This is a genomic window from Streptomyces sp. NPDC091282 (assembly GCF_044757385.1).
Taxonomy (GTDB): Bacteria; Actinomycetota; Actinomycetes; order Streptomycetales; family Streptomycetaceae; genus Streptomyces; species Streptomyces gramineus.
In genome coordinates this window covers 455,510-511,411 of record NZ_JBIVUX010000006.1, presented here as the reverse complement: position 1 = coordinate 511,411, position 55,902 = coordinate 455,510, and the positions used below count along the sequence as shown (strand labels likewise).

Sequence of the window (55,902 nt, the reverse complement as noted above, 5' to 3'; positions counted from 1 at the left end):
GAAACCGGCCAGCGGCACGGAGGCGACGAGCAGCAGGGTCACCGCGAGCCCGGTCGAGCCGAACAGCAGGGAGGCCAGCGAGGCGACGATCGCGAGGTACGGCGGGGCGGACGGGGTGCCGCCGGCGCCGACCGCGTGCCAGGCGTCGAGGTAGCGCGACCACAGCTCGCCGGAGGTGCCCGGGGCGGGCAGCAGGGCGCCGCCCGCGAGGGCGCCGCCGCCGAGCAGCGCGCGGCAGGCGACCAGCGAGAACAGCAGCAGCACCAGGAAGAGCACCGGGCCGGGCTTGCGCGCGATGCGCTTGACGCGGGCGAACTGCTCGATCTCCAGGAAGTCGGCGTCGTCGCCGCCGGGTCCGGACTCGACGCCGCCGCCGTGCCGGCCGGCCGTGGAGACTTCGTCGTCGGCGCCGAAGAAGTTGCCCGCGACCTGTTCGACGGTGGCCCGTACGGTCGCGCCGGGCGGCGGGAACAGCGGGCGCAGTTCGCCCTTGTCGAGCTGGGAGGGGCCGCGCCTGCGCCGTCCGGCGATGATCCGCTCGGGGCGCAGCAGAGTGCCCAGCAGACCGCGGATCTCGTCGAGGGCCTGTCCGGGGACCTTGCCGACGAGGTTGGCGACGGTGCGCAGCAGCGTGCCGAGGACCAGCCGCAGCAGGGTCCAGGGCAGCGCGGCCGTGCGGGTGTTGACGAGCAGGGTGTAGACGGCGCCGGCCTTGTCGACCTTGTGCGGCGAGGCCGTGGTGCGGCCGGCGCAGTCGACGGCGCGGCGCTCGCGGGAGGCGGCCTCGGCGTGCCGGACGACGGCCTCGGGGGCGATCAGGACGCGGTGTCCCGCGTTGTGCGCGCGCCAGCACAGGTCGACGTCGTCGCGCATGAGGGGCAGCCGGCGGTCGAAGCCGCCGAGTTCCTCGAAGACGTCGCGGCGGATCAGCATGCCGGCGGTGGAGACGGAGAGCACGGGCCGGACGTGGTCGTGCTGTCCCTGGTCCTGCTCACGGCGGTCAAGGCCGGTCCAGCGGCGGCCGGAGTGGGCGATGGTGACGCCGACCTCCAGCAGCTGCCGGCGGTCGTACCAGCCGCGGAGCTTGGGGCCGACGATCGCCACGTCGTCGCGGCCCAGGTCCATCTCGTTGTCGACGACCCGGAGCAGCTGGGCGAGGGCTTCGGGTTCCGGGGCGCAGTCGTCGTGCAGCAGCCAGAGCCACTGGACCGGTTCGCCGTACGGCAGCTCGGGCATGTCGTAGGCGTCGTCGCGCCACTGGCGGGTGACGGGGTCCCAGCCGCTGGGCCGCTTCAGGTACGGCAGCTCGTCCGGGGTGAGGACGGGCGCGGTGCGGCTCGCCTCCTCGACGGCCTGGCCGAAGCCGGTGCGGCGGGCGAGGTGCAGGACGTTGGCGTCACCGAGGGACTCGGTGAGCAGCCGCGCGGAGTCGTCGGCGCTGCCGGTGTCGGCCGCCACCGCGTACTGGGCGGGGCGTTCCTGGCCGAGCAGCCCGGCGAGCGCGTCGGGCAGCCAGCGGGCACCGTCGTGGGAGACGAGGACCGCGGTCACCACGTGACGCGGGAACTCGGGCGGGCGGGTCGGGTCGAACCCCGCCGCGGGGGCTGGGTCGAACCCCGCTGAGGCGGCCGTTGGGTCGGCTGCCTGATGACTGTGGAGGGACATCGAGGTACGGGCCCCGGTTCGATGGACTGCGGTGGACTCCTGCGCCCGCTGGCTGCGGCGAGGCGTCTCGGACGAGCGCCCACACTATCGGCTGGCCATGGCAACGGCCCGCCCCCTGTGGACAACCCACGGGGGACGGGCCGTTCGCGCAGCTCAGTCGTGTGCGTCCGGTGGCTGCCCGGTTCAGACGGCGGCCTTCTTGAGACGGCGGCGCTCGCGCTCGGACAGTCCGCCCCAGATGCCGAACCGCTCGTCGTTGGCGAGGGCGTACTCAAGGCATTCGGAGCGCACCTCGCAGGCGAGGCAGACCTTCTTGGCCTCTCTGGTGGAGCCGCCCTTCTCGGGGAAGAAGGACTCGGGGTCGGTCTGGGCGCACAGCGCGCGCTCCTGCCAGCCGAGTTCCTCGTCCGCGTCGTCGACCAGCAGTTGCTGCACCAGCTCGGTCATGTGCGCCCCTCGTCTGTCTTTCACGTCCCCGTGCGTGGCCGTCACCGATTTCGGCTGAACGACACGAGTGAAATTACAAGTGTGCTGCTCCGGGCGAGTCAAGCCGAGATCTGCTATTGGGCCCGTTATTCACTCTGCGGAACCAAGGCCGTGCGGAAAGTGTTCAAATCGCCATAAACCTTGACATGCAGACGAGGCCCATCGGGGCCGCCGACCCCGTACAGAGCTTGTACGGAGAAGGACGCCCAGATGTTCGATCGCGTTCCGCAGCGGCACGCGCGCCCAGTTGTGCGCCATGTGTCCCGGGTACCGCATGAACAAACCTTTCGGCAGCCAGATGAACCGGATGAGGTGAAACATGTCCCACATACCGGGCGTCGAGTTGACACCGCCGGTGTGAACCGATGTCCTAGTGGGCATGCTCGCGAACTTGGCATTCACCTCGACCCGCACCGCCGGGTCCCACGGTGCTGCCCGTGCTCGCTGTAGCTGTTGCTGTTCCAGCTGTTGAGCCGTAGCCGTATCCACCGCTCCAGCTGCCGACCGGGTCCCCCGAGGACTCGGTCTTCGCATTTCGTTCCCCGCTGACCTTCTTCACTGAGGAACCACCGCACCCCATGAACAGCGACAACGACCTCCAGATCGCCGGCGACATCCTCGAAGTCCCGCACCTGCTGCAGCCGCCGCGCGAGCACCCGGTCACCGTGGCCGAGTTCGCCGGCCTGGCCCGCGCGATCGCCGCCGACCGCGCGCGGTGGGCCGACCTCGTCCGGTACGACGCGACCACCCGCTGGTACCACCGGCTGCGCACCGGCCCCGGCTACGAGGTCTGGCTGCTGTCCTGGGTGCCCGGCCAGGGCAGCGGATCCCACGGCCACGGCCGTTCCTCCGGGGTGCTGACCGTCCTGGAGGGCACGCTCACCGAGCGCACCGCGCGCGGCACGCGCGCCCTGTCCGCGGGCGCGCAGCGGGTCTTCGCGCCGGGGTACGTGCACGAGGTGGTCAACGACGCGCTGGAGCCGGCGGTGAGCCTGCACGTCTACTACCCGGGCCTGACCGAGATGCCGATGCACACGGCGCAGAGCTGCGAGGCGCGATCCGTGGCTGCGTGACTGCGTGACTGCGTGACTGCGTGACACGCTGTCGGACCCGCCTGCCAGACTTGGCGCATGCGCATTGTGGTTCTGGCAGGCGGTATCGGCGGTGCCCGGTTCCTGCGCGGTCTCAAGCAGGCCGTGCCGGACGCCGAGGTGACCGTCATCGGCAACACCGGGGACGACATCCACCTCTTCGGGCTGAAGGTCTGCCCGGACCTCGACACGGTGATGTACACCCTCGGCGGCGGCATCAACGAGGAACAGGGCTGGGGGCGGGCCGACGAGACCTTCCACCTCAAGGAGGAACTGGGTGCCTACGGGGTGGGACCCGACTGGTTCGGCCTGGGCGACCGGGACTTCGCGACGCACATCGTGCGCACCCAGATGCTGGGCGCCGGCTATCCGCTGAGCGCGGTGACCGAGGCACTGTGCGACCGCTGGAAGCCGGGCGTGCGGCTGATCCCGATGACCGACGACCGGGTGGAGACCCACGTCGCCGTCGAGGTGGACGGCGAGCGCAAGGCGGTGCACTTCCAGGAGTACTGGGTGCGGCTGCGGGCGTCGGTGCCCGCCGCGGCGGTGGTGCCGGTGGGCGCCGAGCAGTCCACGCCGGCCCCGGGCGTCCTGGAGGCCATCGCCGAGGCGGACGTGATCCTCTTCCCGCCGTCCAACCCGGTGGTCTCCGTCGGCACCATCCTCGCGGTGCCCGGCGTCCGGGAGGCGATCGCCGGCGCCGGGGTGCCGGTGGTGGGCCTCTCCCCCATCGTCGGTGACGCGCCCGTGCGCGGGATGGCCGACAAGGTCCTCGCGGCGGTGGGCGTGGAGTCGACGGCGGCCGCGGTCGCCGAGCACTACGGCTCGGGGCTGCTGGACGGCTGGCTCGTGGACACCGTGGACGCGGGCAGCGTGGCGCGCGTCGAGGAGGCCGGCATCCGCTGCCGGGCCGTACCGCTGATGATGACCGACCTGGAGGCGGCCGCGCAGATGGCGCGGGAGGCGCTGGCGCTCGCCGAGGAGGTGCGCGCGGCATGACCGGCGCGAGCGACGACACGACCGGGACGGCCCGCGCGGCGGACGCCGGGCCGGCCGGGGATGCGGTGCCCGAGTACCGGGTGTGGGCCCTGGCCGGGCTCCCGGAGGTCCAGCAGGGCGACGACCTGGCCAAACTGATCGCCGCCGCCGGGCCGGGACTGGCCGACGGGGACGTGGTGATCGTCACGTCGAAGATCGTCTCCAAGGCGGAGGGGCGGCTCGTCGAGGCGTCCGACCGGGAGGCCGCGATCGACGCCGAGACCGTGCGGGTGGTGGCCCGGCGCGGGAGCCTGCGGATCGTGGAGAACCGGCAGGGGCTGGTCATGGCGGCGGCCGGGGTGGACGCCTCCAACACCCCGGCCGGGACGGTGCTGTTGCTGCCCGAGGACCCGGACGCCTCCGCCCGCGCGATCCGCGCCGGGCTCCGCGACACGCTCGGCGTCAACGTCGGGGTCGTCGTCACCGACACCTTCGGGCGTCCCTGGCGCGCGGGGCTCACGGACGTCACCATCGGCGCCGCCGGCGTGCGGGTGCTGGACGACCTGCGCGGGGGTGTGGACGCGCACGGCAATCCGCTGGTCGCGACGGTCGTCGCCACCGCCGACGAACTGGCCTCCGCCGGTGACCTGGTCAAGGGCAAGGCGGCCGGTCTTCCGGTGGCCGTGGTGCGCGGGCTCGGGCACGTGGTGGCCGGGGCGGCGGACGACGGCGAGGGCGCGCGGGCACTGGTCCGGGACGCGGCCAGTGACATGTTCCGGCTCGGCACGTCCGAGGCGGTCCGGGAGGCGGTGACCCTGCGGCGGACGGTGCGGGCGTTCACCGGCGAGCCCGTCGACCCCGCGGCCGTACGGCGGGCGGTCGCCGCCGCCGTGACGGCACCGGCGCCGCACCACACGACCCCGTGGCGGTTCGTGCTGCTGGAGTCGGAGGAGTCGCGCGTGCGCCTGCTGGACGCGATGCGGGACGCGTGGATCGCCGACCTCAGGAAGGACGGGAAGTCCGAGGAGTCCGTCGCCAAGCGGGTGCGGCGCGGGGACGTGCTGCGCAACGCGCCGTATCTGGTGGTGCCCTGCCTGGTGACGGACGGCTCGCACACCTACGGGGACCCGCGGCGGGACGCGGCCGAGCGGGAGATGTTCGTGGTCGCGGCCGGCGCGGGCGTGCAGAACTTCCTGGTCGCGCTGGCCGGTGAGCAGCTGGGGTCGGCGTGGGTGTCGTCCACGATGTTCTGCCGGGACGTGGTGCGCGAGGCGCTGGCGCTGCCGCCGGACTGGGACCCGATGGGCGCGGTGGCCGTGGGCAGGGCGGCGGAGGAGCCGCGGGCCAGGGCCGAGCGGGATCCCGAGGCCTTCATCGAGGTGCGCTGATCCCTCGCCGCCCCCGGTACGGCGGCTGTTCCCCGCGAGGCCGGGCGCGCCCGCGCGTGGGCAGCCGCACACCGTCCCGCGTCCCTTCCGGGGCGCCCGAGGCCTAGGATCCTTTGCGTGGCTGGTCGGTTTGGTCCTAAACCCACCCGGGTGAGCGTGCGGGGCGGGCAGGTCGTCGTGCCCGCCGCGGTGCCCCGGCAGGCGGCCGCGCCCGGACGCGTCCGGATCTGGAAGCCCGAGGGCGATCCGGATCTCGGGCTCGTGCTCGGGCCGCTGCGGCGCGGGCCCGGCGATCCGACCTTCCGGGCCACGCCCGACGGGTCCGTGTGGCGGGCCAGTCTGACGCCCGCCGGGCCCGGCACGCTGCGGGTCGCGGTGTACGGCGGTGAGGTGCGCGGCGAGGCGTGGGGAGCAGGCGCCGAGTGGCTGCTGGAGCGGCTGCCCGAACTGCTCGGCTCCGCCGACGACCCGTCCCTGTTCGTGCCCCGGCACCGGGTGCTCGCCTCCGCCCGGCACCGGCGGCCGGGGCTGCGGCTGACCCGGACCGGGCTGGTCCTGGAGTCGCTGATCCCCTCGGTCCTGGAGCAGAAGGTCACGACCGACGAGGCCTACCGGGCCTGGCGGTCGCTGGTACGGCGGTTCGGCGAGCCGGCGCCCGGCCCAGCGGGGGTGGGCGAGCGGCCGATGTGGGTGATGCCGGCGCCGCGGACCTGGTCGCTGATCCCCTCCTGGGAGTGGCACAAGGCCGGTGTCGACGACAAGCGGGCCTCGACGATCCTGCGGGCGGTGCGGGTCGCCGCGCGGCTGGAGCAGGCGGTGGGGATGACCGCGGAGGCCGCGCAGGCCCGGCTGGAAGTGGTGCCGGGGGTGGGGCCGTGGACGTCCGCGGAGACCGTGCAGCGCAGTCACGGGGCGCCGGACGCGGTGACGGTCGGGGATCTGCACCTGCCGGGGATCGTCGGGTTCGCGCTGGCCGGTGACCGGCACGCCGACGACGAGGCGATGCTGCGGCTGCTGGAGCCGTACGCGGGACAGCGGCACCGGGCCGCCCGGCTGATCCTGCTGAGCGGCCAGGTGCCGAAGCGGCGGGCGCCGCGGATGCCGCGAGGGGACATCGGACGGCTGTGACGGCGGCCGGCGCGGCGCCCCGGCGGGGCCGCGCCCGCGCACCCGCGGTCGGACCGCCCGCGGCCGCCGCTACTGGTCCGAGGAGAACCGCACCGCGCCCGCCGGGATCATCGCGTCGCACCACACCCGCGCGCCCTCCCGCAGCTCGTTGTCGGCGCCGACGGTCGCGCCGTCGCCGATCACCGTGCCGGTGAGGATCGCGCGCTCGCCGACCCGGGCCCGGTTGCCGATCAGGGAGTCGGTGATGACCGCGCCGGGCTCGATCACGGCGCCCGGCAGGATCGTGGAGCCGAAGACCCGGGCGCCCTCGGCCACGAACGCGCCCTCGCCGACCACCGTGCCGCCCGTCAGCTTGGCGTCGGCCGCGACCCGGGCGGTGGGCAGGACGAGGCGGTCGCCGCAGCGGCCGGGGACGGCCGGGGACGGGGCGCGGCCCAGGACCAGGTCGGCCGAGCCGCGGACGAAGGCCGCCGGGGTGCCGAGGTCCAGCCAGTAGGTGGAGTCCACCATGCCCTGGAGGTGGGCACCGGCCGACAGCAGCTCGGGGAAGGTCTCCCGTTCCACCGACACCGGGCGGCCCTGCGGGATCGCGTCGATGACCGAGCGGCGGAAGACGTACGCTCCCGCGTTGATCTGGTCGGTGACGATCTCCTCGGGGGTCTGCGGCTTCTCCAGGAAGGCGAGGACCCTGCCGCTCTCGTCGGTGGGGACCAGTCCGTAGGCGCGCGGGTCGGTGACCTTGGTGAGGTGCAGGGACACGTCGGCGTCGGTGCTCTCGTGCATCGCGACCAGCGCCCTGATGTCCAGGCCGGTCAGGATGTCGCCGTTGAAGATCAGCACCGGGTCCTCGGGGCCGGAGTGCAGCCGGGCGGCCACGTTGCGGATGGCGCCGCCGGTGCCGAGCGGTTCCTCCTCGGTGACGTACTCGATGTGCAGGCCGAGCGCCGCTCCGTCGCCGAAGTACGGCTCGAAGACCTCCGCCAGGTAGCTCGTGGCGAGGACGATGTGCTCCACGCCCGCCGCTCTGGCTCTGGCCAGCTGGTGCGTGAGGAACGGCACACCCGCGGCCGGGACCATGGGCTTGGGCGTGTGGACCGTGAGCGGGCGCAGCCGGGTGCCTTTGCCGCCGACCAGGAGGATCGCTTCTGTCACCTGTCGTCTCTTCCTGCCGGGACCGGCCGAACTCTCTGTCGGCCGGCCAGTGTATGCAGACCGTGCGACGGCGCCCTCGACGGCCGCGCGGTGCCACGCGGCACGGGTGTGCGGTTTCCCCCGGACTTCCCCCCGACGGCGGTGAACGCGCCCCTCGGCTCAGCGTCCCTGGAGGCGCGCGGAGCTGGTCCGGGCCGAGCCGAGTTTGGCGTAGAGCTTCGCGCCGGGGCACTCGGTGGCGTACCCGTCCCTGTGTCCGGAGATCACGTTCAGTCGTACGTTCTTCCCCTTTGGGTAGAGATTGCCACCGCCGGACTTCAGATATGTCTTTCCCTTCGGATTGGCCCCGAAGACCCCGAGCTTCCAGGCGGTGAGCTTGGCGAGGGCCGTGACGACGGCGGCGGGCGGCTTGTGCGTCTTGAACGAGCCGATCACCGCGATGCCCATGCTGTTGCTGTTGAAGCCCAGGGTGTGGGCGCCCCGGACGGCCTTCGCCACGCCGCCGGCGCGGCCCTCGTAGATGCCGCCGCACTTGTCGACGAGGAAGTTGTAGCCGATGTCCCGCCAGCCCATGCTCACCACGTGGTAGCGGTAGATACTGCGGATGACGGACGAGGCCTGTGAGCACTTGTAGCCGTTGCCGGAGTCGGTGTGGTGGACGAAGGCCGCCTTGATCTTCCCGGTGTAGACGAACCCCTTCTCGCGCAGTGACTCGTCGGCGCCCCAGCCGTGGCGGGTGACGATCTTCGGGCGGGGTCCGATGTACGGCTTCACTCGGCTGACGCCGGTCAGCACCGCCAGCTCGTCCTCGGTGTCCTGCCGGTTCAGGGCCGGGATCTCGGTGGCGCCGAAGGGCGCGAGTTCGGTGTTGACCGCCGCCGACGCGTCGGCCTCGGTGCGCGCGACGTCGTCCAGGGAGCCCTCGGCGGGGGTCTCCTCGCCGGGGTCGACGAGTTCGAGGCGCAGGCCGGCCGGGAGCAGGTCGTGCCCGCCGGTGGGAGTGTCCCGCGGGCCGGGGTCCTTTCCGAGTTCGGCGCGCACCCGTACGTCGACGCCGTTCGAGTCGCCCACCCACAGGGGCGCGGTGCCGCCGTGCACCCGGCCCGAGTCGGCCTCCGCCGTGTCCGGGTCGGCGCCGTGGTCGGCGTTGTCCGTGTCGACGACCTGCCAGTTGGACCACCGGCCGGTGGCGACGGACCGGGCGCGGACCTGGACCAGGCCGTGCAGTTCGGTCCCGGGGTTGGCCCAGCTGACGCCGACCAGGGAGAAGTGCTCCAGGTCGTCGCGGGTCAGGCCCTGTTCGACGGCCTGGCCGAGAACGCGCTCGCCGGTGCGGGGGGCCAGGGGCAGCGACCGGGTGCTGCCGCCGGGCCGGCCGGTGGTCGTCGTGGCCCGCTCCGCCGGTGCGGCGGCCGCGGACGGCATGGTCAGCGCGACCGCGGGGAGGGTGAGGGCCGCCGCGCAGGTGACGCCGATCGAGGAAGTCAGGAATCCACGCATGCCCCTGATCTTGAACAGGGTCAGACATATATGTCCATTGCGGGCCTGACGGTCCGTCGGAGGCGATTGCGCCGAACCGGTGGCCCCGCCGGCCGGTGCGGGCGCCGGCCGCCGCGTACGCTTGCCCGGGTGAACGCCACCGATCGCACCCCTGCCGACCTGCTGCGTTCCGCGCTCGCCGCGGATCCCGGACGCCCCCTGGTGACCTTCTACGACGACGCCACGGGCGAACGTGTCGAATTGTCCGTGGCCACCTTCGCCAATTGGGTGGCCAAGACGGCGAACCTGCTCCAGGGCGACCTGGCGGCCGGCCCCGGTGACCGGGTGGCCCTGCTGCTGCCCGCGCACTGGCAGACGGCGGCCTGGCTGCTCGCCTGCGCGTCGGTGGGCGCGGTGGCCGACGTGGGCGGGGATCCGGCGGCCGCCGACGTGGTGGTGAGCGGCCCGGACTCGCTGGAGGCGGCGCGCGCCTGCCGCGGGGAGCGGATCGCGCTCGCGCTGCGGCCGCTGGGCGGGCGCTTCCCGGTGGTCCCGGACGGGTTCGCCGACTACGCGGTGGAGGTGCCGAGCCAGGGCGACCGGTTCGCCCCGTTCGCGCCCGTCGATCCGGAGGCGCCGGCGCTGATCGTGGCCGGGGCGGAGCTGAGCGGGGCCGAGGTGGTGGAGCGGGCGCTGGGGGACGCGCCGGGGCTGGATCTGACCGGGCCGGGGTCGCGGCTGCTGTCGGGGCGGGGGTTCGACACGTGGGAGGGGCTGAGCGCGGGTCTGTACGCGCCGCTCGCGGTCGGGGGGTCGGTGGTGCTGTGCCGGCATCTGGCGGAGTTGGGTGAGGAAGGGGTTGCGAAGCGGATCGAGAGTGAGCGGGTGACGGCTACGGTTCGCTGACGGGGCCTCCGGCGGGGGGCGGGGGGCGGGGGGTCGCGTTGTTCACCGGGTGCGGGTGAGTGGGGGCTTGTCGCGCAGTTCCCCGCGCCCCTGAGAGGGGGGGTGGCTGGCGCGTCCTTGTCGGGTGCCAGTGGGTGGGGGTTTGTCGCGCAGTTCCCCGCGCCCCTGAGGGAGGGGTGGCTGGCGCGTCCTTGTTGGGTGCCGGTGGGTGGGGGCTTGTTGCGCCGTTCCTCGCGGCCCTGAGGAGGGTGGGTGGGGTCACTCTGGTGGCTTAGTTGGGCGGGGTCGTCGGGGGTGGGGGCGGGCACTCTGGAGGGGTGACCGATGCCGGAGGGGCCACCGCGACCGGGGACGGTGTTGCCCGGCGTCGGCGGCGGCGCCTGCTGACGGGGGCGGCGGTGGCCGCCGGGCTGCTCGCCTCCACCGCCCTCGCCTGCGGCTGGGTGCTCTACGACCGGCTCAGCGACAACATCACGCCCGACGAGGCGGCCGCCGCCGAACTCGCCCGCTACGAGCGGGAGCGTCCCACCGCGCTGGTGAGCGGCGCGCAGAACATCCTCCTCATCGGGTCGGACACCCGCGCCGGGGCCGGGAACGGCCGGTACGGCAAGGACATGGGCACCGAGCGGTCCGACACCACGATCCTGCTGCACCTGGCCGCCGACCGGCGCAGCGCCACCGCCGTCTCCCTGCCCCGGGACCTGATGGTGCACGTGCCGAGCTGCCTGCAGGGCGACGGCCACCGCAGCGAGCCCTCGTTCACGCTGTTCAACTCGGCGTTCGAGGTCGGGGGTTCGGCCTGCACCATCCGTACCGTCGAGAAGCTCACCGACATCCGGATCGACCACCACGTCGTCGTCGACTTCAACGGGTTCAAGAACATGGTCGACTCGATCGACGGGGTGCAGGTCTGCCTGAAGGAGCCGATCGACGACAAGGCGGCCAAACTGCGGCTGCCCGCGGGCCGGGTCACCCTCGACGGGGAGCAGGCGCTGGGATACGTACGGGCGCGCAAGTCGCTCGGCAACGGCAGCGACACCGAGCGCATGGAGCGGCAGCAGCTGTTCCTGGGGGCGCTCGTCAACAAGGTGCGGGGCACTGACGTACTGCTGAACCCGGCGAAGCTCTACCCGCTGCTGGACGCGGCGACCTCCGCGCTCACCACCGACCCGGAGCTGGCGAGTCTGCGGGGTCTGTACCAACTCGTGCGCGGGCTGCGTGACATCCCCACCGAACAGGTGCAGTTCCTCACCGTTCCGCGCGAGCCGTACGTCTACGACTCCAACCGCGACCAGCTCGTGGCGGGCAGGGCGGACTCGCTCTTCGGGCTGCTGCGGGCCGACAAACCCGTGCCGGTCACCAAGAAGAGCGGCACCTCCGAGTCGTCCGGGTTCCGCGGGAACACCGCCGCCGAGGACAGTTGCGGGTAAAGCACCAGCCAAGGCGGCGAACTTCGGCGTCGTTCGTTGTCAGTTAAATGCGGCGGATTGCCCAGTTGTAGGGACGACGAATTTGTCACTGGCGTCACTCGACGCCGAACCGGGCGGATAGTGTGAGCCCTCCGGTGCACCCGGCCGCGAGGTCTGTCCTGGGGTCGTGCACTCTTGACCGTGACCGAGCGCCCTGGTGGGGGGAAGGGCGCCGCGTGGCCCCGACGGAGGATTCGGACAACCGTGGACGCGCAAGGCCGTGGGCGGGCGGACAACATCGATCCCGCAGACCAGTGGGTACTCAATCCGGACACCGGCGAATACGAACTGCGACTGACCGCTTCCGCACCGCAGTCGTCGGTCCCTGGACCGCGCCGGCCGCAGGCACCGCGCACCGGTGCGGACGCGGACGCGCCGCGGGAGACCGCGGGCCGCGAGGCCGCGGCACAGGTCCCGGGGCAGCGCAGGCGGCGCGGCGAGCCGGAGCCGCCGGCCGGGCGGCGCTCACGGCGGCCGGTGAAGAAGAAGTCGAAGGCCAAGAAGGTACTGCTGTGGACCGGCGGTTCGATGGCCCTCGTGCTGGTCGTCGCCTCGGCCGCCGGCTACCTGTACGTGAAGCACCTCAACGACAACATCACGTCCGTCTCCGACGACGGCGCGAGCACCGGTGGCTTCAGCAAGGACAAGGCGATCAACCTGCTGGTGATCGGCACCGACAAGCGCACCGGCAAGGGCAACGAGGGGTACGGCGACGCGGGCAGCGTCGGGCACGCCGACACCAACATCCTGCTGCACATCTCCAAGGACCGTTCCAACGCGACCGCGTTGAGCATCCCGCGCGACCTGATCGTGGACGTACCGGACTGCCCGACCGAACAGGCCGACGGCAGCCAGAAGGTCATCCCGGGCACCGCCGACGTCCGCTTCAACACCAGCCTCGGCCAGGACGGCCGCACGGCCAGCTGCACCGTGCGCACGGTGACGGAGCTGACCGGAATCAAGCCGGACAACTTCATGGTGGCCGACTTCAACGCGGTCAAGACGCTGACCGACGCGGTCGGCGGGGTCGACGTGTGCCTGGCCAAGGACATCGACGACTCGGACTCGCACCTGAAGCTGTCCAAGGGCACCCACAGCATCTCCGGCGAGACCGCGCTGGCCTTCGTGCGCACCCGGCACTCGGTCGGCTTCGGCGGCGACCTCAGCCGGATCCAGCTCCAGCAGCAGTTCCTCAGCGCCCTGATGCGCAAGCTCAGCTCCAACTCGACGCTCAGCAGCCCGACCAAGCTGCTGAAGCTGGCCGAGGTCGGCACCAAGGCGCTGACCGTCGACTCCCAGCTGGACAGCATCGGCAAGCTGAAGGACCTGGGTCTGGAACTCGGCAAGCTCAACCCGAAGAACCTGACCTTCACCACCGTCCCGGTCATCGACAACCCGGCCGAGAAGGTCAAGGCGACCGTCGTGCTCAACGACACGAAGGCGCCGCCGGTCTTCGCGGCCATCAAGGACGACGTCTCCTTCACCGCGGTCAAGAAGAAGCAGGCGCAGGCCAGCAAGGACGCGGCGGCCGCCCGTCTGGAGGGCGCCAAGTCGGAGGCCTCCGCGGTGCGGGTGCGGATCCTCAACGGCGGGGCGCCCCCCGGCAGCGCCCAGGAGACCCTCAGCTGGCTGCAGAACGATCAGGGCGTCCTCAAGTCGGAGAACGCCGGCAACGCGCCCGCGCCGCTCGCCAGGACCACCCTGGAGTACGCCCCGGACCAGGCCGACCAGGCACGTGAACTGGCCTCGCTGATGGGGCTGTCCGGCTCGGCGCTCAAGCCCGGCAAGAGCGTGACCAACTCCCAGGGAGTGCCCGCGATGACCCTGACGCTGGGCAAGGACTTCCAGGGGGCGGGGGTACCCCTCACCACTCCGACAAAGGCGCCGGAAGTGGACAGCAAGACCACTGCGGACAAGGTGACCTGCGCCAAGTAGCGGCATCCGGCGTCCGGTTGCGGGGAGCCACTCCCCGATGACACCAAGTCACAGCAAATTAGCAGGTAACCCTATGGGTCCGTCGCGCGTCTAACCGGGCGCGGGGCGGACCCGTGTGGTCCGTGGAGCGTCCGATGGGGGGCGTCGGCGACGGGCCGGTGCGCGGGAGTGCGCAGGGCGGGGAGGGCTGGGAGTTGACGCAGAGCGACGTGCGGAGGGACGTGCCCGCGGTCGAGGACACGATGTCCCTCGCACCGAAGGCATCCGGGACCCCCGGCGGGCCGGAAGGACCGAGCGGTCCGACGGAGCCGGGCGGCGGCGGGCGCGGACGCGGACGGCGTGTGCTGCGCTGGTCGGCGGCCGCGGTGTCGCTGGTGGTCCTCGGCACGGCCGGGGCCGGTTACCTCTACTACGAGCACCTGAACGGCAACATCCACAAGGGCGAGCGCAGCAGCGGCGACTCCAAGGCCCGGCGGACCGCGCCGAACTCGGCCGGGGAAACGCCGATGAACATCCTGCTGATCGGCTCCGACAGCCGTAACTCCGCGGAGAACGTGAAGCTCGGCGGCAGCAAGGACAACGTGGGCAACCCGCCGCTCGGCGACGTCCAGATGCTCATCCACCTGTCCGCGGACCGCAAGAGCGCGTCGATGGTGAGCATCCCGCGGGACACCCGCGTCGACATACCCAAGTGCAAGGACCCGCAGACCGGCAAGGTGTTCCCGGCGACCAACGGCATCATCAACGAGTCGCTGGCGCGCGGCGGCGCCGGGTGCACGCTGGCCACCTGGGAGAACCTCACCGGCGTCTACATCGACCACTGGATGACGATCGACTTCGCCGGCGTGGTGAAGATGGCCGACGCCATCGGCGGGGTCGAGGTGTGCGTCAAGCAGAACGTGTCGGACCACCCGACGGCGGCGGTGCCCGGCGGCTCCGGGCTGAAGCTGACCGCCGGCACCCACAAGGTGCAGGGCAAGCAGGCCCTGCAGTGGCTGCGCACCCGGCACGCCTGGGGCAGCGACCTGATGCGGGCCCGCGCCCAGCACATGTACCTGAACTCGATGATCCGGACGCTCAAGGGACAGAACGTCTTCACCGACACCCCGCGCCTGATGGGCCTCGCGGAGGCGGCCACGAACTCGCTGACGGTGTCCGAGGAGATAGGCACCGTCAAGAAGCTGTACGACCTGGGCATGCAGCTGAAGTCGGTGCCGACCGACCGCATCACCAGCGTGACCATGCCGAACGTGCCGGACCCGCAGAACGGCGACCACGTGGTGCCCGACACCGCCAACGCCGACAAGATGTGGCAGATGCTCCGCGACGACGTGCCGTTCGACAAGAACGGCGACGCCGAAGGGGACAAGAAGAAGAGCACCGCGCCCGCCGCGGCGACCGCGGAGCCCTCCGTCACCGCCGACCGGCTCGGGGTGCTGGTGCGGAACGCCACCGGGAGCTCCACCCGGGCCGCGGTCTCCGGCCGGGCCCGGACGCTGGCCACGGAACTCGGCACGAAGGGCTACACCAGGGCGGCGGCGGACACCTCCGGTGGCGTCGAGTCCGTGGAGAAGACGGTCGTGGAGTATCCGAGCGCGGACCTGCGCGGCGACGCCCAGGCGGTCGCCAAGGCGCTGGGGATCCCGGTCGGCCAGGTGCAGCAGACCACCGACGTGTCGGGGGTCACGCTGCTCGTGGGTGCCGACTGGCGCGAAGGGACCGCGTATCCCAAGCAGTCGGCGCCGAAGGCCGGCGACCTGCCCGACAACTCCGACGCCATCAACGGCTCGGACACCAAGCAGTGCATGGACGTGTACGCGCCCTACCGCTGGTAGCCCGTGGGGGCGGTGCTCAGTTCGAGGTCGGGCTGAGCACCGCGGGACGCCGGGACGCGATGACCCGCTTCGCCAGCGACCTGGGGCTGGTCAGGAAGCCGTATCCCCACGACATGTGCATGGTGGCGAGGGCGACCGGGATCCGGAGCCGGGCCGTGAGGGGCAGCCCCTTGCCGGCCGGCAGCGACCCGGCGACGATCGCCGCGAGGTAGCCGCCAGGGATCACCAGGGCGAACGGGGTGACCAGGGCGCCGACGACGATGCCGGCGGCTATCGCGCACACCGCGGCCGGCGGGGCGAGGTAGCGCAGGTTGATGGAGCCCTCGTGGTAGCGGGCGACGACGTGCCGCCACCGGCCGTAGTCCTTGTACTGCTTGGCGAGCGCCTTCACCGACGGGCGCGGCCGGTAGGACACCCGCAGCTCCGGCGAGAACCAGATCAGCCCGCCGGCCTCGCGGATCCGGAAGTTCAGCTCCCAGTCCTGGGCCCGGATGAACTCCTCGTTGTAGCCGCCCTGTTGCTCCAGGGCCTCGCGGCGGAAGACACCGAGGTACACGGTCTCGGCGGGACCGGCCTCGCCGCCCGTGTGGAAGGCGGCGTTGCCGACGCCGATCTTCGAGGTCATGGCCGCCGCGACCGCGTGCTCCCAGGCGTTCTCGCCCTCGGCGTGCATGATGCCGCCGACGTTCTGCGCGCCGGTCTCCGCCAGCAGGCGTACGGCGGTCGCGATGTAGTTCGGGGAGAGCATGCCGTGGCCGTCCACGCGCACCACGACCGGATGCCGGGAGGCCTTGATCGCGGCGTTCAGCGCGGCCGGGGTGCGGCCGGTCGGGTTCGGGACGGTGTGCACGCGGGGGTCTTCGGCCACGAGCTGTGCGGCGATCTCGTCCGTGCGGTCCGTGGACGGACCGAGGGCGATGACGACCTCCAGCTCGCCGGCGTACTCCTGCGCGAGGATCGCTTGGACGGACCCGCGCAGGTGCCGCTCCTCGTTGAGGACGGGCATGATCACGGAAACTGCGGGATGCCGCACGTCGGGCTTGGCGTTCATAGGGGGCTCACGTTACCGCGAACGGGGGACACCGGTGCGCGCCGCCGGTGCCAAGCGGCGGGCTGAAGGTCGTATCGGCCTACCGTGCTCACGGATCCCACGTACGGCCTCGTCCGGAGGTGTCCTTTGGCCGCCAGCCCGCCCCGGTCCCCCGCCCGGCCCGCCCGGCCGCGGCGACGACCGCAACCCACCCGTCAGGCCCCGCGGCCGCCGGTACGACCCGCGAGGCCCCGGCGGCCGCGCTGGGCCATGCGGGCCGTGACCACACTCTCGGTGGTGGTGCTGGCGTCGGCCGGGATCGGGCACTCCGTGATGGCCAGCCTCGACGCCGACATCGCCCGGGTCGACCCGTTCAAGGACATGAAGAACCGGCCCCGGCAGGGCAACGGCATGAACGTCCTGCTGGTCGGCACCGACGGCCGCGACAAGATCACGGAGCATGAACGGCGGAAGTACCGGCTCGGCGGGGCGCCCTGCCACTGCACGGACACGATGATGATCGTGCACATCTCGGCGGACCGGGAGCGGGCGACGGTCGTCAGCCTGCCGCGCGACTCGTACGCCGAGGTGCCGCCGCACACCGACGCCACGACGGGCCGGGCGCACGCCGCCCACCCGATCAAACTGAACGCGGCCTACGCGGAGGGCGGCCCGCAGCTGACCGTCCGCACCGTCGAGGACATGACCCACCTGAAGATCGACCACTACCTGGAGGTCGACTTCATCACCTTCATGCGGACCGTCGACGTGCTCGGCGGGGTCCGGATCTGCACGCCCCAGCCGCTGAAGGACTCCTACACCGGCCTCGACCTGGCCGCGGGCACGCACACGCTGAACGGCGGGCAGGCCCTGCAGTACGTCCGCTCCCGGCACGTCGACGCGGCGAGCGACCTCGGCCGGATGAAACGGCAGCAGCGGTTCCTGGCCTCGCTGATCGAGCGGGCGTCCTCCTCGGGGGTGCTGCTGAACCCGATCAAGTTCCGGGACGTGACGCGGGCCGTGCTGGGCTCGGTACGGGCCGACACGGGATTCGGCACCGACGAGCTGCTGGACCTCGGCCGGGCGATGCGGAACTTCTCCCCGTCCTCGTCCGAGTTCACGACCGTCCCGATCGGGCAGCTGGGATACGCGGTGAAGGGCATCGGCTCGACGCTGAAGTGGGACCCGGCCGGGTCGGAACGGCTGTTCCAGTCCCTGCGCGAGGACAAGCCGCTGGCGCCGCCGGCGCCCAAGCGGCCCGCCGGCCCGAAGCAGGCCACCGTGGAGGTGGCGCCGGAGCAGATCCGGGTGCAGGTGGAAAACGGCACGGCGACGGCGGGACTCGGCCGGCAGATGGACGCGGCGCTCACGGCGGCGGGGTTCGCGGCGAACCACCAGCCGGTGACGGCCGCCCGGCACGACGTGCGGCGGACGGTGATCTCCTACGACCCGCGCTGGGACCGCTCGGCCCGCTCGCTCGCGACGGCCCTGCCGGGGAGCGAGCTGGTGGCGGTGAAGGGGATGGGTCCGGTGCTGCGGGTGACGACCGGGGCGGACTTCAAGGGGCCGGCGAGTGTCCGCAAGGTACGGGTCGAGGCGCCGGCGCCGCAGGGTGGGACGACGGTGATCCGGGGCGACGAGACGGTCTGCTGAGCGTCTCGTCCCACCTGCGGGCCGGTGGGGGCTAGTCGCGCAGTTCCCCGCGCCCCCCCCTTCAGCGGCGTTCGCGCAGCGCCCTGCTTCCAGGGGCGCGGGGAACTGCGCGAACGGCCCCCACCGGCCCGCGGACGAACAGCGGCCCGGCGCCCGCGCCTAGTTCTCGAAGCCCTCCGCAAGCCGCCGCTCGCGCAGCTCGCGTATCTCGCGGCGCCTCGCCAGCCGGTGGGTCCGGCGGATCTGGGCCTCCTGGTAGCGGCGCCGGTCCCGGTCGGTCTCCGGGACCACCGGCGGCACCCGGCGGGGCTTGCCGTCGGCGTCGACCGCCGCGAAGACCAGGTAGGCCGAGCCGACCTGGGTGGCGGGGGTCGACTCGTTCCAGCGCTCGGCGAGAACCCGTACGCCCACTTCCATGGACGTGTGGCCGGTCCAGTTGACCTGCGCCTTGACGTGGACCAGGTCGCCGACCCTGACCGGCTCCAGGAACGCCATCTCGTCCATGGAGGCGGTGACGGCGGGGCCGCCCGAGTGGCGCCCGGCGACCGCGCCCGCCGCGTCGTCCACAAGTTTCATGATCACGCCGCCGTGCACCGTACCGAGGAGGTTGGTGTCGCCGTGGGTCATGATGTGGCTGAGCGTGGTCCGGGAGGCGGACGTCGGCTTGCCGGGAATATCGGACTCCGCCTCGGGGGCCTGGTCTGTCATGGCCCCCACCTTATGCCGAAGTGACCATCACGGAATTTGTGTCGGGTTCGCAACAGCGGTGCCCTGATTTCCCGACGACCCTTGTAAGAGGTACGGGCGCTGCCTGCACACTGGGGCCCATGAGCGAATGGCCCCAGGGACGGTCGAACGACAACCGCGGCGACCGGTACGGACGCGGTAGCGCAAGCGCGCAGCCTGAGGGCGCCCGCGTGATGCGCCAGGTGCGGCGCGGAGAGCAGTCGGCGCCGCCGTACGGCGGGCCGCAGCAGGGCGGCGGCTACGCCGGCGTCCCGCAGCAGCCGGCGTACGGCAACGACTACGACGACGGCTCCGGGTACGACAGCGGCTACAACACCGGCCATGTCTACGGCGGCGGCCCCGGGGGCGGAGGACCCGGCGGCAGCCGTGAGCGCGGGCCGCGGCCGGCTCCGAACTGGCGCAAGCGGATCAAGTGGACCGCGATCGTCGTCCTGAGCGTGCTCATCGTCACATCGGTGTCGACCTATTTCTGGGCCGACTCCAAGCTGCACAGGGACGTCGACCTGTCGAAGGTCATCGACCGTCCGTCGGCCGGTTCCGGCACCAACTATCTGATCGTGGGTTCCGACAGCCGCAAGGGCATGTCGGACGACGAGAAGAAGAAGCTGCACACGGGGTCGGCCGAGGGCCAGCGCACCGACTCGATGATGATCCTGCACGTCGGCGACAACGGCGACACGCTCGTCTCCCTGCCCCGCGACTCCGACGTGGAGATCCCCTCGTACCAGGGGTCCACGTCCGGCAAGGTCTACCAGGGCACCGGCCGGCACACGAAGCTGAACGCGGCCTACGCCGAGGACGGCCCGACCCTGCTCGTGCGCACGGTCGAGTTCAACACCGGACTGCGCATAGACCACTACGTGGAGATCGGCTTCGCCGGCTTCGCGGACATCGTGGACGCGGTCGGCGGGGTCACGATCGACATCGACAAGGGCTTCAAGGACAAGTACTCGGGCGCCGACTTCAAGGCGGGCAAGCAGACCCTGAACGGCGAGCAGGCCCTCGCCTTCGTCCGCACCCGGCACGCCTTCGCCGCGTCCGACCTCCAGCGCACCAAGAACCAGCAGAAGTTCCTGGCGGCCCTGGCCCACCAGGTGGCCACTCCCTCGACGGTCCTGAACCCGTTCAAGCTCTACCCGACCCTCGGCGCGGGCCTGGACTCCCTGACCGTCGACAAGGACATGAGCCTGTGGGACCTGGCGTCGATGTTCTTCGCGATGAAGGACGTCAACGGCGGCGACGGCACCTCGATGAACATGCCGGTCTCCGGTTCGACGGGCGGCAACCTCGTCTGGGACAAGGCGAAGGTCAAGACCCTGGTCGACGAGCTGAAGAACGACCAGAAGGTCACCGTCACCGGAAACTGACACCGGCCGTACGCGGTTCCAGGGGCACCCCCGTGGGTGCCCCTGACGCCGTTTCAGCGGGGTGTCACATGGACGCGCCCGCCATCGCGCGGCACATCTCGGCGCAGCGGCGACACGCGTCCGCGCAGCGCTTCAGCTGCGGATCGTCGGGCATGGACATACACGCCTCGACGCACATGTCGCAGGCCTTGGCGCACATCGCGCACATCTCGGCGGAGAGCGGCGAGCGCCGCATCATCATGTCGGCGCACATCCGGGTCATCTCGGAGCAGTCCATCAGCGCGCGCATGATCCGCATGTGGGCCTGGCCGGCCTCCATGGACATGCAGGAGCTGAGGGTCTCCTCGCACATCGTGTGGGTGGCCATGCACGCGTTGACGCACTCCTGCATCTGCTTGGTCATGGCCGTCATGGGTCCGGTCTGGGTCATGGCTCCTCCAGGGGGGTGGGGGGAAGGGCCCGGGGCAGGCCCCGTTCGTCTTCGTTCCTAAGCCCGACCCATCGGTAGCGCCATTCGGCGGCGGAACCGGAAAAGGCGCCCCGCAGGGCGCCTTCCGGGTGGATTCCCCGCGGAGTTACGGCAGGTTCCGCGCCATCACGATCCGCTGGACCTGGTTGGTGCCCTCGTAGATCTGCGTGATCTTGGCGTCACGCATCATGCGCTCGACCGGGTAGTCGCGGGTGTAGCCGTAGCCGCCGAGGAGCTGGACGGCGTCCGTGGTGACCTCCATCGCGGTGTCGGAGGCGAAGCACTTCGCCGCCGCGCCCTGGAAGGTGAGGTCGGCGTCGCCGCGCTCGGAGGCGGCCGCGGCCTGGTAGGTGAGTGCGCGGGCCGCCGCGATCTTCATGGCCATGTCGGCGAGCATGAACTGGATGCCCTGGAAGTCGCCGATCGGCTTGCCGAACTGCTTGCGCTCCTGGACGTAGCCCTTGGCGTAGTCGAGGGCGCCCTGCGCGACACCGAGGGCCTGGGCGGCGATGGTGATGCGGGTGTGGTCCAGGGTCTTCATCGCCGTGGCGAAGCCGGTGCCCTCGGCGCCGATCATGCGGTCGGCGGGGATGCGGACGTTGTCGAAGTAGACCTCGCGGGTCGGCGAGCCCTTGATGCCGAGCTTCTTCTCCGGGGCGCCGAAGGAGACGCCCTCGTCCGACTTCTCCACCACGAAGGCGGAGATGCCCTTGGAGCGCTTGTCGGGGTCGGTGACGGCCATCACCGTGTAGTACTCGGAGACGCCGGCGTTGGTGATCCAGCGCTTCACGCCGTTGAGGACGTAGTGGTCGCCGTCGCGGACCGCCTTCGTCCGCATGCCGGCCGCGTCGGAGCCCGCCTCCGGCTCGGAGAGGGCGTACGAGAACATCGCGTCGCCCTTGGCCAGCGGCGCCAGGTACTTCTTCTTCAGGTCCTCGGAGCCGGAGAGGACCACCGGGAGCGAGCCCAGCTTGTTCACGGCCGGGATCAGAGAGGAGGAGACGCAGGCGCGGGCCACCTCCTCGATCACGATGACGGTGGCGAGCGCGTCCGCGCCGGCGCCGCCGTACTCCTCGGGGACGTGCACGGCGTGCAGGTCGTTGGCGACCAGCGCGTCGAGCGCCTCCTGCGGGAAGCGGGCCTCCTCGTCCACCGCGGCCGCGTACGGGGCGATCTTCGCCTCGACCAGCGCGCGGACGACGTCGCGGAGCATGTCGTGCTCCTCGGACGGGCGGTACAGGTCGAAGTCAGCCGATCCGGCCAAGGTCCCTCACTCCAGACGCAGTGGTGCTGACGCTAATTACTGTTAAGTAACTCAAAGTTTAGAGCGCGGCCCACGGAACGGTGACGTGAGGTACGCGACAGCGGGAAAGTTGCCCGCGACAGGGCCCGGTTATGCTCGGCCCCGCAGCAGCATCCACGTCCCCGAGCTGGAGCATTCCATGAGCCTCAAGATCACTGTGATCGGCACCGGTTACCTCGGCGCCACGCATGCCGCGGCCATGGCGGAACTCGGCTTCGAGGTGCTCGGCCTCGACGTCGTACCGGAGAAGATCGCCATGCTGGAGCGCGGCGAGACCCCCATGTACGAGCCCGGCCTCGACGAGTTGCTGCGCCGGCACGTGGCGGGCTTCGAGGGCTCCAGCGGGCGGCTGCGGTTCACCACCGACTGGGCCGAGGTGGGCGCGTTCGGCGACGTCCACTTCGTCTGCGTGAACACGCCGCAGAAGCACGGCGAGTACGCCTGCGACATGTCCTACGTCGACTCCGCGATCGCCTCGCTGGCCCCGCACCTCACCCGGCCCGCGCTGGTGGTCGGCAAGTCGACCGTGCCGGTCGGTTCGGCGGAGCGGCTCGCCGCCTACCTCGCCGAGAACGCGCCCGCGGGCGCCGACGCCGAACTCGCCTGGAACCCGGAGTTCCTGCGGGAGGGTTTCGCCGTCCAGGACACCCTGCACCCCGACCGGATCGTGGTCGGCGTGCGCGGGGAGCGGGCCGAGAAGGTGCTGCGCGAGGTGTACGCGACGCCGGTGGGCGAGGGCACGCCGTTCGTGGTGACCGACTTCCCGACGGCCGAGCTGGTGAAGACGTCCGCGAACTCCTTCCTGGCGACCAAGATCTCCTTCATCAACGCGATGGCCGAGGTGTGCGAGGCCGCGGGCGGCGACGTGGCCAAGCTGGCCGAGGCGATCGGGCACGACGACCGGATCGGGAAGAAGTTCCTGCGCGCCGGGATCGGCTTCGGCGGCGGCTGCCTGCCCAAGGACATCCGCGCGTTCATGGCGCGCGCCGGCGAGCTGGGCGCCGACCAGGCGCTGACGTTCCTGCGGGAGATCGACTCGATCAACATGCGGCGCCGGGGCCAGATGGTCGAGATGGCCCGGGAGGCGCTGGGGAGCGGGTCGTTCCTCGGGAAGCGGGTCGCGGTGCTCGGCGCCGCCTTCAAGCCGGACTCGGACGACGTCCGTGACTCGCCGGCGCTGAACGTCGCCGGCCAGATCCATCTGCAGGGCGGTCAGGTGACGGTGTACGACCCGAAGGGCATGGACAACGCCCGGCGGCTGTTCCCGACGCTCGGCTACGCGAAGACCGCGCTGGAGGCCGTACGGGGGGCGCATGTGGTGCTGCACCTCACCGAGTGGCGGGAGTTCCGGGAGCTGGACCCGGCGGCGCTGGGTGCGGTGGCCTCGGCGAAGGTGATCCTCGACGGGCGCAACGCGCTGGAGCCGGAGGCCTGGCGGCGGGCCGGGTGGACGTACCGCGCGATGGGGCGTCCGACCGCTTAGGGCCCGTACCGCGGAGGTCCGGGCGACACCGGTTCGGCCGAGGCTCAGTCGGCCGAACCGGTGTCTCGTCGCATTCTGCACCACGCGGCACAGGTGCGGCCGTCGAACGTCCGGTGCCTTACCTGTCCTTGGCCCGGTACCGGCGCATCTTCGCGCGCGCCCCGCACACCTCCATCGAGCACCAGCGGCCGCGGCCCGCCGGGCTGCGGTCGTAGTACGCCCAGTGGCAGGTGGCGGCCTCGCACGCCTTGAGGCGGGTCCAGGCGCCCTCGACCAGGGCCGCGGCGATCGCGGCGGCGACGCGGGAGACCAGCGGGCCCTCGTCGGCGGCGGCGAGGGCGGCCGAGCCGTCGGCCGGGTCCACCGCGACCCGCAACGGCGCGTCGGCGAGCAGGTCGCCCAGCGGGATGACCGCCCGGTGGGGCGGGTGGCCGGCGTGGGCGAGGAGCGTGGCGCGCAGCGACTCGCGGAGCACGCGCGCCGCCGGGACCGTGTCCTCGGTGACGCCGAGGCGCGCCCTGCCGTCCGGCGTGTCGAGCGCGTCGGCGCCGGACTCCAGGTCGAGCGTGTTCACCAGCGCCTCGACCAGCGCCAGGCCGCCCGGCGCCGGCGATCTCTCACTCATCCGTGCTGGCCACCCTTTCCCATTCCCTTGCGAGGTTACCTCCACTGCGGGAGTATGCGGTAACGGTGACCGGTTGCCTGGCTCTACGGGTAACGGGTGACCGGCAACGACAAGCGACTCGGATTCCTAGGAGGAAGTCATGGCTCTCGCCAAGCTCGGTGCCGTCGTCCTGGACTGCCCCGACCCCTCCGCGCTCGCCGGCTTCTACGCCGGCGTGCTGGGCGGCAGCGTCGAGGGGGACGGGGAGTGGGTGGACCTGACGGTGCCCGGCGGCCAGGTGCTGGCCTTCCAGCGGGCGCCCGGTTTCGTGCCGCCCCAGTGGCCCGCGCCCGACGACTCCCAGCAGTTCCACCTGGACCTGACGGTGGACGACCTGGACGCGGCCGAGAAGAGCGTGCTGGAGTCGGGTGCCAGGCCGCTGGACACGGCGGACCGGGACCGTACGTTCCGGGTGTACGCCGACCCGGCGGGGCACCCGTTCTGTCTCTGTGCCTGCTGACCCGGGAGGAACCGTGGCGATCGTCGCCCGTCTGCGCAACGTAGTTCTCGACTGTCCCGACCCGCTCGCGCTGGCCCGCTTCTACGCCGCCGTGGCCGGGGGCACCCCGGTGGCGGAGGACGACGAGTGGGTCGTCCTCCAGGTGCCGGACGGGCCGCGGCTCGGCTTCCAGCGGGTGGCGGGTCACACGCCGCCCGAGTGGCCGCGGGCGGACCGCAACGGCCAGCAGCTCCATCTCGACTTCGACGCGGGGCCGTCCTGGGCGGACGTCGACGCGGCCCACGAGAAGGTGCTGGCGCTCGGGGCCCGGCCGCTGGACCTGGAGGACCGGGAGAAGAAGGACTTCCAGGTGTACGCCGACCCGGCGGGACATCCCTTCTGCCTGTGCCGGATCCCCTGACCACCTCGTGGGACCGCCCGTGGGGCCGGCCGGCCGGGGTCATGCCTCTCATGCCTCCGGATCGGCCGGTCTGCCCGGGATCGGCTCGCGGCGGCGCTGGGAGGCGCGGGCGGTGAAATCGGCGCTGCGCAGCACCCGCTGAACGTTTCCCCAGGTCAGAAGGGACAGCTCGGTCTCGGACCAGCTTCGCCTGAGGAGTTCGGCGATCAGGTGCGGGTAGCGGGAGACGTCGGCGAGGTCGCGGGGGTGGGCGGCGCCGGTGTCGTAGCTGCCGGACAGCGCGACGCACTCGGGGCCGGCCACGATGCGGACGTGGTCGAGATGGTCGGCGACGTCCTGCACGCCCGGCCCGGACTGCTCGGCGGTCAGCGGCACCATGCACAGGCCCCGCTGCTCGCCGAGCTGCGCGAGCAGCGCGTCGGAGAGGTTGGCCGGGTGCGGCCGTACGGCGGCCGCGGCGGAGCGGGTGCACAGGACCGGCGTCTTGGACAGGGCGAGCACCCGGGCGAGGACGGCCTCGGGGGCGCCGGACAGGTCGGCGAGCACGCCGAGCCGGTTCAGCTCGCGGACCACTTCCTCGCCGAACCGGGTCAGCCCCTCCCGGTCCGCCCAGCCGGCGCCGGCCAGCGAGAGGACGCGGAGGCCGAGGGAGTTCAGGACCCGCAGGATGCCGAGCGAGTCGTGGATGGCGGCGGCGGGGGCCGGGCCGAGCACCACGGCGACCCGGCCGCAGTGGCGGGCGTCGATGATCTGCCCGGCGGTGCGCACCAGCCGGAGGCCCTCGGGATGCGTCTCGACCACCCGGCGCACCAGGTCCAGCTGCTCCAGGGTGGCCCCCACGGCCCGGTCGCCGTGCTCCGGGTCCGGCAGGTCGAGCGACCAGAACAGCGCGCCCACGTGCCCCTCGCGCAGCCGCGGCACGTCCGTGTCCACGGCCGCCTCGCCCAGCTCCAGGTCGTACCAGGGCAGCGGTCCCAGCGCCCGCGGCAGCCCGCTGTAGCCGTCCGCGACCGGGTACGCGTCCAGCAGGACGTGGGCCTGTGCCAGGAACTCGGTGTCGGACACCACGGGGAACGGGTCGTACGGGAGGCTGTCGTCCTCGCCGACCTCGGTCGTGGTGGGAACGTCGTGGAGGTCGGCCATTGCGGGCTCCGTACGTCGTCGTGAGCTACGTCGTGATGGGGCTGTAGCCCACCGTCGCACGGCCGACCGGGAGGGTTCCTGGTGGACGGGGCGTTCGGGGGTACGACCGGGGGCGGGGCGGCCGGTGTGCCGGTCCGCCCCGCCCCCGGGTACCGTCAGCCGTCCAGGTCGGCGATCGTCGCGTTCGACGGCCCCCGGGTGTTCTGGAGGTCCCGGGCCACGTCCTCCGCGGCGCCCAGGACGCGGACCGCGTTCTGCCAGGTGAGCTTGGCCAGGTCGGCGCGTGACCAGCCGCGGTCGAGGAGCTCGGCGATGAGGTTGGGGTAGCCGGAGACGTCGTTCAGGCCGTCCGGGGTGAAGGCGGTGCCGTCGTAGTCGCCGCCGATGCCGATGTGGTCGACGCCGGCGGTCTCGCGCATGTGGTCGAGGTGGTCGGCGACCGTGGCGGTCGTCGCGACCGGCCGGGGGTGGCTCTCCTCGAAGGCGCGGTGGATCTTCATCGCGTCCTCGCCGGTGTCCAGGTGGTGGAAACCGTGCGCGCGCATGTTGTCGTCGGCCGCCGCCGTCCAGTCGACCGCCGCCTGCAGCACGAACTTGGGCACGAACGTCACCATGGCCACGCCGCCGTTGGCGGGGAGGCGTTCGAGGACGTCGTCCGGGATGTTGCGCGGGTGGTCGCAGACGGCACGGGCGGAGGAGTGCGAGAAGATCACCGGCGCGGCCGTGGTGTCCAGGGCCGCGCGCATGGTCGCCGGGGCCACGTGGGAGAGGTCCACCAGCATGCCCAGGCGGTTCATCTCCCGGACCACCTCGCGGCCGAAGGCGGACAGGCCGCCCACCTTCGGCTCGTCCGTCGCCGAGTCCGCCCAGTCGTTGTTGTCGTTGTGGGTGAGCGTCATGTAGCGCACGCCCAGCTCGTACAGGGCGCGCAGGGTGCCCAGCGAGTTGTCGATGGAGTGGCCGCCCTCCGCGCCCATGAGGGACGCGATCCTGCCCTCGGCGCGTGCCGCCTCCATGTCGGCGGCGGTCAGCGCGGCCCGCAGGTCGCCCGGGTAACGGGCGATCAGCTGCCGTACGCAGTCGATCTGTTCGAGGGTGGCGGGGACCGCGCCCGGCAGGTCCGAGCGGACGTACACCGACCAGAACTGGGCCCCCACCCCGCCCTCGCGCAGGCGCGGGATGTCGGTGTGCAGGTGCGCGTTCTGGTGCGCGGCGATGTCACGGGCGCCGAGGTCGTAGCGGACCTGCTCGCGCAGCGCGTACGGCAGGTCGTTGTGCCCGTCGACCACCGGGAACTCGCGCAGCAGGGACCGGGCTTCGTCGGATGAGGTCATTGCGTATTGCTTCCCGGTGTCCTACTTGCCGAAGCCGAAGCTGTTCGAACCGCTGTCGACCTTGGACCGCAGGCGCTTGCCCTTCTCGGTCGCCTGGTCGTTGAGGTCCTGCTGGAAGTCCCGCATCCGCTGCAGCAGCTCCTCGTCGTGCGTGGCGAGGATGCGGGCGGCCAGCAGGCCCGCGTTGCGGGCGCCGGCGACCGAGACCGTGGCGACCGGGACGCCGGCCGGCATCTGCACGATCGACAGCAGGCTGTCCATGCCGTCCAGGTACTTCAGCGGGACCGGTACGCCGATGACCGGCAGCGGGGTGACGGAGGCGAGCATGCCCGGGAGGTGGGCCGCTCCCCCGGCACCGGCGATGATCACCTTCAGCCCGCGCTCCGCCGCCCGCTCGCCGTACGTCACCATCTCGCGCGGCATGCGGTGGGCCGAGACGACGTCGACCTCGTACCCGATCTCGAACTCGTCGAGGGCCTTGGCGGCGGCTTCCATGACGGGCCAGTCGGAGTCCGAACCCATGACGATGCCAACAACGGGGCTCATTCGGTGATCGTGCCTCTCAGGTAGCCGGCAGCGTGACGTGCGCGTTCGAGAACGTCGTCCAGGTCGTCGCCGTAGGTGTTGACATGACCGACCTTGCGGCCGGGCTTCACGTCCTTGCCGTACATGTGGATCTTCAGTCTGGGGTCGCGGGCCATGCAGTGCAGGTACGCGGAGTACATGTCGGGGTAGTCGCCGCCGAGGACGTTGACCATGACCGTCCACTTCGCGCGCGGGCGCGGGTCGCCGAGGGGGAGGTCCAGGACCGCGCGGACGTGGTTGGCGAACTGGCTGGTGATCGCGCCGTCCTGGGACCAGTGGCCGGAGTTGTGCGGGCGCATCGCCAGTTCGTTGACGAGGATGCGGCCGTCGCGGGTCTGGAACAGCTCGACGGCGAGGTGGCCGACGACGCCCAGTTCCTTGGCGATCCGCAGCGCCATCTCCTCGGCCCGCAGGGCGAGGTCCTCGTCCAGGTCGGGCGCGGGCGCGATCACGGTGTCGCAGACGCCGTTCACCTGCCGGGACTCGACCACCGGGTAGGCGACGGCCTGGCCGTGCGGGGAGCGCACGACGTTGGCGGCGAGTTCGCGGACGTAGTCGACCTTCTCCTCGGCGAGGACGGGCACCCCGGCCCGGAACGGGTCGGAGGCCTCCTCCGCCGTCTCGACGACCCACACGCCCTTGCCGTCGTAGCCGCCGCGGACCGTCTTGAGGACGACGGGGAAGCCGTCGCCCTCGGCCGCGAACCGGACCACGTCCTCCGGGTCGGCCACGATCCGGTGGCGCGGGCAGGGGATGCCGATCGCGTCGAGCCGCGCGCGCATCACGCCCTTGTCCTGGGCGTGCACCAGAGCCTCGGGGCCGGGGCGCACGGGGATGCCGTCCGCCTCCAGGGCCCGCAGGTGCTCGGTGGGCACGTGCTCGTGGTCGAAGGTGATCACGTCGCAGCCGCGCGCGAACGCGCGCAGCGTCTCCAGGTCGCGGTAGTCGCCGATGACGACATCGCTCACGACCTGGGCCGCGGAATCCTGGGGAGTGTCACTGAGGAGCTTGAACCTGATGCCCAACGGGATGCCCGCTTCGTGCGTCATACGCGCGAGCTGGCCCCCGCCGACCATGCCGACTACCGGGAACGTCACACCCCCAGGGTATCGGCCACGCCGGCCTGGCCGGATCCGGCGGTCGCGACCAGGGCTCTTACCGGCCGCTTCGCCGCCTCTTGACCCGCTTTTCCGGTGTTCTTTCCAAGCTGTTCCCGACCTGTGTCGCCATCCACGGGCATGGGACATACTGGATCGTTAGCATGGCTGGGTCGCCAATACCTACGGACGGGAGCCCGCACAACCATGGAACGTGGTTCCTCGGGGCTGCAACGGCTCGTACGCGAAGCCGCCAAGTTCGGCGCCGTCGGCGGCGCCGGCATTCTCGTCAATCTCGGCGTCTTCAACCTGGTCAGGCACCTCACCGAGCTTCCGGTGGTACGGGCGAGCGTGATAGCCACGGTCGTCGCCATCGTCTTCAACTACCTGGGCTTCCGCTACTGGACGTACCGGGACCGTGACAAGGGCGGCCGCACCAAGGAACTCACCCTGTTCCTGCTGTTCAGCGCGGTGGGCCTGGTGATCGAGAACGGTCTGCTGTACCTGGCGACCTACGGCTTCGGCTGGGACAGCCCGCTGCAGAGCAACGTCTTCAAGTTCGTCGGCATCGGGGTGGCGACCCTGTTCCGCTTCTGGTCGTACCGCACCTGGGTGTTCAAGGCGCTGCCGGCCCGGGAGACGGTCGCCGACGCCGAGGCGATCCTGGAGCGGGCCGCCGACTCCCGGGAGCCGCAGCCCCGGCAGCGGGTCTTCTGACGGCCGGGGCGCGCGGCGGACGGGACCTTCGCAGCGCGCCCTAGCGGACCGTCGGGCGGCCGTCGTCGGACGGCTTGTGGGCCGGCGGGGTGCGGGACAGGAAGAGGCCGAACACCGGCGGCTGGGCCTGGAGCAGTTCCAGTCGGCCGCCGTCGGCCTCCGCGAGGTCACGGGCGACCGCCAGGCCGATCCCGGTGGAGTTGCGGCCGCTGATCGTCCGCTCGAAGATCCGGTTGCCGAGGTCGGCGGGGACTCCGGAGCCCTCGTCGGTCACCTCCACGACCGCCTGGTTGCCGGTGACCCGGGTGCGCAGGGCGACCGTGCCGCCGCCGTGCATCAGCGAGTTCTCGATCAGCGCGGCCAGCACCTGCGCGACCGCGCCGGGCGTGCCCACCGCCCGCAGATGCCGCTTGCCCGAGCTGACGATCGCCCGGCCCGAGCTGCGGTAGGCGGGCCGCCACTCGGCGAGCTGCTGCTGGATGACCTCGTCCAGGTCGAAGGAGACGGCGGAGCCGGTACGCGGGTCGCGGGAGTTCGTCAGCAGCCGCTCCACGACGTCCGTCAGCCGCTCCACCTGCGTGAGCGCCACGTTCGCCTCCTCCTTCACGATGTCCGGGTCGTCGGTGAGGGTGATCTCCTCCAGACGCATGGACAGGGCGGTGAGGGGCGTGCGCAGCTGGTGGGAGGCGTCCGCGGCCAGCCGCCGCTCGGCGGTGAGCATCCGTCCGATCCGCTCGGCGGAGGAGTCCAGCACGTCGGCGACCCGGTCCAGCTCCGGGACGCCGTAGCGCTTGTGGCGAGGGCGCGGATCACCGGAGCCGAGCCGCTCGGCGGTCTCGGCGAGGTCGGTGAGCGGGGAGGCGAGCCGGTTGGCCTGCCGGATGGCGAGCAGCACGGCGGCGATCACGGCGAGCAGCGCGACGGCCCCGATGATCAGCAGCGTACGGCCGACCTCCCGGGTGACCGTGGAGCGCGGCTCCTGGACGGTGACCCGCTCGCCCTCCTCGCCGTTCACCGTGGAGTGGATGACGTCGCCCTCGGGCCGGGTGCCCAGCTCGATCGCCGCCTTGCCCGGGATCCGGATGACGGCGTACTGGTCCTTGCCGACCTGGCTGTGCAGTATCTCGGCGGTGACGTTCTCGTCCCCGAGGATGCGGCTGTCGACGATGCTGGCGAGCCGGAGCGCCTCGGAGTCGACGCGTTCCTGCGCGCTGTTGCTGATGGTCCGCGACTCGACGATCACGAGGGACACGCCGAACACCGCGATGACGACCAGGACGACGGCGAGGGTGGACTGGATCAGACGACGACGCACTGGACTCTCCGGGAAACGGCCACGTCAGCGCCCTGGAAAGGGCGCGACCTAGCTCTTCTCGAAACGGAACCCGACACCACGCACCGTAGCGATGTACCGCGGGTTCGCCGCGTCGTCGCCGAGCTTCTTGCGCAGCCACGAGATGTGCATGTCGAGCGTCTTGGTCGACGACCACCACGTGGTGTCCCAGACCTCGCGCATCAGCTGGTCACGGGTGACGACCCGGCCGGCGTCCCGCACCAGCACCCGCAGCAGGTCGAACTCCTTCGCGGTGAGCTGGAGTTCCTCGTCGCCCATCCAGGCCCGGTGCGACTCGACGTCGATCCGCACACCGTGCGTGGCCGGCGGCTGCGCGGGCTCGGCGGCACCGCGGCGGAGCAGCGCCCGGACCCGGGCGAGCAGTTCGGCGAGCCGGAAGGGCTTGGTGACGTAGTCGTCGGCGCCCGCGTCCAGACCGACGACGGTGTCCACCTCGTCGGCGCGCGCGGTCAGGATGAGGATCGGTACGGCGTGGCCCTCGGCCCGCAGCCGGCGCGCGACCTCCAGGCCGTCCATTCCGGGCAGGCCCAGGTCGAGCACGACCAGGTCGATGCCGCCCTGCATTCCGGCGTCGAGTGCGGTGGGGCCGTCCTCGCGCACCTCGACCTCGTAACCTTCCCGTCGCAGTGCGCGGGCCAGCGGCTCCGAAATGGACGCGTCGTCCTCGGCGAGCAGTACACGGGTCATGAGGTGATGGTAGTCCGACTACGCGCTGTGCCGGGGTGTGATCGGCACCAGGGATTCTTACCTTGGGGCACAGTGGTACGAACCTGTGGGCGAGAGGTGAGACGGTAGGAGGGGCCTTCGAATGCGGGCGCGCGGTTCCCCCGACACCTGTGATCCGTGTCTCAAGTCCTTCCATATACGGCAGTGTCCTGACGTACAGTGACGTGAACGCCTCTAGTACACCCGGGGACCTTTGGTGGGCTTCTTGACACTGAAGGTCTCTTTTGTGTGCGGGTCGGCCCTGGCCGGCCTCGAAAGGAATGACCTCTGGCCGGGCTCCGGACGCGACGCAGCGTCACGGAGTGTGGATCCCGGTGGTCGCCGTCCACCGCTCCGTGACCCGGGGCGGACTCTCCCCGGGCGTGGGGTGGACGGTCCGACCCGCCGGTGCCGGCCGCACCCCCCACCGGGCGCGCACAGCCCCACCGCGCGTCCCGACCAGCAAGGAACGACCATGGCGTCCAGCCTGACGAAGGACTCGGTCCGACCGGGCACCCCCGGTTCCGAGAAGACCTTCTTCGGCCACCCCCGCGGACTGGCCACTCTCTTCATGACCGAGATGTGGGAGCGTTTCTCCTACTACGGCATGAAGGCCCTGCTCCCGCTGTACCTGGTCGCTCCCGGCGGCCTGCACATGAGCGCGGCCACGGCGACGGCGATCTACTCGGTGTACCTGTCGCTCGTGTACCTGCTCGCCCTGCCGGGCGGCTGGTTCGCCGACCGTGTGCTCGGTCCCCGCAAGACGGTCGCCGTCGCGGGCACGATCATCATGCTCGGCCACCTGACGCTGGCGCTGCCCAGCGCCGGTACGTTCTTCGCCGGTCTCGGCCTGGTCGCCATAGGCTCAGGCCTGCTGAAGGCCAACATCTCCACGATGGTCGGTCACCTGTACGGCGGCCCGGACGACCCGCGCCGTGACGGTGGCTTCACGCTCTTCTACATCGGCATCAACCTGGGTGCCTTCGCCGCGCCGCTGATCATCGGCACCGTCGGCGAGAACTACAACTGGCACCTCGGCTTCGCGCTGGCCGCGCTCGGCATGGCGCTGGGCCTGATCCAGTTCCTGCTCGGCACGCGTCACCTCAGCTCGCGTTCGGACATCGTCCCGACGCCGCTGTCCGCCGCGGAGAAGAAGGCGACGCTGACGAAGGCCGGCATCTGGGCCGCCGTCGCCGCGGTCTTCTACATCGTGGTCGGCGTCTCCGGCGTCTACACGCTGAACTGGCTGCTGGTGCCGATCACGATCGCCGGTCTGCTGATCCCGGTCGTCGTCATCGCCCGCATCAAGCGCGACAAGGACCTGGACCGCGCCGAGCAGTCCAAGATGAGCGCCTACATCTGGTTCTTCGTGGCCGCCGCCGTCTTCTGGATGATCTACGACCAGGGCGGTTCGACCGTCTCCCTGTTCGCCGACGCGTCCGCGAAGAACACGATCTTCGGCTGGAACTTCCCGGTCTCCTGGTACCAGTCCGTCAACCCGGTCATGATCATGGCGTTCGCGCCGGTCTTCGCCTGGGCCTGGCTGGCGATGGCGCGGCGCGGCAAGGAGCCGAGCACGGCCGTGAAGTTCGCCGGCGGCCTGGTGCTGATCGGTGCCTCGTTCTTCCTGTTCCTCGCGCCGCTGTCGATCGCCGACGGCGGTCACAAGGCCGCGGCGATGTGGCTGGTCGGGATCTACTTCGTGCAGACCGTGGGCGAGCTGATGCTCTCTCCGGTGGGTCTGTCCGTGACGACGAAGATGGCGCCGGCGAAGTACGCCTCCCAGATGATGGGTGTGTGGTTCCTCGCGGTCACCGCGGGCGACGCGACGACCGGTCTGCTGTCCATCGCGGGGGTCGACCTGAACAAGACGGGGATCGTCGCGTTCCAGGCGGCGCTGGCGGTGCTCGCCGGTGCGGCGGTGTTCATGTACCGCAAGAAGGTCCGCGAGCTCATGGGCGACGTCCACTGACAGTCTTCTGACGGAGGGCCACCGCATTCCTCGGAATGGGGTGGCCCTCGTCGTGTCCCGCCCGACGGCAGGTGGGGGTCGCTCGCGCGGTTCCTCCCCCGTGCCTTCGGCCGGGGGCAGCCCCAGCGCCCCTAGGGCATCACCTCGTCCTCTTCCGCGGCATGAAGGTGAAGACGGCGCCGCCCAGGAGGATCGCCGTGCCCGCCACCAGGCCCAGTGCCTTCACCGCGCCGTTGCTGGTGTCGCCGGTCTCCGCGAGGCCGCCGCTGCCGCTCGAACCGCCCGCCGAGCCGCCGGACGTCGACGAACCCCCCGACGCCCCGCCCGCCTGCTCGGTGGTGTCCAGGGTCAGGGAGACCTCGGACCTGGTCGGCGTGCAGGTGGTCGTCGTACCGAGGGCGTCGACCGTCAGGACGCCCGGCGAGAGCGTCGACGTGCCGCTCGCGCCCGGTTTGTACGTGCCCGTCAGGTCCGGGATCTCGATCGGGTCGCCTGACTTGATCGCGGCCGAGTTGGCCGGGCCCGCCACGTGGACCGTGCCCTTGTCGGCGCCGCCCAGGACCACCTCCATCGACGGCTTCACCGAGTCCGCCGGGATGTCCGCGGGGCTGTCCATCACCGATCCGTCGAACTTCACGGTGAGGTCGAAGCTGCCGCCGTTCTTCTTCGCGTCGATCCGCACCGGCGAGGTCGCGTTCTTGTCGCCGATGGGCGTCTTGCAGGCGTAGGGGACCTGGACCTCCTTGCCGGTGAAGTCGGTCTGGCCGGTGCCGTCGGAGGACGAGGCGGACGGCGACGGGGACGCGGACGGCGGCGGCGAGTCGGAGGGGCTCGCCGGGGCCGACGGGGAGGCCGAGCCGGTGCCGGTCGGGGTCGGCGACCCGCTGGAACCGGCGCCGGTCACCTCGATCGTCGCCGCCTTCGGCACGGTCGCCGACGGCGTGCACACGGTGTCCGTGCCGAACGCGTTGACCTTGTAGCCGTCCGGGGTGAGCGTCACCTCGCCGGGCGAGGTGAGTTTCAGCGTGCCGGTCATGTCGGACAGCACCATGTCGCCGCCCTTGGGGATCGCCGGGTTCTCGCGCGGACCCTGCAGGGCGATGTCGGCGGTCTGCGCGCCGGCCGCCTTGAGCGTGCCGGACGGCTGGACCGAGTTCGCGGGCAGGTCGATGATGTCCGGGTTCTTGGACGCGGCCTGCACGAACTTCCAGGTGATGTCCACCGTGTCGCCGACCTTCGCGGTGGCGGGCGCGGTGATCTCCACCTTCGTGGTGCCGTCGACGGGGTCGGCGACCCCGGCGGGCGGCACGCAGTGGGTCGCGAACGACACCTCGGCGGCCTGCGCCGTCCCGGCGGCCGCGCCCAGCAGCAGGCCCGCCCCGCCCAGGACCAGCGCGGCCGCGGCCGCACCCGCTCCGGCCGGTGTCACTCTCCTTCGCATGCTCACGTGGTTCCCTTCCTGGTGGGAGTCGTGGGACTCGTGGAACTGCCGTCGTGCGGTGCGGAGAGCCGGCCGGCCGCCGTGCCCGGGTCGCTGTCCGGGGTGAACCACGGCAGGGTCGAGGTCGTGTCGGGCGCGGGCTGCGGCGTGCGCAGCCGCGGCAGGCGCAGGGCCGGGCGGGGTACGCCACGGTGCCGGATGCCGCCGGCGCGGGGCGGCCGTACCCGGTCCACCACCGCAATGCCGATGCGGAAGACGGCGGCCGGCACGACCACGCAGAGCAGGATCCAGAACAGGGTCACGCCCCAGGGACGGCCGACGCCCCAGGGCTGCTCGGCCAGGACCTTGCCGTCGTACCGGAGGGAGACGGTGTAGTCGCCGTGCGCGCCGGCCGAGAGTTCGACGGGCAGCTCGACCCGCGCCTTCTTGCCGGGGGCGAGGGTGCCCCGCCACTGCTGTTCGTCCCACTGCGGGGCGAACACGCCGTGCGCGGTGCCGACTTGGAAGACGGGATCCCTGAGGGTGCCGGAGCCCGCGTTGCCGATGGTGAAGACGAGGGTGCGGGAGGGCGGTGCGCCGAACCAGGTCAGCAGGCCCGAGGAGCCGTCGAGGCGGGTGTCGGTGAGCATGGCGAGGCGTCCGCCGGCGGGTTCGGCGGGCAGTGCCTTCACCGGGTGCCCGGCGACCTGGAAGACGGCGTCCGCGTCGGCCTTCTGGCCGGTCACGGTGGCCACGTGCACCACGCAGGGGCAGGGCACCGGCGGTTCGCTGACGGGCAGTCGCCTGTCGAAGCCGCCGTGCGCGTCGGTGGTGACGGCCCGTCCGTCGGCGTTGGCGCAGGAGTTGGTGCCGCCGATCACGCCCCGGGCCGGGGTGGCCTGGCCGCAGATCAGGATCATCAGCAGGGTGTGCGGCCGCCAGCCGGTCCCGCTGACGGTGATCGAGCCGCCGGTGCCGGCCTGCGGTTCGGAAACCTTGACGGCCGGTCCGGCGGCGGCCGCGGCCAGGGGCACGAGGAGCAGCGCGAGCACCGCCGCCAGCGCCGTCGATATCGCGATCGCACGCGCTCTCACCGGGCCGCTCCCGTCAACTCGGCTTCCTCGGAAAGGGGTTCGCTCACGCACCCGCGACGGCGGGCCCGCAGGCGTACGGCCGTCACGGCGACGGCGACGGCCGACGCACCCGCGGCGCCCGCGACCGCGCCCCGGGGCACGAACCGCGCCCGGGTGCCGGCCGTGTCGTGCGCGCCGCCCGCCGCCGTCGCCGTCAGCCGGACGTCGACCGCGTCCAGGGCGGGGTGGTCCGGCCAGGGCTCGCTGAGTTCGGTGCGGCTGCCCGGGGCGAGGCGGACCGGGAGGGTGCGCGGAGCCCGGTCGAGGAGGTCGCGGCCGAGGACGCCCTCCGCGTGCACCGCAAGCTGCGGCACGAGCACGGTCGTCCCCCGGTTGACCAGTTCGTAGCCGATGCGGTCGCCGTGGACGCTCACGTGCTCGACGGTCAGCGCGGTCAGGGCGGGGCCGCCGACGCGCAGCCGGACCCGGACGGTGGCGGTGCGGCCGTCGGCGTCCTCGGCGACGAGCGTGCCGGGGCGGTCGCCCGGGGCGGCACCGGCCGGGACGGTCACCGTGAAGGGGACGTCGGCCCGGGTGCGGGCGGGCACCCGGACGTCCGGGGCGGCGAAGACGACGGGGACGCCGGTGCCGGACAGCCGTACCGTGACCGGGTGCCCGGCGCGGTTGGTCACCGACAGGGTGTCCTGGAGGACGGATCCGGGGGCGCCCTCGGCGTAGAAGGACGGGCGGCCGCCGCCGGACGGCGCGACCGACCAGCTCCCGGCCGCCGCCGCGGGCGCGGCGGCGGCGAGCAGGGCCGGCACGGCGAGGCCGAGCACACGGAGGGCGGACTGGGCGGACGGCATGGGCGGCTCCAGCGGTCGGACCCTGCGGGTCAGCGGCGTACGGGCTGGTTCCGCCGGGTCAGCCACAGGGCGCCGGCCGCGCCCGCGAGCAGCACGGTGCCGCCGAGGGTGCCGAGCGCGACGAACGAGTCCTCGGGGCCGGTCTTCGGGAGGGTGCCCGCCGAGTCGGCGCCGGAGCCGGAGCCGGTGGTGCCGCCGCCGGCGGCGGTCACGTCCAGGTTCAGCGACGGGCCCGGGTTGTTGCCCGGGGTGCAGGTCGTCGTCGTGCCGAGCGCCTTGATGGTGAGGACGCCCGCCGTGAACGTCACCTTGCCGGTCTTCTTCGGCGTGTAGGTGCCGCTCAGGTCGTTGATCTTGATGGGGGTGTTGGCGGGGATCGCGGCCTGGTTGGGCGAGCCGGTCACGTTCAGGGTCCCGCTGTCGGCGCCGCCGAGCTTGATGGTGGCGCTCGGGCTCATCGCGCCCTTGCCCAGCTCGACGGGGCTGGAGGAGACCCCCTTCTGCCAGGACATCGTGATCTTGTAGCCGCTGCCGCTCCTGACGCCCTTGATGTCGATCGGGGAGACGGCGCTCTTGTTGCCGATCGGCGTCTTGCAGGCGTAGTCGACGTCGACGACGGTGGCGTGCGCCGCCGGGGCGGCGAGCAGCACCGCCGAGCCGGCCAGGGCCGCGGCGGACGCGAGCACGGCGGTGCGTTTCGGGTACGACGACACGGTCGGTCCACCCCATTCGCTACTGACGAGGTATCAGATTCGGCCGTCAAGGTACGCCGGGGCCCATGAGGAGGGAAGAGAAAGGGAGTGGCGGAAGTGTGGGGATGCCGGATTCCGGTGCGTCCCCCGTGCGCGCGCCCGCCGTTACGCGGGCGCCCCCAGCTCCGCCCAGACCGTCTTGCCGGTCTCCCCGGACGCGCGGACGACCCCCCAGTCCAGGCACAGCCGCTGCACGATGAACATTCCGTGTCCACCGGGCCGTCCCGCCCGGTGCGGGGTCCGCGGCGCCGGCTGCCCGGCCCCCCGGTCGGACACCTCCACGCGGATCACCTTGTTGTCGCAGGCCAGGAACAGTTCGTCCGGGCCCTCCGCGTGCAGGCAGGCGTTGGTGACCAGCTCCGAGACCACGAGCAGGACATCCTCGGCGGCGGCCCTGCGGTCGGCGGACTCGGCCGGCAGCCAGCCCCACGCGTACAGCGCCTGGCGGGTGAAGTCGCGGGCCATGGGTACCACCCCGCTCTCACCGGCAAGGCGCAGCCTGCGGACCTGACGACCCCCCGACGAGGCGGGCGGCACGTCGGACGCCGCCGCCTCGGACATCCCGGAAACGCCGCTGGTCTCCGGGCCGCGGTCGCCCGGCGGGTAAGGCCGGGTGGTGCTCATCAGCGCTTCACCTCACCGTTTCACCGGTTCACGATTCACAATTCCACGTTGCTGCACTTCGTACGGACCTGTCGAAGCGGCTCGCTCGACCGGGGCCGGTAGGCCGCCGACAGATCTCTCCTGCCCTGGCGACGCGCCGGGACACCCCCCGGTTCCGAACACCGGACCCGGACTCAGCTCTCGTCGCCGGTCGGGCCGGTCTCGTCGGCCAGGGCCGCTTCGACGGAGTCGTGGACGGTGAAGACCGCCTCGGCTCCGGTGATCTCGAACACCCGGGCGACCACCGGCAGCATTCCGGCGAGGTGCACCCCGCCGCCGGCGGCCTCGGCCCGCAGCCGGGCGCCGAGCAGCACGTTCAGCCCGGTGGAGTCGCAGAACTCAAGGCGTGAGCAGTCGACGACAAGGCGTGAGAACCCCTTGTCGAGGAGATCGTCGAGCGGCTCGCGCAGCAGATCGGCGGTGTGGTGATCGAGCTCACCCGCCGGAATCACGACGGCGCTGGGGCCCTCTTCCCGCACCTCCACCAGAAGCCGGCCCGACTGTGCGCTGCCGACCGTCCCGTGGTCCATTGCCGTCTCTCTCCCGAGGTCGTGACCGCTTTTGCCACCGTCTGACCGTTGTCTGACGATGCCCACCGATGTCTGCCGAACGCCGTGTCGACGCCCTCGAACATTACGCCTTCTCCACGCACTCCGACACCCGAACAACCTCTCACAAACGGACAAATGGCAATAGAACGGACTTGCGAGTGCCTCGGCGGAGCGGGTAGGCCTAGTAGGGACACGAAAACCGACACGGCCGGCTTTGGAGGCGCCGCACTCCGCAGTGCACGCACGGCTTCGGCAGCCTTATTGCCGAGAACGATGGAGGACACCATGTCACCCCGGCTCGACGCATCGCATACCCGGACGGCGACGTCGACACCCCCACCGGAACAACTGGATGCCTTCGAGGGATCCCTCGCGGACCTCGACCTCCCGGAGATCCCGCCGTTCGACGAGGTCGACGCGGTCGACGCGCGAGCCCTGTCCAAGACCCTCTTCGAGCGGCTGGAGTCGCTGGAGGAAGGCACGTACGAGTACTCGTACGTGCGCAACACGCTCGTCGAACTGAACCTCGCGCTCGTCAAGTTCGCCGCCTCCCGGTTCCGCTCCCGCAGCGAGCCGATGGAGGACATCATCCAGGTCGGCACGATCGGCCTGATCAAGGCGATCGACCGCTTCGAACTCTCGCGCGGTGTCGAGTTCCCCACCTTCGCGATGCCTACCATCATCGGCGAGATCAAGCGGTTCTTCCGCGACACGTCGTGGTCGGTACGGGTCCCGCGCCGCCTCCAGGAACTCCGGCTCGACCTCGCCAAGGCGGGCGACGAACTGGCCCAGAAGCTGGACCGCTCCCCCACCGTCGCGGAACTCGCCGAGCGCCTCGGCCTCTCCAACGAAGAGGTCGTCGAGGGCATGGCGGCCTCCAACGCCTACACGGCCTCCTCCCTGGACGCGCAGCCCGACGAGGACGACTCCGAGGGCGCCCTCGCGGACCGCATCGGCTACGAGGACCACGGCCTCGAAGGCATCGAGTACATCGAGTCCCTGAAGCCGCTGATCGCCCAGCTCCCGTCCAGGGACCGGAAGATCCTCTCGCTGCGCTTCGTCGGCGGCCTGACCCAGTCGGAGATCGGCGAGGAACTGGGCATCTCGCAGATGCACGTCTCCCGGCTGCTGTCCCGCACCCTGGTGCGGCTGCGGAAGGCCCTGACGCTCGACGAGTGACACCGGCGGCACCCGGGGCCGACGGCTGCGGGCGCACGGGGACCGGCCGCCCCGCGCGCCCGCAGTCGTGTGCCGGGCCGCTCCCGGTGCCCCGCGGAACGCCTTGCGGCCGCCTCTTTTCGCCAAAGGCCCCCCTCGCGCCCCACCCACACCCCAAACTGGCCGGTACGTCAGCGGGGACGAGCCCGCGGCGGGCCGCGCGAAGGGGTGCAGCATGGTCCAGGACAGCCCGCCCCCGGACGCCCGCCTGACCGAACTCCTGCGCGCACCCGCGGCCACCGCCTATCCGGCCCTGCAGGAACTGCGCGCCCGCCACCACGCTCCGGTCCTCGGCCACGCCCGGCTCTGCACGGCCGGCGACGCGGCCGCCCGGCGGCTCGCCGCGCAGACCTTCACCGCCGCCGCCCGGGACATCGCGCGCGGCGCCGAGCCGGTCGTCCCGCTCCGCCACCACCTGCTCCTGCTGACCGCGCGCCTGGCCGCCGAGTGGGCGCGGGACGAACGCTCCGCCGCCCTGGACCCGGCCCTCCTCCTGGTCCTGAACGCGACGGGCAGCCCCGAGCCGCCCACCCCGCCGCTGCTCGCGCCGTTCCGGTCGCTGCCCGCCCGCACCCAGGGCCTGATCTGGTACGGCGTGCTGGACCGGGAGCCGCCTGCCAGGACCGCCGTCCACCTCGGCCTGACCCCCGAGGACGTCCGGTACGGCATCCCGCCCGCGCTCCAGTCGCTGGCGCAGGCCTGCCTGCGCGGCCGCCTCGCCGCTTCCGACGACCCGCGCTGCGCGGACTTCCGCCGCCTGATCGAGGAGGCGGTGCGTCCGGAGAACCCGCGGCACAGCGCCGACCTGCACGCGCACATGGCCCACTGCCCGTACTGCACGGCCGCGTTCGAGGACCTGACCGCGCTCAGGGACGGTCCGCGCACGGCCCTGGCGGAGGGCCTGCTGCCCTGGGGCGGCGCGGCCTACGCACGCCAGGACACCCCCGTGCCCGCGCCCGCCGCCGACGCCGCCCCGGACCACGGGCGCCGGTCCCCGTCCCGCCGTGTCCTGCTGACCTCGACGGCGCTGGGCGTGGCGCTCGTACCGCTGCTGCTGGTGCTCCTGAACCGGCCGGCCCCGTCGCCCGCCGGCGGACCGGCGGCCGCGACCGCCGCACCACCGGTCACCCCGCGGGTGACCGTGACGGCGACCCTCTCCCCTTCGCCCTCCCCCACGAAGCCCTCGCACCGCCCGGCCACGACCCCGACGCACTCGGTGCCGCCCACCGCGGCCACGACCCCGACCCGCTCCGCCGCGCCGCCCCCGTCGCCCGCCCCGAGCCCGCCGGGCGCCGGCTGGGCCCAGGTCGTGAACGCCGCCACCGGACGCTGCCTGGACGTCCGGGACGGCGACTTCGACGACGGCACCGACGTGGTCACGGCCGCCTGCTCCGGGTCCGGCACGCAGCGCTGGCGGGTCGACGCCGGCCGGGGCGTGCTGCAGTCCGCCGCGGATCCCGGCTTCTGCCTGGACAGCCGGGGTTCGGTCGACAAGGGGGTGGGCATCTGGTCGTGCTCGTCCGTGGACGGCGAGCACGGCGCCAACCTGCGCTTCACGGTCCTCTCCGACGGCGAGATCCGCCCGGAGATCGCCATCGAGACGGCCCTCGCCCCGGACGGCGACCGGCTCTCCCTGGACCCCGTGGACAACGGCACCGCCCAGCGCTGGCGGGCCGGGGCGCGCTGACTCAGCCGACGACGCGGACGCCCCGGCGCCACACCCCGGCGACCAGCGGGACACCCGGCCGGTAGGCGAGATGGACGTGGCTCGGGGCGTCCAGCAGGGTCAGGTCCGCGCGGGCGCCCGGGGTGAGCCGGCCGATGTCGTCCCGCCGCAGGGCCCGCGCGCCGCCCGCCGTCGCCGACCACACCGCCTCGTCCGGGGTCATGCGCATGTCCCGGACGGCCAGCGCGATGCAGAACGGGACGGAGGAGGTGAAGGAGGAGCCCGGGTTGCAGTCCGTGGACAGGGCGACGGTCACGCCCGCGTCCAGGAGGCGGCGGGCGTCCGGCCACTGGGCCCGGGTGGAGAACTCGGCGCCGGGCAGGAGGGTGGCGACGGTCCTGCCGTTCGCCAGCGCGTCCACGTCGGCGTCGGTGAGGTGGGTGCAGTGGTCGGCGCTGGCCGCGTCGAGTTCGACGGCCAGCTGGACGCCGGGGCCGTAGGAGAGCTGGTTGGCGTGGATGCGCGGGGTCAGGCCCTTGGCCCGGCCCGCCGTGAGGATCGCGCGGGCCTGGTCGCCGTCGAAGGCGCCCTTCTCGCAGAAGACGTCGATCCAACGGGCGTACGGGGCGCAGGCGTCGAGCATCTCGCCGGTGACCAGGGCGACGTAGGCGGCCGGGTCGTCGGCGTGGTCCGGGGAGACGATGTGGGCGCCCAGGTAGGTCACCTCGTCGGTGTGGGCGGCGGCGATCCGCAGGGCGCGAGCCTCGTCCTCGACGGTCAGGCCGTAGCCCGACTTCGTCTCGAAGGTGGTGGTGCCCTGGCGGAGGGCCTCGGCGAGGTAGTGGGTGAGGTTGCGCTCCAGCTCCTCGTCGGTCGCCGCCCGGGTCGCGGCGACCGTCGTCCGGATGCCGCCGGCGGAGTACGAGCGGCCGGACATCCGGGCGTTGAACTCCTGGGTGCGGTCGCCCGCGAAGACGAGGTGGGAGTGGGAGTCCACGAAGCCCGGCAGCACCGCCCGGCCGCCCGCGTCGACCCGGTTGTCAGTGGCGGGTGCTTTGCTGGATTCACCGATCCACGCGACCCGGTCGCCGTCGATGACGACGGCCGCGTCCCGGATCAGGCCGAGAGGGGAGTTGTCACCGAGGGAGGGGTCGTTGGTGACCAGCGTGGCGATGTCGGTGATGGCGGTGCTGCTGCTCATGGTGTCCTCGTGGGTGGTCGTCAGGCGCGGAGCGCTTCGATCGCGTCGGCGAGTGCCCCCGGCACGTCCGGTACGAGCGCGTGGGCGCCGTCCCGTACGACGTGCCGGCCCGCGACGACCGTGTGGCGCACGTCCGCGGCGGTCGCCGCGAATACGGCCGTCTCGGCGCCGAGTCGCGGCAGCGGTCCCGCCGTTCTGACCGAGTCCAGCGCGATCGTCGTCAGGTCGGCGAACATGCCGGGCGCGAGGGCGCCGGCGTCCGCCCAGCCGAGGGCCGCGTGACCGTCGGCGGAGGCGGCGCGCAGCAGGGCGGCGGCCGTCCAGTGGCCGCGGGTGCGGGTGCGCAGCCGCTCGTTCAGCTCCATGGCGCGCGCCTCTTCGAGCAGGTCGATGACGGCGTGGCTGTCGGAGCCGAGGGACAGCGGCGAGCCCGCGCGCTGGAGGGCGACGGCCGGTCCGATGCCGTCGGCCAGGTCCCGTTCGGTCGTCGGGCACATGCAGGTGCCGGTGCCGGAGCCGCCGAGCAGGGCGATGTCCTCGTCGGTGAGGTGGGTGCTGTGCACGCCGGTGGTGCGCGGGCCGAGGACGCCGTGGTCGGCCAGCAGCCGGGTGGGGGTGCGGCCGTGGGCGGCCAGGCAGGCGTCGTTCTCCGCCGTCTGCTCGGACAGGTGCACGTGCAGCGGGGCCTGTCGCTCCTCCGCCCAGCGCGCCACGGTCGACAGCTGGCCGGCGGGCACGGCCCGCACCGAGTGGACGGCCGCCCCGATCCGCGCGTGATCCCGTTCCTTGAGAAGAGAACAGCGTTCGGCCCAGGCCTCGGCGCTGCCGTCGGAGAAGCGGGCCTGGTGGGCGTTGGGCGGCTCGCCGCGGTGCTCGTTCAGGATGGCCGAGGACAGGTAGGCGGTGTCGAGGAGGGTGATGCGGATGCCGGCGTCGGCGGCGGCCGCGATCAGCGCCTCGCCCATGGCGTTGGGATCGGCGTACGGGGTGCCGCCGGGAGCGTGGTGGACGTAGTGGAACTCGCCGACGCACGCGATGCCCGCCAGCGCCATCTCGGCGTACACCGCGCGGGCGAGCGCGTGGTAGGTCTCCGGGGTCAGCCGGTCGGCGAAGGAGTACATCAGCTCGCGCCAGGTCCAGAAGGTGCCGGAGCCGACCTGGACCGTGGAGCGCAGCGCCCGGTGGAAGGCGTGCGAGTGGGCGTTGGCCAGGCCGGGGAGGGTGAGACCGCGCAGGATCTCGGCCCCCGGCGGCGGGGCGGGGGTGCCGGTGCGGACGGCGGTGATCCGGCCGTCCGCCACCTCCACGGCGACACCGGACTCGACGCGCGTGTCGAGCCAGGCGTGCTCCAGCCAGTACGTCCTCGGTGTCGTCACCCGCAGGCCAGCCCTTCCAGTACGTCGGCGAGCGCGCTCACCCCGGCCACGCAGTCGTCCTCGGCGGCGGACTCGGCCGGGGAGTGCGAGACACCGGTGGGATTGCGCACGAACAGCATGGCGGTCGGGATGCTCCCGGAGAGGATCCCGGCGTCGTGTCCGGCCCCGGTGCCCAGGACGGGCACGGTGAGACCGGTGTCCCGGCCGAGGATGCGGCCGAGTTCGTCGCGCAGGGCGTGGTCGAACTCGACGACCGGGGTGAAGGACTCCCGGACCACGTCGAGGTCGATGCCGTGCGCCCGCGCGTACTCCCGGGCCGCCTTCTCGATGCCGCCGACGACGGTGTCGAGGGTGGCCTGGTCGGCGGCGCGGGAGTCGAGCCAGCCGCGCACCAGGGACGGGATGGCGTTGACACCGTTCGGTTCGACGGCGATCTTGCCGAAGGTGGCGACGGCACCGGCGAGTTCGGCCTCGCGGCGGGCCGCGAGCACGGTCTCGGCGTACGACAGCATCGGGTCGCGGCGGTCGGCCAGCCGGGTGGTGCCGGCGTGGTTGGCCTCGCCGCGGAAGTCGAACCGCCAGCGTCCGTGCGGCCAGATCGCGCTGGCCACGCCGACCCGGTCGCCGGACAGGTCCAGCGCGCGGCCCTGTTCGACGTGCAGTTCGACGAAGGCGCCGATGCGGGCGAGCCGTTCGGGGTCGGCGCCGATGGCGTCGGGGTCGTAGCCGGCGGCCTCCATGGCCCGGGGCAGGGTGATGCCGTCCCCGTCGGTGAGCCGGTGGGCCTGCTCGACGGTGAGGTGCCCGGCGGTCAGCCGCGACCCGACGCAGGCGAGACCGAACCGGGCGCCCTCCTCGTCACCGAAGTTGACGATGGCGAGCGGCCGGGTGAACTCCGCTCCCCTGCGGCGGAGTTCGTCGAGGGCCGCGAAGGAGGACACGACGCCGAGCGGCCCGTCGAAGGCGCCGCCGTCCGGTACCGAGTCCAGGTGCGACCCGGTGACGACGGCGTCCCCGGCGGCCGGGTCGCCGAGCCAGGCCCACTGGTTCCCGTTGCGGTCGACCTCGTGGACCAGTCCACGCCTGTCGGCCTGCTCCCGGAACCACGCCCGGCACTCGGCATCGGCCCCGGTCCAGGCGAAACGGCGGTAGCCGTGCGAGTCGGGGTGCCGCCCGACGGGGAGCAGTTCCCGCCACATCTCGTGGAAGGAGACCGCGCCCGCGCCCGGCGACGAGACGTCGGCTCCCGCCGGAGCGCTGCCGCCGCCTGCGCCCTCACGAGGGTTCACGCGTCGTCGCCCTCACGCATCGGCACCCGCACGCCGCGCTCGTCGGCGACGGTCTCCGCGATGTCGTAGCCCGCGTCCACGTGCCGGATGACACCCATGCCGGGGTCGTTCGTCAGGACCCGGCGGATCTTCTCGCCGGCGAGCTTCGTGCCGTCGGCCACCGTCACCTGCCCGGCGTGGATGGACCGTCCCATGCCGACTCCGCCGCCGTGGTGGAGGGAGACCCAGGACGCGCCCGACGCCACGTTCACCATGGCGTTCAGCAGCGGCCAGTCGGCGATCGCGTCGGAGCCGTCCAGCATGGCCTCGGTCTCGCGGTAGGGCGAGGCCACGGAGCCGCAGTCGAGGTGGTCGCGGCCGATCGCCAGCGGTGCCGCCAGCTCGCCGCTCGCCACCATGTCGTTGAACCGCTCGCCTGCCTTGTCCCGCTCGCCGTAGCCGAGCCAGCAGATGCGCGCCGGCAGGCCCTGGAAGTGGACGCGCTCACCGGCCAGCTTGATCCAGCGGTGCAGGGACTCGTTCTCCGGGAACAGCTCCAGGATCGCCTTGTCGGTCTTGGCGATGTCGGAGGCCTCGCCGGACAGGGCCGCCCAGCGGAAGGGGCCCTTGCCCTCGGAGAAGAGCGGGCGGATGTAGGCCGGGACGAAGCCGGGGAAGGCGAACGCCCGCTCGTACCCGGCGAGCTGGGCCTCGCCGCGGATGGAGTTGCCGTAGTCGAAGACCTCGGCGCCCGCGTCCATGAAGCCGACCATGGCCTCGACGTGCCGGGCCATGGACTCACGGGCGCGGGTGGTGAAGCCCGCCGGGTCCTTGGCCGCCGCGTCCGCCATGTCCTCGAAGGCCACGCCGACCGGCAGGTAGGCCAGCGGGTCGTGGGCGGAGGTCTGGTCGGTGACGATGTCGATCGGCGCGTTCATCGCGAGCAGCTGCGGGACCAGCTCGGCCGCGTTGCCGAGGACGCCGATGGAGAGCGGGCGGCGGGCGTCGCGGGCCTCGGTGGCCAGCTGGAGCGCGTGGTCGAGCGAGTCGGCCTTCACGTCGAGGTAGCGGTGCTCGATCCGGCGTTCGATGGCGCGCGGGTCGACGTCGATGCAGAGGGCGACGCCGTCGTTCATGGTGACGGCGAGGGGCTGGGCGCCGCCCATGCCGCCGAGGCCGGCGGTGAGGGTGATGGTCCCGGCGAGGGTGCCGTTGAACTTCTTCGCGGCGACGGCGGCGAAGGTCTCGTAGGTGCCCTGGAGGATGCCCTGGGTGCCGATGTAGATCCAGGACCCGGCGGTCATCTGGCCGTACATGGTCAGGCCGAGGGCCTCCAGGCGGCGGAACTCCTCCCAGTTGGCCCAGTCGCCGACCAGGTTGGAGTTGGCGATGAGGACGCGCGGGGCCCACTCGTGGGTCTGCATCACGCCGACCGGGCGGCCGGACTGGACCAGCATGGTCTCGTCCTGCTTGAGGGTGCGCAGCGTGCGGACCATGGCGTCGAAGGAGCGCCAGTCGCGGGCGGCCTTGCCGGTGCCGCCGTAGACGACGAGCTTGTCGGGGTGCTCGGCGACCTCGGGGTCGAGGTTGTTCTGCAGCATCCGCAGGGCGGCTTCCTGCTGCCATCCCAGGGCGCTCAGTTCCGTACCGCGCGGTGCTCGTACGGGGCGGGGTCCTGACATGGTCTGCCTCCTAGCGAATGACGGCCAGTGAAGTGTTCCTGCGGTTATTCGGTTATTCACATCCTGGCCCGCTGAATAGAACTAGTCAATACATCGGTCCGCCAGCGCGGCCGCGGGTCCGGGTGTTTGGCTGGACTTATGGGCCTTAACGGTGCGGACGACGACATGTCGGGGGACGGCGTGGCGGACGGCAGGACGAGCGACAAAGCGGGCAGGAACGGTTGCGTGGAAGACAGTGAGCGGGTGCTGCGGCGGGACGACGCCGTGCGGGCGGCGGTGGAGCAGGGGCTGCTGGGGCCGGACGCGCCGATCGTAGGCCTGCTGGACGTGACCGGCATCCGTGGATCGGCGGCGGCGCTGCACCGGGCCTTCGAGGCGGTCGCGGCACCCGGCACCCGGATGCTGCACGCCTTCGCGGTGAAGGCGAACCCGCTGGTTCCGGTGGTGCGCATGCTGGCCGGGGAGGGCATCGGCGCCGAGGTGGCCAGCGCGGGCGAGCTGGCGCTGGCGCGGGCGGCCGGGGTGCCGGTGGAGCGGACGGTGTTCGACGCGCCCGCGAAGACCGAGGCGGAGCTGCGCGAGGCGCTGGCGCTGGGGGTCGCGGTGAACGCGGACAACCCGCAGGAGCTGCGGCGCATCGACGCCCTGACCGGCTCCGCGCAGACCCGCTCGCCGCTCGGGATCCGGGTCAACCCGCAGATCGGGGCGGGCAGCATCGGCGCCACCTCCACCGCGACGGCGACCTCGAAGTTCGGCGTCGGACTGCGGGACGAGGGGGCGCGGGAGTGGGTGGTGCGGGCGTTCGCGGAGCGGCCGTGGCTGACCCGGCTGCACGCGCACATCGGGTCGCAGGGGATCTCGCTGTCGCTGCTGGCGCGGGGCGTGGCGGAGACGTACGCGCTGGCCGAGGAGATCAACGCGCGGATCGGACGGCGGCAGATCGACACCCTCGACATCGGCGGCGGGCTCTCGGTCAACCTCGCCTCGGAGGCGACGGAGCCGACGTACGCGCAGTACGCGCGGCTCCTCGCGGAGGCGGTGCCGGGGCTGTTCGACGGGCGGTACGGGCTGGTGACGGAGTTCGGGCGGTCGCTGCTGGCCCGGCACGGCACGGTGGTGGCCCGGGTGGAGTACACCAAGAGCTCCGGCGGGCGGCGGATCGCGGTGACGCACGCGGGCGTCCAGGTGGCGGCCCGGACGGTGTACGTGCCGGGCGCCTGGCCGCTCCGCATCGCCGGGTACGACGACAAGGGCCGGCCCAAGGAGGGTCCCGCGGTGGTGCAGGACGTGGCGGGGCCGGCCTGCTTCTCGGGCGACCTGCTCGCCGAGGGGCGCGCGCTGCCGGTCCTGGAGCAGGGTGACCACGCGGCCGCGCTGGACACCGGCGCCTACTACTTCGGCACGCACTACTCCTACAACTCCCTTGCCAGGCCGGGGGTTTACGGCTTCGCGCCGGACGGCGCCGGCGGCGTGGCGTTCGCCGTCGTACGGGAGCCGCAGACGGTCGCGGAGATCGTGGCCGATTCCGGAGGGGCGCACGCCGACGCGCTCACCACCCTGGGTGCCACCGGAAGCCGTTGAGGGATCCCGGACGCAGGGATCAACTAGGTCGAAACGCAGCCCAGTCGACCAACACTAGCCTGCCGCGGTCATGTTCCACTGGAAAATGCCAAACGCACCCCTCCCGTCGCACACGTTGCGTAGTGTCTGCGTCACTCAACCGGAAAGCCAGGCGGCGGGAGGGGAGCCACGGTGCCCGGAATCGACGAGTGCTTACTCGAGGCGATGCGCCTGCCCGGTGCCCGGGGGGCCGCGCTGGTCGACTGGACGAGCGGACTGGCCCTGGGCACGGTCGGGGAGGCACCCGGCGGTGACCACGAGACCACCGCGGCGGAAGCCGCCGAGCTGGCCCGGCTGGCCGCCGAGCACGGGGCGTTCAGCACCGAGGACGACACCGAGGTGAGTCCTCCGGTGGAGGACCTGATCGTCAGCAACCGGGACAGCTACCACCTGCTGCGGTTCGTGGTCACGTCCTTCGACGCCACGGTGTTCCTGCATCTGTGGCTGGCCCGCGAGGACGGCAATCTCGCCCTCGCCCGGATCCGGCTCGGCGAGATGGCCGAGCGGCTGGTGCTGGGATGACCGTGGTCGACATACCTCCGCCCCTGCCGGTCCGGGACCGGGCGGCCCCGCAGGACGGGGCGGCCGGCACGCTCTCGCCGATGCTGATACGCCTCGCCGAGGAGAGAGCCACCGGTGTCCTGGTCCGCGAGCACGGCACCCTGCACCTGACCGAGGGCCGCGTGGTGCACGCCGAGAGCCCCCTCGCCCCGGGCCTCGACGTGCTCCTCACGGCCCACGGCACGCTGGACGCGGCGGTCTGGCCCTGGACCGAGGACATACCCGCCGCCGCCCACCGGCTGCTCGACGCCGGACTGCTGCCGAGAGGCGCGCTGGAACTCTGCCGCCTCGGCGCGCTCTACGACGCCGGGTACTTCGCGCTCGCGCCCAGCAGCACCCCGGGCCGGTTCCGGTACGGCGCCCCGGCCGCCGCCGGCCCGTTCCCGGCGGTCCCCGTCGCCGCCCTGGAGCACGAGACCCGGCGCCGCCGCGACCTGCTGCACCGGATCTGGCCCGACCCGTCCACCGACGGCGCCCCGCTGATGCGCGCCGACCCGGTCGCCGCGCCGCCGGTCACCCAGCGCCAGCGGGCGGTCCTGAACCGGGTGGACGGCGTCCGCACGGCCCCGGAGATCGCCCGGGAGCTCGGCAGGCCGGCCTTCCACACGCTGGTGGACACCCGGCGGCTGGCGGCGGCCGGACTCCTCGCCCCGAGGAGCACCACGGCCGCCCCGCCCCTGCTCCCGCCGGTCACCGACCCCGACATCGCGCTGCTGAAGAGGCTCAGGGATGCGCTGGAGGCCCTTTGAACGGCACCGCCCCGCCGAGAGGAGACAGCTGATGGCGGCAGAACCCGGCAGCTCCGGCAGAGAGGCCGTCCTCGACGAACTGCGCCGGTTACGCACCCGGATGCCCCAGCTCACCGGCGCCCTCGCGGCCGGCGTCGACGGCCTGGTCGTCGCGCACGACTGCCCGGGCGTCGACCCGGAGGGCCTCGCCGCCCTCACCGCCGCCGAACTGGGCGTCGCCGTACGCGTCGCCGACGCCACCGGCAAGGGCGAACTCAAGGAACTGCTGGTGCGCGGCGAGGACGGCTACGTCGCCACCTATGCCGCGGGCCGCAGCGCCGTCCTCACCCTGCTCGCCGAGGACCGGGTGAACGTCGGCCGGCTCCACCTGGAGGGCCGCCGGGCCGCGGCCCGGATCGGCGACCTGGTGGACGCCGCCGAGGCCGCCGCCATGGCCCTGCGCCCGGCCCGCTCCACCGCGACCACACGAACCCGCAACACGCGTACGGCACGGACCAGCACCACCACCGACGCGCGCACCACAACCGACAGTTGAGAGGAAACAGAGAGTCATGGCCAACACCGAAACCGCGCTGAAGGAAGCCCTCACCTCCATCGAGGGCGCCACCGGCGTCGCGCTCGTCGACTACACCACCGGCATGGCGCTGGGCACGATGGGCGGGAGCAAGACCTTCGACCTCAACGTGGCCGCCGCCGGCAACACGGACGTGATCCGCGCCAAGATGCGGACCATGGAGCACCTGGGGCTCAAGGGCGAGATCGAGGACATCCTGATCACGCTCTCCTCCCAGTACCACCTGATCCGGCTGCTCAAGGGCCGGGGCGGCAACGGCCTCTTCCTCTACCTGGTGCTGGACATCAACCGGTCCAACCTGGCGATGGCCCGGCACCAGCTGAAGAGGATCGAGGCGGACCTGGAGGTCTGACCCCCCGTCCGCGGCTCAGACCAGCGCCGCGGTGCGGCGGCGGGTCCCGCCCGGGGCCGCGTCGCCCGCCGCGACGCCGGTGCCGCGGTAGGCCTTGACGGCCTTGCCCACCGGGCCGCCGCCCCGCCCGTCGAGCCAGTCGACGCGCAGCCACACCAGCTGCTCCTCGGCCCGCTCCCGGCGGCCCAGCCAGGCCGCCTTCAGCCACAGCCCGGTACCGGTCCCGGCGAGCAGCATGCCCCCGGCGGCCGGCATCGCGAAGGCGCTGCCGAGTGCGACGGCCCAGGCCGCCAGCAGCCACCACCGGTGCCCGCGGCGCCAGTTCCGCACGGTCACCGCCCGGTCCTGGAGCACATCGTGCTTCCCGGCCCGGGCGGCGCCGCGCAGCAGCGCGGTGTACCGCCTGCGGCGGGTGAGCGCCACGACGGCCGCGCCGACGACGAACAGCGCGGCCCCGGCCAGGACGCCGATCCGGCGTCCGGTGACGCCCTCGGGCAGGACGCCGATGCCGGCGGCGAACACCCCGGCCCACCACAGCGGGGCGGCCCCGGCCCGTACGACCACGGCCACCCGGGCCAAGCCCTGCCCGCCTCGCGCTCCTCGTACCGCACGCGCCATGTCCGCAGCCTCCTCGCCGGTCCGGTCGGTATGGCGGGACGCTAACCACAGAACGTGAGACGAGTCTTAGAGCGGGCCGCCCGGACGGATTCCGGGCGGTCCCTTCCCGGGCGGCGGGCTATTCGACGAAGAGTCCCCTGGCCGCCGCCCGCGCGTCGAACTCCTCCAGGCGGGCCTGCGCGTCCGGCAGCTCGTCGGCCATCGCCTCCAGCAGCACCCGGCCCAGCAGCATCGGCGCGCACGCCGTGTCGAAGGCGAGTCCGGTGCCGACGGCGGCCGGCAGCAGCAGGTCGGAGTGTTTGGCGACGGGCGCGAAGGCGGAGTCGGCGACGGTCACCACGGTCAGCCCGGCGGCCTTCGCGTAGCCCAGGGTGTCCACGACCTCGCGGGGGTGACGGGGCAGCGCGAAGCACAGCAGTGCCGTGGCGCCGGCCCGCAGGGCCGCGTCGATGCGGTCGTGGATCATCGTGCCGCCCTCGTCGAGCAGCCGGACGTCCGGGTGCACCTTCGCGGCGAAGTAGGCGAAGCCGTAGGCCTGCGAGGCGGCGGCGCGCAGGCCGAGCACCGGCAGCGGCCGGGAGGCGGCCAGCACCCGGCCGGCCTGCTGCACCGGGCGCGGGTCGGCGAGCACGTCGGCGAGGTGGCGCAGGTTCTCGATCTCGGCCTCGACGGCCTGCTGGTACTCGTTGTACGACCCGTTGCCCGCCGCCTGTTCGGCGGGCACCACCTCGCGCAGGTGCTTGCGCAGCGCCGGGTAGCCGTCGAAGCCGAGGGCGACGGCGAACCGGGTCACCGACGGCTGGCTGACGCCGGCCAGTTCGGCCAGCTCCACGCTGGACAGGAAGGGCACGTCGGCGGCGCGCCGCACCATGCTGTGCGCGATGCGCCGCTGGGTCGGCGTGAGCCGGTGCCCCTCGAAGAGCGCCTGCAACCGTGTCGCAGGGCTGTCGGTCACGTTCATGACGTGCTCCCCCTCCAGATGTCCGTGAACCGGTCGAGCAGTCCGGCCGCCGCCGTGACGTCGTCCGTGAGCGGCCGGTCGGCCGGGTCCGCCTCCAGGACCGCTTCGGCGAGCTCCAGCGCCAGCCCCACCCCCAGCCCGGGTTCGGGCCGGAGCTCGCGCTGGCGCAGCGCCCGTACGGCGGCGACGAGTTCGCAGCCGACCACTAGACGGTACGCACGGCAGGCGCGCAGCGTTTGACGGGCGGCGAGCGAGGCGAAACTGGCCTGCTCCTCGACGCCTCGGGAGAGTACAGCGTGCCCGAGGGAGGCGGGCGCGGAGAAGGCGCGCAGATCGCCGAGGGCGGCGCCGGCGGCGTACTCCAGGATCATCACGCCGGAGGAGGCGGCCTCCTGGTCGGCGAGGAAGGGGCGCAGGCGGGTGAAGGCCGGTTCGTTGAGGGAGGAGAGCCGGGAGGTGGACAGGCGTGCGACCTGGGTGACGGCGAGCCGGAAGTGGTCGAGGGCGAGGGCGAGCTGGGCCTGGTAGAAGCCGCCGTGGTGGTAGGCGGCGAGGTCCTCGGCGGAGATGAGGGGGTTCTCGGCGGCCGCGTTGATCTCGACGGCCAGGACCTGTTCCAGGGCGTCGGCGGCGTCGAGCGCGGGGCCGTGTATCTGCGGCAGGCAGCGGAAGCCGTACGGGTCCTGGATCCGGCCCAGCGGCGGGGTCGGCCGGTCGGCGGCGCCGATCAGCTCCCGCATCCGGCGGGCGACGGCCATGCTGCCGCGGTGCGGGCGGGCGGCGTGCACGGGCGCCGCGTAGGCCTCGTGGGAGCCGTCGACGGCGAGCAGGGACAGGGCCGCCACCACCTGGGTGGCCTCGATCAGGCCGCGCAGTTCGTGCAGGGCGAGCGCCGACTGGCCGAGGGTGAGGGCGTTGCTGCTGATCAGGGCGAGGGCGTCGTTGTTGTCGAGGGGCTGGGGGGCGGGCGGCTTCTCGCCTCGCCACGGGTGTTCCCCGGCCAGCGCCAGCCCGACCTGGGCCAGCGCGGCGATGTCTCCGGTGCCGACCGAACCGAACTCGTTGACGACCGGGTGGGCTCCCGACTCCAGGGCCTCGCACAGGGCGCCGACGACGGTCGGCCGCAGCCCCGCGCCGCCGGCGAGCAGCTGGTTGGCGCGGACCGCGAGCATCGCGCGGACCTGCCGGGCGGGCAGTTCCTCGCCTATGGCGCCGGCGTGGCTGCGCAGCAGCCGCAGTCCGTGCCCGGCGGCCGCCTCGGTGGGCACGTCCTCGTTGCGGTTGGCGCCGACGCCGGTGGAGCGGCCGTAGACGCGGCCGGTGGCGGCGATCTGGCGGGCGGCGTTCCAGGAGTCCTCCGCGCGCCGCATGCCGTCCGTGCCGGGGACCGGCCGGGCGGCGCCGTCGGCGAGCCGTACGACGTCGTCGACGCCCATTCCGATGCCGTCGAGGATCACCAGGCCGGAATGTTCGACTCCGGGTGCGTCCACGATACGAGACGACAACACGCCCAAACTCCCCTCAATCCGGACAGCTGGTCTTGCGTTGCGGTCATCCGTTACCTCGGATTAACGCCAGACCGTTGACAAGCTATTCACCTAGGAAGAACTCTGCATGACGTTATACAGCCGGGCAAGGGACATCTCATGATCCAGTTCGACGCGGTCCACAAGCGCTTCCCCAACGGCACGACAGCAGTCAATGATCTCTCCCTGGACATGCCGGAGGGCGGTGTGACCGTCCTGGTCGGCTCCTCCGGCTGCGGCAAGACCACCACCCTGCGGATGATCAACCGCATGGTCGACCCGACCTCCGGCACCATCCGGGTCGGCGGCAAGGACGTCCTCGCACAGGACGCGGCCGAACTGCGCCGCTCCATCGGGTACGTCATCCAGCAGGCCGGGCTCTTCCCGCACCGCACGGTGCTCGACAACATCGCCACCGTCCCGCTGCTGCTCGGCTGGAACCGGAAGAAGGCCCGCGCCCGCGCCGCCGAACTCCTGGAGACCGTCGGCCTGGCCGCCGACTCCGCCAAGCGGTACCCGCACCAGCTCTCCGGCGGCCAGCAGCAGCGCGTCGGCGTGGCCCGCGCGCTCGCCGCCGACCCGCCGGTCCTGCTCATGGACGAGCCCTTCGGCGCGGTCGACCCGGTGGTCCGCGCCCAGCTCCAGGACGAACTCCTCCGGCTCCAGAAGGAGTTGAGCAAGACCATCGTCTTCGTCACGCACGACATCGACGAGGCGGTCCGGCTCGGCGACCGGATCGCGGTGTTCCGCACCGGCGGCCACCTGGTCCAGTGCGCCCCGCCCGCCGAACTGCTGGCCCGCCCGGCCGACGACTTCGTCGCCGACTTCCTGGGCGCGGAGCGCGGGCTGAAGCTGCTGTCCCTCAAGACCCTCGCCGACGTCCCGCAGGGCCCGGCGCCCGAGGGCGACTGGACCCTGGCGCTCGACCCGGCGGGCAGGCCCCTGCACTGGGCGTCCGGCGACACCGAACTCCCGCTGCGGCCGCTCCGGGACGGCGATTCCCTGCTGGCCGCGCTCGACGAGTCCCTCGCCTCCCCCACCGGCCTGATAGCCCGGGTCGACGCGGCCGGCGTCCTCACCGGCGTCTCCTCCCGCGACGACATCCACGCGCACGCCGGCCGGGCGCACACCGAGGCCCGGACGGTGGCGGCATGACCATCGACTGGTCGTGGATAGGCGGCCACACCGACGACCTCACCAGCCTGACGCT

Annotated in this window: 52 protein-coding genes (2 of these 52 only partly in view); 24 read left to right on the top strand and 28 right to left on the bottom strand. The window is 72.5% G+C overall.

Going from position 1 to position 55,902, the window contains the following annotated elements; genetic code table 11:
* Both ACIQOE_RS29465 and ACIQOE_RS29460 read right to left on the bottom strand, forming a co-directional pair.
* On the bottom strand, positions 1-1,665 hold the beginning of the coding sequence (locus ACIQOE_RS29465; RefSeq protein ID WP_401414720.1) for a glycosyltransferase. The gene continues 2,070 nt to the left of window position 1, outside the view; the window shows 1,665 of its 3,735 coding nt (coding positions 1-1,665); its start codon is at positions 1,663-1,665; its stop codon lies beyond the left edge, outside the window.
* A 183-nt stretch (positions 1,666-1,848) separates the two neighbouring features.
* The gene (locus ACIQOE_RS29460; RefSeq protein WP_003975777.1) at positions 1,849-2,112 is read right to left on the bottom strand and encodes a WhiB family transcriptional regulator; all 264 of its coding nucleotides are present in this window, start codon (positions 2,110-2,112) and stop codon (positions 1,849-1,851) included.
* A gap of 617 nt (positions 2,113-2,729) precedes the next feature.
* Between ACIQOE_RS29460 and ACIQOE_RS29455 the strand changes: the two genes are divergently transcribed.
* The 4 genes from ACIQOE_RS29455 to ACIQOE_RS29440 all read left to right on the top strand — a co-directional run bounded on the left by ACIQOE_RS29455 (position 2,730) and on the right by ACIQOE_RS29440 (position 6,736).
* A complete protein-coding gene (locus ACIQOE_RS29455; RefSeq protein ID WP_401414718.1) occupies positions 2,730-3,224 on the top strand; it encodes a cupin domain-containing protein in 495 nt (164 codons plus the stop codon).
* 57 nt (positions 3,225-3,281) lie between these two features.
* Positions 3,282-4,241, top strand: coding sequence for a 2-phospho-L-lactate transferase (cofD, locus tag ACIQOE_RS29450; RefSeq protein ID WP_351328994.1), 960 nt, complete (start codon positions 3,282-3,284; stop codon positions 4,239-4,241).
* Positions 4,238-5,608, top strand: coding sequence for a coenzyme F420-0:L-glutamate ligase (locus ACIQOE_RS29445; RefSeq protein ID WP_401414716.1), 1,371 nt, complete (start codon positions 4,238-4,240; stop codon positions 5,606-5,608). The genes cofD and ACIQOE_RS29445 overlap by 4 nt, the downstream gene beginning before the upstream one ends.
* Before the next feature lie 117 nt (positions 5,609-5,725).
* Positions 5,726-6,736, top strand: coding sequence for a DNA-3-methyladenine glycosylase 2 family protein (locus ACIQOE_RS29440; RefSeq protein ID WP_351328990.1), 1,011 nt, complete (start codon positions 5,726-5,728; stop codon positions 6,734-6,736).
* 69 nt (positions 6,737-6,805) lie between these two features.
* Here ACIQOE_RS29440 and ACIQOE_RS29435 read toward each other — a convergent pair whose 3' ends face one another.
* The gene (locus ACIQOE_RS29435; RefSeq protein WP_351328989.1) at positions 6,806-7,888 is read right to left on the bottom strand and encodes an NDP-sugar synthase; all 1,083 of its coding nucleotides are present in this window, start codon (positions 7,886-7,888) and stop codon (positions 6,806-6,808) included.
* Between the two features lie 159 nt (positions 7,889-8,047).
* Positions 8,048-9,388 carry a peptidoglycan recognition protein gene (locus ACIQOE_RS29430; RefSeq protein WP_401414714.1) on the bottom strand — a complete coding sequence of 447 codons (1,341 nt, stop codon included), beginning with the start codon at positions 9,386-9,388 and terminating at the stop codon, positions 8,048-8,050.
* A 129-nt stretch (positions 9,389-9,517) separates the two neighbouring features.
* On the opposite strand from ACIQOE_RS29430, the gene ACIQOE_RS29425 reads away from it, so the two are divergent.
* From ACIQOE_RS29425 to ACIQOE_RS29410, 4 genes are all read left to right on the top strand, one after another.
* Positions 9,518-10,273 carry a TIGR03089 family protein gene (locus ACIQOE_RS29425; protein WP_362644574.1) on the top strand — a complete coding sequence of 252 codons (756 nt, stop codon included), beginning with the start codon at positions 9,518-9,520 and terminating at the stop codon, positions 10,271-10,273.
* A 317-nt stretch (positions 10,274-10,590) separates the two neighbouring features.
* Positions 10,591-11,703: an LCP family protein gene (locus ACIQOE_RS29420; protein WP_365565213.1), complete on the top strand. Its 1,113-nt coding sequence runs from the start codon at positions 10,591-10,593 to the stop codon at positions 11,701-11,703.
* A gap of 243 nt (positions 11,704-11,946) precedes the next feature.
* Positions 11,947-13,677, top strand: a complete 1,731-nt coding sequence (locus ACIQOE_RS29415) for an LCP family protein (protein WP_351328982.1) — start codon at positions 11,947-11,949, stop codon at positions 13,675-13,677.
* A gap of 242 nt (positions 13,678-13,919) precedes the next feature.
* Positions 13,920-15,512, top strand: a complete 1,593-nt coding sequence (locus ACIQOE_RS29410; RefSeq protein WP_401414747.1) for an LCP family protein — start codon at positions 13,920-13,922, stop codon at positions 15,510-15,512.
* 16 nt (positions 15,513-15,528) lie between these two features.
* On the opposite strand, the gene ACIQOE_RS29405 is transcribed toward ACIQOE_RS29410, so the two are convergent.
* Positions 15,529-16,563, bottom strand: coding sequence for a glycosyltransferase family 2 protein (locus ACIQOE_RS29405; RefSeq protein ID WP_362644566.1), 1,035 nt, complete (start codon positions 16,561-16,563; stop codon positions 15,529-15,531).
* Between the two features lie 249 nt (positions 16,564-16,812).
* On the opposite strand from ACIQOE_RS29405, the gene ACIQOE_RS29400 reads away from it, so the two are divergent.
* Positions 16,813-18,195 (top strand): LCP family protein, encoded by a 1,383-nt coding sequence (locus tag ACIQOE_RS29400; protein ID WP_401414710.1) that lies wholly within the window; start codon positions 16,813-16,815, stop codon positions 18,193-18,195.
* Positions 18,196-18,354: 159 nt separating this feature from the next.
* Here the strand turns inward: ACIQOE_RS29400 and ACIQOE_RS29395 are convergent, their stop codons facing one another.
* The gene (locus tag ACIQOE_RS29395) at positions 18,355-18,903 is read right to left on the bottom strand and encodes an acyl-CoA thioesterase (RefSeq protein WP_401414708.1); all 549 of its coding nucleotides are present in this window, start codon (positions 18,901-18,903) and stop codon (positions 18,355-18,357) included.
* Positions 18,904-19,022: 119 nt separating this feature from the next.
* Here ACIQOE_RS29395 and ACIQOE_RS29390 point away from each other — a divergent pair, with 119 nt between their 5' ends.
* Positions 19,023-20,309, top strand: a complete 1,287-nt coding sequence (locus ACIQOE_RS29390) for an LCP family protein (RefSeq protein WP_365576115.1) — start codon at positions 19,023-19,025, stop codon at positions 20,307-20,309.
* A 64-nt stretch (positions 20,310-20,373) separates the two neighbouring features.
* On the opposite strand, the gene ACIQOE_RS29385 is transcribed toward ACIQOE_RS29390, so the two are convergent.
* Positions 20,374-20,739, bottom strand: a complete 366-nt coding sequence (locus tag ACIQOE_RS29385; protein ID WP_351329192.1) for a four-helix bundle copper-binding protein — start codon at positions 20,737-20,739, stop codon at positions 20,374-20,376.
* Positions 20,740-20,884: 145 nt separating this feature from the next.
* Positions 20,885-22,042, bottom strand: coding sequence for an acyl-CoA dehydrogenase (locus ACIQOE_RS29380; RefSeq protein ID WP_351935578.1), 1,158 nt, complete (start codon positions 22,040-22,042; stop codon positions 20,885-20,887).
* 178 nt (positions 22,043-22,220) lie between these two features.
* Between ACIQOE_RS29380 and ACIQOE_RS29375 the strand changes: the two genes are divergently transcribed.
* Positions 22,221-23,564 (top strand): UDP-glucose/GDP-mannose dehydrogenase family protein, encoded by a 1,344-nt coding sequence (locus ACIQOE_RS29375; RefSeq protein ID WP_351320789.1) that lies wholly within the window; start codon positions 22,221-22,223, stop codon positions 23,562-23,564.
* Positions 23,565-23,682: 118 nt separating this feature from the next.
* On the opposite strand, the gene ACIQOE_RS29370 is transcribed toward ACIQOE_RS29375, so the two are convergent.
* On the bottom strand, positions 23,683-24,189 hold the full coding sequence (locus ACIQOE_RS29370) for a CGNR zinc finger domain-containing protein (protein WP_351320791.1): 507 nt from the start codon (positions 24,187-24,189) through the stop codon (positions 23,683-23,685).
* Positions 24,190-24,328: 139 nt separating this feature from the next.
* Between ACIQOE_RS29370 and ACIQOE_RS29365 the strand changes: the two genes are divergently transcribed.
* Both ACIQOE_RS29365 and ACIQOE_RS29360 read left to right on the top strand, forming a co-directional pair.
* Positions 24,329-24,688, top strand: a complete 360-nt coding sequence (locus ACIQOE_RS29365) for a VOC family protein (protein WP_351320793.1) — start codon at positions 24,329-24,331, stop codon at positions 24,686-24,688.
* A 13-nt stretch (positions 24,689-24,701) separates the two neighbouring features.
* Entirely contained in the window at positions 24,702-25,088 is a 387-nt protein-coding gene (locus tag ACIQOE_RS29360) for a VOC family protein (RefSeq protein WP_351320795.1), read from the top strand.
* A gap of 48 nt (positions 25,089-25,136) precedes the next feature.
* Here the strand turns inward: ACIQOE_RS29360 and ACIQOE_RS29355 are convergent, their stop codons facing one another.
* From ACIQOE_RS29355 to ACIQOE_RS29340, 4 genes are all read right to left on the bottom strand, one after another.
* Positions 25,137-26,231, bottom strand: coding sequence for a dipeptidase (locus tag ACIQOE_RS29355; RefSeq protein WP_365565226.1), 1,095 nt, complete (start codon positions 26,229-26,231; stop codon positions 25,137-25,139).
* Positions 26,232-26,386: 155 nt separating this feature from the next.
* Positions 26,387-27,565 carry a dipeptidase gene (locus ACIQOE_RS29350; protein WP_365565229.1) on the bottom strand — a complete coding sequence of 393 codons (1,179 nt, stop codon included), beginning with the start codon at positions 27,563-27,565 and terminating at the stop codon, positions 26,387-26,389.
* Positions 27,566-27,586: 21 nt separating this feature from the next.
* Entirely contained in the window at positions 27,587-28,111 is a 525-nt protein-coding gene (gene purE, locus ACIQOE_RS29345) for a 5-(carboxyamino)imidazole ribonucleotide mutase (protein ID WP_351935584.1), read from the bottom strand.
* Complete coding sequence (locus tag ACIQOE_RS29340; protein ID WP_362181380.1) at positions 28,108-29,247, bottom strand: 5-(carboxyamino)imidazole ribonucleotide synthase; 1,140 nt, start codon at positions 29,245-29,247, stop codon at positions 28,108-28,110. Before ACIQOE_RS29340 ends, purE begins: the two co-directional genes overlap by 4 nt.
* 207 nt (positions 29,248-29,454) lie before the next feature.
* On the opposite strand from ACIQOE_RS29340, the gene ACIQOE_RS29335 reads away from it, so the two are divergent.
* The gene (locus ACIQOE_RS29335; protein ID WP_351320805.1) at positions 29,455-29,964 is read left to right on the top strand and encodes a GtrA family protein; all 510 of its coding nucleotides are present in this window, start codon (positions 29,455-29,457) and stop codon (positions 29,962-29,964) included.
* A 40-nt stretch (positions 29,965-30,004) separates the two neighbouring features.
* Here ACIQOE_RS29335 and ACIQOE_RS29330 read toward each other — a convergent pair whose 3' ends face one another.
* Complete coding sequence (locus ACIQOE_RS29330) at positions 30,005-31,279, bottom strand: ATP-binding protein (RefSeq protein ID WP_351320807.1); 1,275 nt, start codon at positions 31,277-31,279, stop codon at positions 30,005-30,007.
* 48 nt (positions 31,280-31,327) lie between these two features.
* The gene (locus ACIQOE_RS29325) at positions 31,328-32,005 is read right to left on the bottom strand and encodes a response regulator transcription factor (protein WP_007382513.1); all 678 of its coding nucleotides are present in this window, start codon (positions 32,003-32,005) and stop codon (positions 31,328-31,330) included.
* Between the two features lie 493 nt (positions 32,006-32,498).
* Between ACIQOE_RS29325 and ACIQOE_RS29320 the strand changes: the two genes are divergently transcribed.
* Entirely contained in the window at positions 32,499-33,995 is a 1,497-nt protein-coding gene (locus ACIQOE_RS29320) for an oligopeptide:H+ symporter (RefSeq protein WP_351320810.1), read from the top strand.
* A 139-nt stretch (positions 33,996-34,134) separates the two neighbouring features.
* Here ACIQOE_RS29320 and ACIQOE_RS29315 read toward each other — a convergent pair whose 3' ends face one another.
* The 6 genes from ACIQOE_RS29315 to ACIQOE_RS29290 form a co-directional block, all read right to left on the bottom strand.
* Positions 34,135-35,436, bottom strand: a complete 1,302-nt coding sequence (locus ACIQOE_RS29315) for a hypothetical protein (protein ID WP_401414702.1) — start codon at positions 35,434-35,436, stop codon at positions 34,135-34,137.
* Between the two features lie 2 nt (positions 35,437-35,438).
* A complete protein-coding gene (locus tag ACIQOE_RS29310; RefSeq protein WP_401414700.1) occupies positions 35,439-36,509 on the bottom strand; it encodes a hypothetical protein in 1,071 nt (356 codons plus the stop codon).
* Positions 36,506-37,354, bottom strand: a complete 849-nt coding sequence (locus tag ACIQOE_RS29305; RefSeq protein ID WP_401414698.1) for a hypothetical protein — start codon at positions 37,352-37,354, stop codon at positions 36,506-36,508. Before ACIQOE_RS29305 ends, ACIQOE_RS29310 begins: the two co-directional genes overlap by 4 nt.
* A 29-nt stretch (positions 37,355-37,383) precedes the next feature.
* The gene (locus tag ACIQOE_RS29300; protein ID WP_401414696.1) at positions 37,384-38,067 is read right to left on the bottom strand and encodes an LPXTG cell wall anchor domain-containing protein; all 684 of its coding nucleotides are present in this window, start codon (positions 38,065-38,067) and stop codon (positions 37,384-37,386) included.
* 144 nt (positions 38,068-38,211) lie between these two features.
* A complete protein-coding gene (locus ACIQOE_RS29295; RefSeq protein ID WP_351320820.1) occupies positions 38,212-38,730 on the bottom strand; it encodes an ATP-binding protein in 519 nt (172 codons plus the stop codon).
* Positions 38,731-38,903: 173 nt separating this feature from the next.
* Entirely contained in the window at positions 38,904-39,299 is a 396-nt protein-coding gene (locus ACIQOE_RS29290; RefSeq protein WP_351320822.1) for an STAS domain-containing protein, read from the bottom strand.
* A gap of 306 nt (positions 39,300-39,605) precedes the next feature.
* Here ACIQOE_RS29290 and ACIQOE_RS29285 point away from each other — a divergent pair, with 306 nt between their 5' ends.
* Positions 39,606-40,499 (top strand): RNA polymerase sigma factor SigF, encoded by an 894-nt coding sequence (locus ACIQOE_RS29285; protein WP_351320824.1) that lies wholly within the window; start codon positions 39,606-39,608, stop codon positions 40,497-40,499.
* Positions 40,500-40,713: 214 nt separating this feature from the next.
* On the top strand, positions 40,714-42,225 hold the full coding sequence (locus ACIQOE_RS29280) for an RICIN domain-containing protein (protein ID WP_401414693.1): 1,512 nt from the start codon (positions 40,714-40,716) through the stop codon (positions 42,223-42,225).
* A 1-nt stretch (position 42,226) separates the two neighbouring features.
* On the opposite strand, the gene hutI is transcribed toward ACIQOE_RS29280, so the two are convergent.
* The 4 genes from hutI to hutU all read right to left on the bottom strand — a co-directional run bounded on the left by hutI (position 42,227) and on the right by hutU (position 47,731).
* On the bottom strand, positions 42,227-43,405 hold the full coding sequence (hutI, locus tag ACIQOE_RS29275; RefSeq protein ID WP_351320828.1) for an imidazolonepropionase: 1,179 nt from the start codon (positions 43,403-43,405) through the stop codon (positions 42,227-42,229).
* 20 nt (positions 43,406-43,425) lie between these two features.
* Positions 43,426-44,787 (bottom strand): formimidoylglutamate deiminase, encoded by a 1,362-nt coding sequence (locus ACIQOE_RS29270; RefSeq protein ID WP_401414745.1) that lies wholly within the window; start codon positions 44,785-44,787, stop codon positions 43,426-43,428.
* A complete protein-coding gene (locus tag ACIQOE_RS29265; RefSeq protein WP_362644628.1) occupies positions 44,778-45,980 on the bottom strand; it encodes an allantoate amidohydrolase in 1,203 nt (400 codons plus the stop codon). Before ACIQOE_RS29265 ends, ACIQOE_RS29270 begins: the two co-directional genes overlap by 10 nt.
* A gap of 86 nt (positions 45,981-46,066) precedes the next feature.
* Entirely contained in the window at positions 46,067-47,731 is a 1,665-nt protein-coding gene (gene hutU, locus ACIQOE_RS29260; protein ID WP_351320830.1) for a urocanate hydratase, read from the bottom strand.
* Positions 47,732-47,869: 138 nt separating this feature from the next.
* Between hutU and ACIQOE_RS29255 the strand changes: the two genes are divergently transcribed.
* The 5 genes from ACIQOE_RS29255 to ACIQOE_RS29235 all read left to right on the top strand — a co-directional run bounded on the left by ACIQOE_RS29255 (position 47,870) and on the right by ACIQOE_RS29235 (position 51,587).
* On the top strand, positions 47,870-49,312 hold the full coding sequence (locus tag ACIQOE_RS29255; RefSeq protein ID WP_401414690.1) for a diaminopimelate decarboxylase: 1,443 nt from the start codon (positions 47,870-47,872) through the stop codon (positions 49,310-49,312).
* A 171-nt stretch (positions 49,313-49,483) separates the two neighbouring features.
* Positions 49,484-49,873, top strand: a complete 390-nt coding sequence (locus tag ACIQOE_RS29250) for a hypothetical protein (RefSeq protein ID WP_089102296.1) — start codon at positions 49,484-49,486, stop codon at positions 49,871-49,873.
* Entirely contained in the window at positions 49,870-50,661 is a 792-nt protein-coding gene (locus ACIQOE_RS29245; protein ID WP_351320834.1) for a transcriptional regulator, read from the top strand. Before ACIQOE_RS29250 ends, ACIQOE_RS29245 begins: the two co-directional genes overlap by 4 nt.
* A gap of 31 nt (positions 50,662-50,692) precedes the next feature.
* A complete protein-coding gene (locus tag ACIQOE_RS29240; protein ID WP_362644506.1) occupies positions 50,693-51,196 on the top strand; it encodes a roadblock/LC7 domain-containing protein in 504 nt (167 codons plus the stop codon).
* A gap of 16 nt (positions 51,197-51,212) precedes the next feature.
* Positions 51,213-51,587 carry a hypothetical protein gene (locus ACIQOE_RS29235; RefSeq protein WP_351320838.1) on the top strand — a complete coding sequence of 125 codons (375 nt, stop codon included), beginning with the start codon at positions 51,213-51,215 and terminating at the stop codon, positions 51,585-51,587.
* Positions 51,588-51,602: 15 nt separating this feature from the next.
* Here the strand turns inward: ACIQOE_RS29235 and ACIQOE_RS29230 are convergent, their stop codons facing one another.
* From ACIQOE_RS29230 to ACIQOE_RS29220, 3 genes are all read right to left on the bottom strand, one after another.
* A complete protein-coding gene (locus ACIQOE_RS29230; RefSeq protein WP_351935599.1) occupies positions 51,603-52,205 on the bottom strand; it encodes a hypothetical protein in 603 nt (200 codons plus the stop codon).
* A 118-nt stretch (positions 52,206-52,323) separates the two neighbouring features.
* Positions 52,324-53,166, bottom strand: coding sequence for a MurR/RpiR family transcriptional regulator (locus tag ACIQOE_RS29225; protein ID WP_351320842.1), 843 nt, complete (start codon positions 53,164-53,166; stop codon positions 52,324-52,326).
* Positions 53,163-54,671 carry an aromatic amino acid ammonia-lyase gene (locus ACIQOE_RS29220; protein WP_365563155.1) on the bottom strand — a complete coding sequence of 503 codons (1,509 nt, stop codon included), beginning with the start codon at positions 54,669-54,671 and terminating at the stop codon, positions 53,163-53,165. Before ACIQOE_RS29220 ends, ACIQOE_RS29225 begins: the two co-directional genes overlap by 4 nt.
* Positions 54,672-54,812: 141 nt before the next feature.
* On the opposite strand from ACIQOE_RS29220, the gene ACIQOE_RS29215 reads away from it, so the two are divergent.
* Together ACIQOE_RS29215 and ACIQOE_RS29210 are read left to right on the top strand one after the other, a co-directional pair.
* Positions 54,813-55,847, top strand: coding sequence for an ABC transporter ATP-binding protein (locus ACIQOE_RS29215; RefSeq protein ID WP_401414686.1), 1,035 nt, complete (start codon positions 54,813-54,815; stop codon positions 55,845-55,847).
* On the top strand, positions 55,844-55,902 hold the 5' portion of the coding sequence (locus tag ACIQOE_RS29210; RefSeq protein WP_351320847.1) for an ABC transporter permease. It continues 583 nt past the right edge of the window; the window shows 59 of its 642 coding nt (coding positions 1-59); the start codon lies at positions 55,844-55,846; the stop codon falls past the right edge of the window. Before ACIQOE_RS29215 ends, ACIQOE_RS29210 begins: the two co-directional genes overlap by 4 nt.

Coding starts and splice junctions, on each gene's coding strand:
- ACIQOE_RS29460 (WP_003975777.1), bottom strand. CDS start 2,112: ATGACCGAGCTGGTGCAGCAACTGCTGGTCGACGACGCGGACGAGGAA.
- ACIQOE_RS29455 (WP_401414718.1), top strand. CDS start 2,730: ATGAACAGCGACAACGACCTCCAGATCGCCGGCGACATCCTCGAAGTC.
- cofD (WP_351328994.1), top strand. CDS start 3,282: ATGCGCATTGTGGTTCTGGCAGGCGGTATCGGCGGTGCCCGGTTCCTG.
- ACIQOE_RS29445 (WP_401414716.1), top strand. CDS start 4,238: ATGACCGGCGCGAGCGACGACACGACCGGGACGGCCCGCGCGGCGGAC.
- ACIQOE_RS29430 (WP_401414714.1), bottom strand. CDS start 9,388: ATGCGTGGATTCCTGACTTCCTCGATCGGCGTCACCTGCGCGGCGGCC.
- ACIQOE_RS29410 (WP_401414747.1), top strand. CDS start 13,920: ATGTCCCTCGCACCGAAGGCATCCGGGACCCCCGGCGGGCCGGAAGGA.
- ACIQOE_RS29405 (WP_362644566.1), bottom strand. CDS start 16,563: ATGAACGCCAAGCCCGACGTGCGGCATCCCGCAGTTTCCGTGATCATG.
- ACIQOE_RS29400 (WP_401414710.1), top strand. CDS start 16,813: ATGCGGGCCGTGACCACACTCTCGGTGGTGGTGCTGGCGTCGGCCGGG.
- ACIQOE_RS29395 (WP_401414708.1), bottom strand. CDS start 18,903: ATGACAGACCAGGCCCCCGAGGCGGAGTCCGATATTCCCGGCAAGCCG.
- ACIQOE_RS29390 (WP_365576115.1), top strand. CDS start 19,023: ATGAGCGAATGGCCCCAGGGACGGTCGAACGACAACCGCGGCGACCGG.
- ACIQOE_RS29385 (WP_351329192.1), bottom strand. CDS start 20,739: ATGACCCAGACCGGACCCATGACGGCCATGACCAAGCAGATGCAGGAG.
- ACIQOE_RS29375 (WP_351320789.1), top strand. CDS start 22,221: ATGAGCCTCAAGATCACTGTGATCGGCACCGGTTACCTCGGCGCCACG.
- ACIQOE_RS29370 (WP_351320791.1), bottom strand. CDS start 24,189: ATGAGTGAGAGATCGCCGGCGCCGGGCGGCCTGGCGCTGGTCGAGGCG.
- ACIQOE_RS29365 (WP_351320793.1), top strand. CDS start 24,329: ATGGCTCTCGCCAAGCTCGGTGCCGTCGTCCTGGACTGCCCCGACCCC.
- ACIQOE_RS29355 (WP_365565226.1), bottom strand. CDS start 26,231: ATGGCCGACCTCCACGACGTTCCCACCACGACCGAGGTCGGCGAGGAC.
- ACIQOE_RS29350 (WP_365565229.1), bottom strand. CDS start 27,565: ATGACCTCATCCGACGAAGCCCGGTCCCTGCTGCGCGAGTTCCCGGTG.
- purE (WP_351935584.1), bottom strand. CDS start 28,111: ATGAGCCCCGTTGTTGGCATCGTCATGGGTTCGGACTCCGACTGGCCC.
- ACIQOE_RS29335 (WP_351320805.1), top strand. CDS start 29,455: ATGGAACGTGGTTCCTCGGGGCTGCAACGGCTCGTACGCGAAGCCGCC.
- ACIQOE_RS29325 (WP_007382513.1), bottom strand. CDS start 32,005: ATGACCCGTGTACTGCTCGCCGAGGACGACGCGTCCATTTCGGAGCCG.
- ACIQOE_RS29320 (WP_351320810.1), top strand. CDS start 32,499: ATGGCGTCCAGCCTGACGAAGGACTCGGTCCGACCGGGCACCCCCGGT.
- ACIQOE_RS29315 (WP_401414702.1), bottom strand. CDS start 35,436: ATGCGAAGGAGAGTGACACCGGCCGGAGCGGGTGCGGCCGCGGCCGCG.
- ACIQOE_RS29305 (WP_401414698.1), bottom strand. CDS start 37,354: ATGCCGTCCGCCCAGTCCGCCCTCCGTGTGCTCGGCCTCGCCGTGCCG.
- ACIQOE_RS29295 (WP_351320820.1), bottom strand. CDS start 38,730: ATGAGCACCACCCGGCCTTACCCGCCGGGCGACCGCGGCCCGGAGACC.
- ACIQOE_RS29290 (WP_351320822.1), bottom strand. CDS start 39,299: ATGGACCACGGGACGGTCGGCAGCGCACAGTCGGGCCGGCTTCTGGTG.
- ACIQOE_RS29285 (WP_351320824.1), top strand. CDS start 39,606: ATGTCACCCCGGCTCGACGCATCGCATACCCGGACGGCGACGTCGACA.
- ACIQOE_RS29280 (WP_401414693.1), top strand. CDS start 40,714: ATGGTCCAGGACAGCCCGCCCCCGGACGCCCGCCTGACCGAACTCCTG.
- hutI (WP_351320828.1), bottom strand. CDS start 43,405: ATGAGCAGCAGCACCGCCATCACCGACATCGCCACGCTGGTCACCAAC.
- ACIQOE_RS29265 (WP_362644628.1), bottom strand. CDS start 45,980: ATGTGGCGGGAACTGCTCCCCGTCGGGCGGCACCCCGACTCGCACGGC.
- hutU (WP_351320830.1), bottom strand. CDS start 47,731: ATGTCAGGACCCCGCCCCGTACGAGCACCGCGCGGTACGGAACTGAGC.
- ACIQOE_RS29255 (WP_401414690.1), top strand. CDS start 47,870: ATGGGCCTTAACGGTGCGGACGACGACATGTCGGGGGACGGCGTGGCG.
- ACIQOE_RS29245 (WP_351320834.1), top strand. CDS start 49,870: ATGACCGTGGTCGACATACCTCCGCCCCTGCCGGTCCGGGACCGGGCG.
- ACIQOE_RS29240 (WP_362644506.1), top strand. CDS start 50,693: ATGGCGGCAGAACCCGGCAGCTCCGGCAGAGAGGCCGTCCTCGACGAA.
- ACIQOE_RS29235 (WP_351320838.1), top strand. CDS start 51,213: ATGGCCAACACCGAAACCGCGCTGAAGGAAGCCCTCACCTCCATCGAG.
- ACIQOE_RS29230 (WP_351935599.1), bottom strand. CDS start 52,205: ATGGCGCGTGCGGTACGAGGAGCGCGAGGCGGGCAGGGCTTGGCCCGG.
- ACIQOE_RS29225 (WP_351320842.1), bottom strand. CDS start 53,166: ATGAACGTGACCGACAGCCCTGCGACACGGTTGCAGGCGCTCTTCGAG.
- ACIQOE_RS29215 (WP_401414686.1), top strand. CDS start 54,813: ATGATCCAGTTCGACGCGGTCCACAAGCGCTTCCCCAACGGCACGACA.